Genomic DNA, 57,671 nt, shown 5'->3' on the forward strand with positions numbered 1-57,671 from the left:
TACTACATTCTGCCCCCATTTTTTGTATGTTGAGCTATCTTTCAACACCTCTGCTCTGAGATAAACTAATCTCTAAGAGTGTCAATGGAGTCACCATACAAATCTACATGGTATTGATTGCCTACTTGATTCTTCAATTGATAGAAATTCCAGCGTTTTATGGTCATCAGTTACTCGATAAGTTGCGCTATTTGCAACTTGAATTGAGTCGCCGCTGTTCAATCGTCCATTGGAGCCACGATCTGCTGCCTGAGACACTCGTAGGAGCTTCATAGGGTCAAATGTAAAGTTTTATGTCTCAATTCAACACTTCTGCACCAGCGCGTAAGTCTAAGAGTATCTGATGATAGTTCTGCGAGAGGTAGATCAGGCAGTGCTTACCCCGGTTTTTGCATTTTCTTAAACCTGGGTTAATCTAAAACCTTGATAAAATTGCCGGGCAATCTTTAAAGACTCGCGGTATTATCCAATCACCGTAGATTTTTCAATCGCCCTCTAGGCTTGCCTCATTTGATATGCCAATAAACTAAAGAGAAAACGAGAGAAAACGCCTAAAGCAAAGATTCCAGCTTGCTTCAGGCTAATTAAGCATAACCAAATCTTGTTCAAGGCTAGTTCATCGTACTGTTCGAGCTTTAGTCCTATGTAACGTTATTTTGTCTGTCGTTCGTTCAGACGTTCGCTCAGAAACCTCTCCGTCTGTTAAGACTATATTTTGTCAGGGGTTTAGCTTTGTAAAATGCTTGAACAAAATTAGAGTAGAAATCTGAATTGCAGGCTTGATCAATCGCTGAAGGCAGACTGAGCAGTCGATTGAACAGCTAGCGAGTCATTAAGCCACAACTGCACAGAAAACAGGATGTTCAGTCATGTGCTGATTGCTCCGGTTTGAGCCTAAGTCCTCTTAGAAGGGCAGCTTTAAGCAATTTTTGGCGGATCGCCATTCTAGTTTTTCCATTCACCTGTAGGGAGCATCCAAGCCATGAGAACACCAAACAAATTTACCCATTCGATAAATTCTCCAGCCGTTTCAAGAAAGTTGGCTCTAGCTAGTGCGATGCTCTGGAGTGCCACCTTGGTCTTTGCTGCACGCCTTTCGGCTAGCCCCACCGGGCCCAATACCTGGAGAGTAACGAACAATAATGACAGCGGGCCGGGTTCTCTGCGTCAGGCGATCGCTGATGCGGCTGCCACCCCCGGTCTGGATCTGGTAGATCTGACAGGGGTGTCGGGGGCGATCGCGCTGAATAGCACTCTGCTCATAGCCGCAGGCAACGACCTGCATCTGCAAGACGACGGTAACACAACCCTCAATGGTCAAAACCTCGTGCAAATCATGACTATTGGCAGAGCCAACGTGAAGATTTCAGGCTTGACCTTTGCCAACGGACTGGCACAAGGCGGCAACGGCATCAACGGCGGCGGAGGTGGTCTGGGCGCAGGCGGGGCGCTATTTCTCGATACAGGGAGCGTTGTCACGCTGCATAATAGCCGCTTTATCAACAACAGAGCCGTCGGAGGCAACAGCATCATTCTTGGCTCCACAACCAATCGCCACTATAGCGGTGGTGGCCCGAACTATGAGCCCGACGGGATTGCAGGCGGTATTGGCGGCGGATTAAACGGCAGCAATGGCGCTGGCGGGGGCCATAGCGGCGGGCGTAGTGGGCGCAACGGCAACCCGGGCGGGAAAGGGGCAGATGGTGAATTTGGCAGCGGCGGCGGTGGCGGCGGTGGTGGCGGGGCTGCAACCGGCCGCGGAGTTGCGAAAGACCATGCAGGCAGCGGTGGTTCGGGCGGAAACGGCGGATACGGTGGCGGCGGCGGCGGGGGTGGTGGTGGAGGAGAAGACCGTGATGATTTGTCTAGAGCAGACTATGGCGGTGGTGGCCCGGGCGGCGCAGCGGGAGCCTATGGTGGGGTGGGTGAAGCAGGTCAAGCTGGGAACACCGGCAGTAAGGTTGCCGGTCGGGGCGGCGGGGGCGCTGGATTGGGGGGTGCTATTTTTGTCCGGGAGGGGGCGACACTAATCCAAGACTTTGGAATTACCTTCCAGGGCAACAGTGTAGCAGGGGGCACGAGCTTTCCTATGTTCCCGGTAGAGGGCGCTGAATCGCGCAACGGCAAGGCGGCGGGTCAGAATGTTTTTTACCAGAATGGGCAAGGTGACTCAGAGCGACTGCTCTTGTTGCGAGACAACACAGCGGCGATCGCCCCAACGAACTTGACGGCACAAAACCTGACTGAAGTGGCCAATCAAGTCGTCAGAAATCCCGAAATTGTCCGCCAATTAGCACACCTGGCCCACGCTCTGGGCTTTGCCTATGCCGCAGGCTCCAGAAGCCAGTACGTGGGGGATGATTTTGAAATCATCAACACGGGCACTGTGTCCAGCCCCAGCTATGTCCTACGCGCTCGCTATAACGGCACAGACTCCTTTGCTTCCGGGCTAGGCGCAGACAAGCGGCTATCTATAACGCTGAGCAACTTTCAGGTAGCCATTCATCCGGGATCATTTCGGTATGGCACGCCGCGATCCGGTCTTGGTACGCCAATTATCGCCACCTCCTATACTGCGACCAATGCTGACCCATCCCCTGGCACTATCCGCAGAAACCTGACCTACAGTGTTTCTGAAGCTGTGCTCCACAGCACTACTTACAAGTTCACACAGGGGCTAAAAACTACGCTGAGTCTACAGATTCCCTTCACTGTGGATCAGAAGACCGAACTGAGCATTGCTGCGGAGCAAGGCTGGACAGATAGTCGGACGGAAACTCGCACGATTACAGATTCATCCGAATACAGCGCTCCTATCTCACCCCGCTCAGAAAGAACTATTGATGTAGTGGCTATCCAAACCTCTTCTAATGTGGACTATAGCGCGATCGCCAAAGTCAGCTTTGATATCTCCTACAGCGGTACGCTGAGATCCAGTGACAATGCCCGAGAAGATGGCCCTACCGGTCGCCCTGAGGTTATTATCAAGCTCAGCACCGATCAGCTTGAAGGTATCAATAACGCTGATTTGAGTAACGTCACAGACAATCACGGAAAGCGGTACATTGCCAATAAATTCTTGACCCCCTACGCTGAATACACCCGCAGTTTCTTTAAGGCAGGTATCCTGACACCGCTCAGCGGCACTTTTACCAATGTGGCAGGCACATCTGTTTCGATTGTCGCTCGTCCCGAACGCTCTCTCGATGCTACACTTCCTGCTGTTGTAGGCAACACTGCAAATCCATCCGGCGCAGTGTTGAGTCAAATCTTTAGCCGACCCATCAATGCTGCCTCAGTCTTGTCTGTGCCAAACAATGCTACCCAGGGCGTATGGCAATTTTCTAACGATGGTACAACTTGGCTACCTGTGCAAACTGGACAGTCTCTATCGGGTAATGCCTGGGTTCGGTTTTTGCCTACGGCCAACTATCGCGGCACCCCTGAGCGACTAAGGGTGAAATTTGATGTCGATCCCGAGCGGTTTGAGCGATGGATCAGTGTTATTGTCTCTGGGCCCAATGACGTTAATTCGGTGCAGTGAGCTTCGTTGAAGTTTTCCGCTGCTGTTCTGCCGCTGCTGTTCTGCAACGGAGTAGTGGAAAACTTGCCCCAGACACACTCGCCCCAGATACAAGAGCATGATCAGAGAACACTAAAGCGATCGCCTATCCAGTCTCCTCTATCTGGGTAGAGTACCGAATCCTCAATTTTCGGCGATTGGCGACTTATGTCTAGCTTTGGCAATCAGGGCAGAGAAGGTGAGGGCGATCGCCCCTCCTCCCGATTTGCTGTATGGTGCGGCTAGATTATCTGTGGCTAGATTTAGAAGTAGACTGGTTGGTAAGAAATTAATTGGCAAATTGGCAAATTGGCAAGATTTTCAGCCACTCCCAGTCAAGAACTTGCGACCGACCCCAACGCCCTATGCAAGCCGCCGACACATCCGACAGTTTTCAAAAAGCAGTCCTAGAGCGTTTGGATAATCTCAAGGTTGAACTAGACAGCCTCAAGGTAGATGTGGACGGGCTGAAGCAAGAACTGGGCCAGACCAATGTGCGCGTGGAAGCGTACCAAAAAGCTTCTAATCAAGTCGTGAACCCGGCCTTTGGGCTAATCGCGACTGCAACGCTGACGATTATTGCAAGTACGGTTCTGCGATAGAACCCGTCAATAAAACCCGTCAATAAAATTTGACCTTTTTAGCACCACGCATGAGATTGGCCGAGGCCCCGCAAACGCTTGACGGGCAATCCAAAATCGCAAATCCAAAATCGCAAATCCAAAATCGAGAATCGATATTAGGGTGTTGTACTACCGACTAAATCCGGCTGAAAGGGCTGCATGAGGATTCCCAGAATTTGCCCAATCTGGCTGATGTAATACTCTGGTGAATCAATCCAGACGGTCGTTCCCTCTAGCATTAGGAAGCGCCAGTTGGTGCCGCTGGTCACGGCTCCATAGATGCGGGGAATCGGCTGATCTCTTTCGGCATTAAAGATTTGGGCGGCAATCATCGTGGCGATGCATTGCCCCAGTCCGCCGATAATATCCTCCCGCTTTGCCTCGACGACGGTTATGACGGGAGCCTCTATGTAGAGCTGCTCTGCGGAGGCGGACAGAATGAAATCACAAAAGCCTTGCAGGCCTCTGGCGGCATCGACATTAAACTCGACGCCGGAGAAGAGGGCGATGCGGTAGTGCATCTGACGGCGGACTTCGGCGAGGATGGGCGCGATCAAGAATTCGGAGCGGGCTTTTTCGGTGCCGATACTGGTGGCGAGGGTGGTGAATTCGGTGAGGGTTTGGGAGAGGGCGGGGGACGGCGAGACAGCGGGAATGCTGGCGAACAGGCTACCGCTTTCTTGGGTGGTTAGCCCAAAGGCGGATTTGACTTTGGCTAAGGTGAAGTCGCTGTAGGCCATTAGGAGTATCGCCTGCCTGGGTTTACCTCAATCTTATCGCCCATCAAAAGGCAAAGTTGATAAAAAGCGGGATAGCCCCTGGCAATGAATGTGCATTATTGACTAAAGCTAAACCGATCCCCCTAAATCCCCCTTATCAAGGGGGACTTCCGGACGGCGGCTCGGTTCCCTGCTTATTAAGGGGGCCAAGGGGGGGATCTCATGCCACGCCAACCTCGCCAACTCCGCCCCAGCTTCTGCTACCACGTCACCATTCGCTGCAACAACCGCGAGTTTCGCCTCACGAAACCCGAACGCCGCGAAGTGCTGCTCTACGCCATCCAGAAATGCCAGGACAAGTATGGCTTCAAGCTGTATGCCCTGTGCATCATGAGCAACCATGTGCATTATCTTTTGGAGCCACAGCAGCCGGAAGACCTGCCGAAAATCATGCACTGGCTGAACTGGTATAGCGCCATGTGCCTGAACCGAATGCTAAACCGCACCGGGCACTTTTGGGAGAAGCGATATCACAGCACGGGGTTTCCGATTAGCGACCGGCGACGGGCACTGAATACGCTGCGCTATATCCACGCCAACCCCAAGGCAGCGGGAATGCAGCAGGGATTTTTTTATGACTACAGCAACTACGGCAGCTATGACCGACTGACCGACGACGGGCTGACGCAGTGGCATCCGGCGTTTTTGGCGCTGGGCAGAACGCTGGATCTGTGTGCCGCTATCTATCGCCAGTTTTGCAAGAAATATAAACCGAAGCCGAAGCCAGAGAAGCGCAACCATTGGGGAACCAAACTGCTGGCGCAAATTAAGGCGCGGAGCAAGCTCAAGAAAAAGAGCAGCCCCGGACAAAAGAGCCTGTGGGACGACTGGGAAACCCCCGCAGCAGAGATCCGGCAGGTGGCGAAAAAGTTTGTGTTGGCCAATTGCTATGACCCGGAGGTGATGAAGCTCCAGTTTGAGGAAATAATCGACTCAACGTAGAAAAAACGTCAGGTGCCAGGTAACGGATCGCCAGGAGGTGGATTATGCGGTAGAAACAGGTTGGGTTACAAAACTTTAAGAAAGGCTGAAGCGCTTATCTGCTACAGTCTACAAGTCTTCGCGCGAGAGAAGAGAACCCGCCACCCGCCCACTCGCCAGCCAATGAGAGGAAATTCAACTGGAGAGGAAATTCTCCACTGAGAGATTTTTGAAGGTCGAATGTGAGGTCGCTGTAGCTCAACCAGTCGTCGTCCTTGCGCCAGCCGACGCGATCGCCAAACTTTTCCCAGTCGTCATTGTAGTCCATCGGGCTGCCGCACTCTTCCCAGATGCGCTTTTGCACGCTAAAACCCCACTTGCCGCCGCTGTAGTGAACCCAGAGGCGATCGATCGTCTTTAGGTCTTCGCAGGGAAAGTTTTCCAAATCTTCTCGGTCAAATAATTGCCCTTCTTCCTTGCCGACGGTGGTAATCATTAGCCGATAGGTTTCTTCATCCGCTTCGCGCCACTGCTGAGCTTTCAGCAGCGCGTCAAGCTTGGCATAGCGCGTGTTAGATACCGTTTTTTGGAGAGCGTTGAGTTCCGTGTTAAGGGCTGGATCGAACTGCTTGGTGGTTTCCAGAAGGCACAGATGCGCTAGGTCAAACGCGCCTCGACGGATCATTTCTCGAACTAGCGTGGTGGGATTGACCTGAGCGGCATAGAGCAAAATGGTTGGCTTCCACCAACCGTCATCAAAGCGCTCATACAACTGGCTTTCTTGACTTGGTTGCTGCTGAGCAAGCCGAGCGATTTCTGTGGCGGCTAAATACTCTTGAAAGCTGAGGTGCGCGAATTCGTATTCTTCTTCCTGCTGCACTAGTAGTTCGCTAATTTGCACAACTTGTTCCAGAAAGTCTTCGGCTGCAATCGTTTCGCCCTGCTGCTGCAAATACTTATTTAGCGCTTTTAACAAGTCCGATCGCTTCACGCGCTCTTTTCTGGCGTGCATCATTGCCAGGGCAAGACGTTGCAGGATGGTTTGAGCCTCGCAGCGAGTCAGGGGGCTTTACTCGAAGGTTCGTCAGGCATGGGGCTGTGCGTGAACAGATGCCTCTTTTTTAGCCTATATCGCTAAAAATTAGGGATGTCCGAAGAGAGGGTTTTGGTGCTGCTGGCTTCGTGAATGAGTGCAGAGTGCAAGCGTCAAGGGGCGATCGAGGTGAGAGCGATCGCCCCTCTCCTGATTTGCCGCATGGTTCGGCTAGATTAGGTGCGGCTAGATTAGAAGTAGACTGATTAGTAAGAAATTGATTGCCAAGATTTTCAGCCACTCCCAGTCAAGAACTTGTGACCGACCCCAACGCCCTATGCAAGCCGCCGACACATCCGACAGTTTTCAAAAAGCAGTCCTAGAGCGTCTGGACACCCTCAAGGCAGAGGTTAACGGACTCAAGCAAGAACTGAGCCAGACGAACGTGCGCGTGGATGCCTACCAAAAGGCATCGAATCAGGTAGTGAATCTGGCGTTTGGGCTGATTGCAACGGCAACGCTGACGATTATTGTCAGCACGGTTTTGCGATAGGAAGCCAGCGAGAGAACGCTAGGGTAGAGGCGAGGAATGGGCTGATCTCTTGGCAGCAAAACTAAAAATTCCTGCCAGCAGCACCCAGTTCAGCACGTTGACCCGCGAATCGTATAGCGGCACGTCGAACAGCGCAAAGCCGACGCTGCTGAAGAAGCCTAGGAGATAGCCGAACAGAATGCCGCGCTCTGGGGCTTGGAAGTTTCGAGACAAAAATTGCCGCACACCCCGCGCACAGATCCGCCCCACCAGCAGCGTCAGCAGCAGCATTGCCGGAATGCCCGCCTCCACGGCCAGGGTCAGCCACAGGTTGTGGGCATGGGAGATGTCCTGAAAATCCGACAGGGCCATCAGGTCGGGCGTGAGGTACTGCGGATATACCAACTTGTAGTTGCCCAGACCCCAGCCGAGCCAGGGATGGCCGCCAATCATCTGCACTGCTGCGCCCCAGAGTTTCACTCGCGGATCGTCGGCCCAGGTGGATAAGTCGAGCGATCGCCCGCCAATGCCAATCACCGCTGCTCCACCGATTAGGACGACTAGCCCACCCAGCGCCGCCGCCACCGTTTTCCAGCTCGACCGCGCTACCATCAGCGCAAAGCACAGCAGTTGCAACACCGCCAGCAGCAGGGCATTGCGAGAACCTGAGCAAAAAATGCCCAGCAGATTGAGCAAGGTCGCGCCGGAAATCAAACGCAGGGAAACGGGTTGGAGGGCCTCTGCCCCAGCGTTTTGTGCGTCGGGTTGGTGGTTTGACCAAACGGACTCTGCGGAGTCTGGCAGACTGTGTGGCACAACGGCCTGATCCAGCGCCAGCTGATAGAGGATCAGCCCCAACCCCAGCGCCATCACCAGCACCAAAAAGCTGCCCATCGCATTGGGATGCTCGAACATCACCATTGCCCGGCCTTTATGAGGGGCGGATCGAATCCAGCGAAATAGCGGAAAATGCCGCCACCAAACGGGCATTCGGGGAATTTTGATAATGTATTCCACCAAGCTGATCAGGTTGATGGGAATGGCGACCAGAATCAGCCCCAGCGCAATCTGGGCAAGCCGTTCAACGCGGTTCAACAAGTACGGCAGAATGGCGAAAAACAGGAAGTAGGGCAAAAAATTCGCCAGTTGCAGCAGCGCTTCGCCCCGATCGTAAGCAAATATCGCACTCAGCAGCAGCAGCCCGCTCAGCAGCAGCAACCCGCCGCCTGTAAACCTGTCTAGCCCTGCCCGCCGAAACCGCCGCCATAGCCGCGCCGTCACGGCCACCATGCCCAGCAGCCCCAGGTAGGAGACGTAGGGCATCGCCATCAGGCTGACCCAAAATAGATCCCACACAGAATTCCATACAGAGTTCCATACAGAGCGCAGGGAGAGCGATCGCCCCCAAAAGCGCATTGGTTCGCGCCTGGCTCTCTGTCCTGCCACGTCAGTACGCCCCTTCGCCCGACAGCACCACCCACACCGTCCGCATCAGGATATACAAATCCAGCCATACCGACCAGTTGCGGACGTAGTAGGCATCCAGATTCACCCGCTCTTTATAGGACAAATTATTGCGCCCCGACACCTGCCACAGCCCCGTCAGCCCCGGCGTGACCTTTGTATACAGGGCAAATTTTTCGCCATAGCGCGGAATCTCCTCATCCACAATCGGGCGCGGCCCCACCAGGCTCATTTCGCCGCGCAGGATATTCCAAAGCTGGGGCAATTCATCCAGGCTGGTCTGCCGCAAAAACCGCCCGACGCGGGTAACCCGCGGATCGCGGCGCAGCTTGTGATCCCGTTCCCAGGAGCGGCGCAGCTTGGGGTGAGCGTCCAGATAATCCTGCAAAACCTGGTCGGCGTTTTGCACCATCGAGCGAAATTTCCACGCCTTAAAGGGTTCGCCGTTTTGCCCGATGCGGGTTTGCCCGTAGAAGATGGGGCCGGGCGAATCGAGCCGAATCAGCACCGCAATCAGGATGATAAACGGCAGCACCAGCAGCCCGCCAAACAGGGTAATGACGCGATCGAGCGCAAACTTGACCAGGCGCGGCCCTGGCAAGAGCAACTGCTGCCGTACCTCTAGTCCTAAAATGCCGCCCATGTCCCGCGCTTCGACCCAGAGGCTAGAAAAGTCGAATAAATCGGGAATGACCAGCAGGTGCGCGAAGGTTTGGGTGTGCCGCTCGATTACATCTAGCAGGCGGACGCGGGGCACACCAGGCATGGCCACAATGGCGTAGGGAATGCGGCGCGATCGCGCAATTACGGGAGCCAGATCAATGCCGCCCATCACCGGAACCCCGTGCAGCGAGCCGTGCTTGGCGGGGTCGTCATCCAGCACCACCACCGGACGCAGCCCAATGCGGGGACGCTTTTGCAGCGTGCGAACTACCATTTCGCCCGTCTTGCCCGCGCCCAGCACCACCACCGGGTAGCCCCACCAGCGCTTGCGGGCAAACCAGTGCCGTGTGAGCGATCGCCCAATCAGCACCAGCACGATAGACAACAGCCACGCCATCACAAAAATGCCGCGTGAGTAGACCTCACCGCTCTGCCGCAAAAAAATCGTCACACCCAGCAGAAAATACACCAGGCTCGTGCCAATGGTGACGCAGCGAAACTCATCGACCGGACTCTGGGCCACGCCGGGGTATAGCCCAATCGCGGCATACACCACCACAAATAGCCCCATTAGCGGCAGCAGTTGCCAGTAGAGGAGCGGCTGAAACTTGCCATCCAGAAACCAGCGCAGATAGACGCTGATCGTTCCTGCCAGACTCAGCATCAGCAGATCGGAGCCAATCATTCCCACCAGCGTTGGAACGGTGCGGGTGGAGATGCTCAAAGCAGATAGCGCCGGACGTAGGGTTCGGTTAAGTTGCATTGCGTTCCGTTACTCCTCACGCTATTACTTTAGGGGATCTTTACCTCATCCCCGCTGAAATTTTGCCCACTGCTGATCTACAAATTGCGCCAGCTCGGCACGAAAGCGTTCTGGGCTAAACCGTTCGGCGTTTTGGCGCGAGTCGTCAGGGTGAAACTGGAAATCGCCCGCTTCGAGCGATCGCACGGCCTTGACGATCGCCGCTACCGTCTGTTCCGGCAGCAGAATCCCCGTCTTACCGGGAATCACCGTCTCTGCTGCCCCGCCCCGCCCATAGCCAATCACGGGCGCACCCGCCGCCTGCGCTTCTACCATCGCAATGCCAAAGTCTTCCTCGGCTGGATAAACAAACGCCTTGCAGCGCTGCATGTGGTCGCGCACCACGTCGTCGGGCTGTCGGCCCAATAGACGCACTGTGGGCCCCGCCAGGGCCGCCACCCGCCGAAATTCTGATCCGTCGCCAATCACCACCAGCGGCAAGCCCAGTTGTGTAAACGCTTCTACCACCAAATCCACTCGCTTGTAAGGCACAAATCGCGACAGCGTAAAGTAGAAATCTTGCCGCTTTTCCTCCGGCGAAAACTGATCCACCGCGACGGGCGGATAGATTACCCTGGCGGGCCGCCGATACGTTTTCCAAATTCGACGAGCCACAAACCGGGAATTTGCAATGAAATGATCGACGCGATTGGCACAGGCAACGTCCCACAGGCGCAAGTAGTGGAGAATCCCCTGGGCGATCGCCGCCTTGGGCCCCCGCAACCGGGCCTCCTGAAAATACTGCTGCTGCATTTCCCAGGCATAGCGGATGGGCGTATGCACATAGCTAATGTGAAGCTGATCGGCGCGGGTGATCACGCCCTTGGCTACCGCATGGTGGCTCGACAAAATCACGTCGTAGGGCGACAGGTCAAACTGCTCGATTGCCAGCGGCATCAGCGGCAGATAGGCCCGAAAGCGCGGATTGGCAAACGGCAGATGCTGCAAAAACGAAGTCGTTACCGGGCGGTGCTGAATAAAAAAGCGCAGATCCTCCGGCAAAAAATCCACCAGGCTAAACAAATCAGCTTTGGGATAAAGCTGCAACATCTGCTCGCACACCCGCTCCGACCCGGCATAGGTGACCAGCCACTCATGGACAACGGCAATCTTCATGGCACAGTCTTGGGCGCGGGATAAATCATGGGGTCTGGGCGTGGCGTGGTTTGAATCGGTGTGCAAGGGGCTGGCTCGACAGGTTTCGCGATGCGAGTTCTCCTTCTCTCCACCGACCCACTACACCCAGAGACGTAGCGCCTTAGAGTAGAGTATTATCATGCATCGAGTGTGAATAATTGCAAATTGCAACCGTCCCAACCCAGCAGGCTGCCCCAACAGAAACCGGAAGAAACCGGACACAAAGCCAGCGGCTAGGAAGATTGTAGACAGCGAGTGTGGCGTTTGAATGAGGAGCGTTTTGGCCTGAGCCTATGGCAACACTGAAACCAATTCGACAGCGGGGTGTGAAGTTCGCCTTCAACCAGCACCAGCTCGAAAACTACCGCGATCTACTGCTCGTTCTGTTTCAAAAAGAATTTAAAGTCCGCTATAAGGGCAAGTTTCTGGGCTATCTCTGGTCAATTGCCAGCCCGTTGGCCTTTGCGATGGTTTATTACATCGCCTTCAGCGGCATCATGCGAGTGGCGGTAGAAGGTTATCCGCTGATTCTGGTGTCGGGGCTGTTTCCCTGGCAGTGGTTCCAAAACTCCGTCGGCTCCGCGCCCAACCTGTTTGTGGGCAATGCCAGCCTGATCAAAAAGCTCAACTTTCCACGCAATATTCTTTCACTGTCCACCATTCTGAATCACATGGTGCATTTCTTGCTGTCGCTGCCTGTGATTCTCATTTTTATGGTGATTTACGGCAAATCGCCGACGCTGGCGTGGCTCTATGGGCTGCCTGTGATGATGGTGGTTCAGCTTTTTACCGTCTATGGATTGGCGCTGGTGCTGGCAACGCTCAATCTGTTTTTGCGAGACATTGAGCGGCTGACGCAAATCGTGATGACCTTCGTATTTTACTTCACGCCGATTATTTTCACGGCGGATATGATTCCAGAGCGATTTCGCCCGCTGATTCCGCTGAATCCGGCCGCGCCGCTGATGATCAACTGGCGAAACCTGTTTCTCCACGGCTACCTCGATGGACATTATCTGCTGATCAGCGCAGGCTATGCAGTGGCGTTCTTTATCATCGGCACGCTGGTCTATCGCAAGCTCTCATGGAAGTTTGCGGAAGTGCTGTAGGCTATCCAAAATCGCCAATCCAAAACCCAAAATCCTAGAAAGTGGCGTTCAGTTGGCGCTTAGCGGAAGGTGGCGATCGCCCCTCCAGCCAGCCAGCCCGTCGTCCAGGCGCTCTGGAAATTAAAGCCGCCCGTTATGCCGTCGATATCCAGAATTTCGCCTGCGAAGTAGAGGCCCGGACAAACGCGGCTTGCCATCGTTTTGAAATCAACTTCCTTGAGCGACACGCCGCCGCAGGTGACAAATTCTTCTTTGAATACGCCTTTGCCCGTAATCGCGTACTGACCCTGGGTAATTTCCTGCCAGAACCGATGAAGCTGCGATTTGGATAGATCGGCCCAGCGCTGGCCGGGCGCTATCTGAGCGCGATCGCCCAGATAGTTCCACAGGCGACGTGGCAGGGGGAGTCTGGGTGGCGCTGTGGAGCAGACGGCCCGCTTGCCCCAGTCGGTCTTGGTCTGCTGCAAGCTCTGCCGGACTTGCTCTGGGGACTGGGCAGGCAGCCAGTGGATCTGGGCGATCGCCCGATAGCCGCAGTTGTGCAGCGCTCTGGCTCCCCAGGCGGATAGCTTTAGCACAGCGGGCCCGCTCAGGCCCCAGTGGGTGATCAGCAGCGGCCCGATTTGGGTCAGGGGCTTCTGGTCGGGGCATTTCACCGTCACCTGCGCCGACTCGACCGACACGCCCGCCAGTTCGTGCAGTGCTGGCTCCGGCACGTTAAAGGTAAACAGCGAGGGTACGGGCGGTTCCAGGGTGTGCCCCAAAGCTTGGGCGATGCGATATCCCTGAGGACTGCTGCCTGTCGCCAAGAGGAGGCGATCGCCCCGCAGTGTTCCGCCCGCCCGCAACTGCACCTCAAAGCCTTGCTCGTCGCGCACCACCGCCGTCACCGCTGCACCCGTTTTTACCTGCACCCCCGCCGCCTCGGCCGCCTGCACCAGGCAGTTCACAATCGTCGCCGAGTCGTCGGTGGTGGGAAACATGCGCCCATCGGCCTCGGTTTTTAGCGCTACGCCGCGCCGCTGAAACCACGCCACCGTGTCTCGCGGCTGAAACCGGGTAAAGGCTCCCCGCAGCGCCTTGCCGCCTCGCGGATAGTGCTGCACTAGCGTCGCCGGGTCAAAGCAGGCGTGGGTAACATTACAGCGGCCGCCGCCAGAAATGCGGACTTTGCCCAGAGGTTCCCGCGCTGCCTCCAGCAGCATCACCCGGGACAAAGGACAGGACTCCGCAGCGGCGATCGCCCCAAAGAAGCCCGCCGCGCCGCCGCCAATGACCAGAATCGTAGGAGATGTAGAAGTAGAAGAAATAGAAGAAATAACTGAGTCAGCCCAAAGAGGACGAAGATTAGTGTATCGCTATGGGGCAAAGATCAGGGAACGGGCTTAGCCGCTTGGGTCAGACTCGGTTTTTGCTCGACGCAAAAGTCAAATACCCTATGATCGAAGACATTCGGGCGCTGCGACCACTGGAGGCGATCGCCATGACGTTTACCCAAAAGCTGACCTTTGCCGACTATCTGGCGCTGGAGGACTCTGGGCGCGAAGAAAAGCTAGAACTGATTAACGGAGAACTCATCGCCTTGCCACCAGAAGCCTGGTCAAACAACGACATTGCCATGTTTGTGTTTTTGCAACTGGTGGCGATTGGAGTTCCGTTTCAGCGCGTAAAGGTGCATAGCTGCGAACTGCAAACGCCTGTTTTAGAGGCGGGCGATGCGGCGAATCGCTATCCTGACCTGGTTGTAGTGGAGCCAGTGCATCGCGCTCATCCTGAGCAGCGCATGACCATTACGCTGGAGATGCCGCCGCCGCTGTGGGTGATGGAGGTGGTCAGCCCAGGCAAAACGAACCGCGATCGCGATTACATTCGCAAGCGGGCGCAATACGCAGCAGTGGGCATTCCCGAATATGTCATCGTTGACCCAGAGGAACAGGCGGTGCTGGTGCTGCGGCTAGAGCAGGGGGAATATATCGAAGCGGGACGCTACACGGGCGAGTGCCCCCTCCAGTCGCCTACGTTCCCAGTGCTGAACCTAACCGCAGCCCAGATCCTCAGCGCTGGGCAAGAGGGCTGACCGCGTGTAAAGCAGGTAAATGCAGATAACCAGGAGGGCGATCGCCATGACGTTTACCCAAAAGCTGACCTTTGCCGACTATCTGGCGCTGGAGGACACAGGCATTGAAGGACGCGCCGAACTGATCGAGGGAGAACTGATCGCCTTGCCACCGGAATCCAGAATCAACACCGAAATTGCAACCTTTGTTTTCTCATCGCTACTGGCGATCGCCATTCCGCATTATTTGCTGAAGCTCTATTCCTGTGAGGTGCAAACGCCTGTGCTGGAACCCAGAGATGCGGCCAATCGGTATCCCGACCTAGTGCTGATTCGAGAGGAACACCGAGCCTTGTGCGATCGCCGCATGACCATTACGCTGGAGATGCCGCCGCCGCTGTGGGTGATGGAGGTGGTCAGCCCAGGCAAAACGAACCGCGATCGCGATTACATTCGCAAGCGGGCGCAATACGCAGCAGTGGGCATTCCCGAATATGTCATCGTTGACCCAGAGGAACAGGCGGTGCTGGTGCTGCGGCTAGAGCAGGGGGAATATATCGAAGCGGGACGCTACACGGGCGAGTGCCCCCTCCAGTCGCCTACGTTCCCAGTGCTGAACCTAACCGCAGCCCAGATCCTCAGCGCTGGGCAAGAGGGCTGACCGCGTGTAAAGCAGGTAAATGCAGATAACCAGGAGGGCGATCGCCATGACGTTTACCCAAAAGCTGACCTTTGCCGACTATCTGGCGCTGGAGGACACAGGCATTGAAGGACGCGCCGAACTGATCGAGGGAGAACTGATCGCCTTGCCACCAGAAGCTGGATTAAATCTGGACATTGCTGCGTTTGTTTACATAGCGCTGGTCGGGCTGGGGATTCCATACCCGCTCATCCAAATGGGACGCTGCGAAGTGCAAACGCCCGTTCTCGCGCCCAAGGATGCGGCAAATCGCTTTCCCGATCTGGTCGTGCTGCGACCGGAGCATCGCGCCCTGACTCGCCAGCGCATGACCATTACGCTGGAGATGCCGCCGCCGCTGTGGGTGATGGAGGTGGTCAGCCCAGGCAAAACGAACCGCGATCGCGATTACATTCGCAAGCGGGCGCAATACGCAGCAGTGGGCATTCCCGAATATGTCATCGTTGACCCAGAGGAACAGGCGGTGCTGGTGCTGCGGCTAGAGCAGGGGGAATATATCGAAGCGGGACGTTACGCGGGCGACTGCCTCCTCCAGTCACCCACGTTCCCAGCGCTGAACCTGACCGCAGCCCAGATCCTTAGCGCGGGACAGTAGCTCTGCCGCTCCTTACTTGCCTTTAGCCCAGCGTTACAAAAAGTCGAAGTAATCCAGTCCTTCCAGAATACCCGCAGCGCAGTGACCATCTGCCAGATAGCGGTGCGGCGCAAGGTTTTCCTGATGCCACTGGCGCAATTCGGGCATGGCATTGCCGACGATAATGCCGCGCTCTTCGCCCATCATGAACATGGACAGGTCGTTGCCCGAATCGCCACAGGCCACGGTGCGATCTGGCTCAAAGCCCCACTGCTGCCGCAAAAACACCATCGCTAGCCCTTTGTTGGCGCTTTGGGGCAAGATGTCGAGGTGGCGGCCGCCGCTGTAGACCAGGTTGATTTGCAGCCCTTGGGACTGGAGGGCAGATTCTAGCTCAGGCAGCAAATCAGGGGCGATCGCCGCGTCCAGAAAATAGCTCGCCTTAAACTCGTTTTGCTCCTCTGCGGGCTGAAGCTCCAGATCGGCAAAGTGCGCGACTGTAGACAGAACGCGATCGCGCGACCAGCCATTGCTCAGCTTTTCCCACCAGAGGGAATCGGGGCTGCCGTCGGGATAGGTGATGGCCGTGCCGACCCCTGTGACTACGGCATCCGGGGGCAGCAGGGGCTTTTCCGTCAGGAGTTGCTGATACAGCGAGGGCGATCGCCCCGTCGAGTAGACAATCTTGGTGTCGTGGGTGCGGCGATGCCAATCGAGCGCCTCGTTGAGCTGCGCCATTGCTTCATCATCGCCTACCAGCGTATGATCCAGGTCGGTAATGAATAAAAACTGCGTCACGGCTCCTCTATCCTCCGGGGTTGACCGCTCCTACCATAGCTCGAAGCGGGAATACTATTAAGATAAGCGGCGCACATTGCTCTCCTCCTCATCCTTTCAGCAGAAAAAACCGTGTAAAAGCCAAGTCAAACGCCAGAAGTTCTGCCTAGCCACCCCCTGGATGCTGGGCTGGCAAAACCCAGTTTGCTCGATCAGCCCGCAGCGAGACCCTAATGCAGCAAAGAGACGTTTCTCACGAGTCCAATCGCGACTCTTCTGTTTCAGAATTCACATTCGCCAAGCCAGAGCTAATCCAAGAAGAGTCTGCTGACGGGTTGGATCAAGCACCACAGGTCATTGGGCAAGGTTCAGAGATTAGGCCCAGATTGCAGTCTATTCAGGATTTTTGGCGATCGCTCCAGACGGGTAGCTTGGTAAACGCCGTACTGCGCTATTTCGATCGCCATTTATACCCCCAGCTTTCGATTGCCGACCGGGTTGAAAAGGTAGACACAGCATCTTCGCCTGCCCCTGCTGATGTGCAAGCTAATGTCCAAACGGAGGCTGAGCAGGCCTCCTGCCAGATGCTCCATGCTGCCGATTCGGATCAGCCCAAAGCCTCTAGCGGGTTCCGCGCTAAAGTAGTGCAAACCTTTGGGCGATTGCCCCGCTTGCAGGCCAATGCTCCTGTGCCCCTGTGCTGGGCCGCGACGACGCTGCGGCAGCCCTACGCAAATCTGGGCGATGCGCTCAGCCCGGTGATCGTCAGTGCGCTATCGGGCTTGCCGATTGTGCATCAGCGGTTCGACTCGGCTTCTGAGCGTCTGGCCAGCGTGGGCACGATTGGGCACGGGCTAAAGAACGGTTCGGTTCACCTCTGGGGCACGGGCATCGACGGCAAGCGGCATCCCTACCACCGCCACCTAACGTACTATGAGCGGCCGGAAAATACAGAATTTACGATTCACGCGCTGCGCGGCCCCTTTAGCGCCAGAGTGTTTGAAAAGCAGGGCATTCCCGTGACCGATGCCTACGGCGACCCGGTGATGCTGTTGCCCAAGATCATGTCTCCTGCCACGGAAAAGACCCACGAACTGGGCATCGTGGTACATATTTCTGAACTGCGGGAACTGAAAGACGGGGCTGCGGTGCGAAACGATCTGGGGCGCTACTACATTCCTGAAGACCTGCGCGATGCGGTCAAAATCATCACGACGCTCACTGATGCCAACCTGACGGCGCTGGAAGACCGCGTGCGCGAGATGACCGCCTGCAAGCGCATCCTCAGCACCAGCCTGCATGGATTGGTGATTGCTGAAACCTACGGCATCCCCTGCGCCTACTTTCGCCCGTTTGGGCGGGGCCCGCTCCAGGTGGATTTGATGGACGAGCAGGTGTTTCTCGACCATCGCGTGCGCGACTATTACGCAGGCATGGGGCTAAAGACGCTGCAAATCTTTTGCCGCGAACGGAAGCGCCCAACCAACTGGGAGCGGGCGATCACCGCTATTGACCGCATCTGGCAGCCCGTCGAGTGGTCGCCCCAGCGCTTGCTGGAGGCCTTTCCCCTGCCCCTGGCGGTGAATCCAATGGAGGTCGAAACGTTGGGCGATCGCGCTTTACTAGAGCGCATCCGATTGTAAAAACGCGAATTAAAAACGCTACAAAAATGCAAAGCAAGCGGGCACTGCCCGCTTGCTTGTTTTCCGCTTGCTTGTTTTCCTAGATCTGCTCTCTTTAGAGCTGCTCTCTTAGAGCTTCGTACCGCAATTTGGACAGAAATTATTGTCTGGCTGGTTCTCTGTGCCGCAGCGATTGCAGACTACAAGCGCCTGCTCCGGCTCTGCCTTGGGGCGTTCCGGCAGACCGATCATCTGCGAGTTGCTCTTGCCAGGGGCCACCATTGGGTAACAGTTCTCGTTGCGATTCACATGCACATCCATCAGCACCGGGCCAGGATGGGCCAGCATTTCGGCGATCGCCCCTGCCAGTTCCTCGCGGCTGTGAACCACCATCCCTTTCACACCATAGGCCTCAGCCAGCTTCACAAAATCCGGCATACTCGGCTTCATTTCTGAAGAAGAGTAGCGCTCCTCATAAAAAGTCTCCTGCCACTGGCGCACCATGCCCTGCCAGCCGTTGTTAATAATCACGGTCTTTGCCGCAATGCCGTACTGCGCCAGCGTGCCCAGTTCTTGAATATTCATCTGAATGCTGGCATCACCGCTGATGCAGATTACCTGCTCCTCTGGCAGCGCCATTTTCACGCCCATCGCCGCAGGCATTCCAAAGCCCATCGTGCCCAGCCCTGCGCTAGAGATCCACTTGCGCGGCCCCGTCTTGAGGAACTGCGCCGCCCACATTTGATGCTGACCCACATCGGTTGTGTAGTAGGCATCGGGTGCTTGCCGACCCACTTCTACAATCACCTCCTGAGGCGACAGCATATCCGGATACTGGGGCACTACCAGCGGATAGTCGCGTTTCCAGCGGTCAATGCGGGCCAGCCACTCCCGCGTCTGGTGTGGGTCAGGAGCAACGCTGCTTTCCGTATCACGCCGCAGCAAATCCGTCAGCACATGGCGCACATCACCCACAATCGGCACTTCTGGCGCACGGTTTTTGCCCACCTCTGCGGGGTCTACATCGATATGGATCACCTTGGCGCGAGAGGCAAACTCATCCAGCTTGCCCGTCACTCGGTCGTCAAAGCGGGCCCCCACCGCAATCAGCAGGTCACACTCGCTGACAGCGTAGTTCGCGTAGGCCGTGCCGTGCATTCCCAGCATCCCCACCGACAGCGGATGATGCTCGTCGAACGCGCCCTTGCCCATTAGCGTCGTCGTGACGGGCAACCGGAACCGCTCCGCCAGCGCATGAACCTCCGCATGGGCATCTGCCGTAATCGCGCCGCCGCCGACATAGAGCAGGGGTTGCTTCGCCTCGCGAATCAGCTTCAGCGCCTTGAGAACCTGGTTTGGATTGCCGCGCACAGTGGGGCGATAGCCCGGCAGTTTCACGCTTCCTGGCTCAACGGGCAGATAGTCAAATGCTTCTAGCCCTACATCCTTGGGCACGTCAATCAGCACCGGCCCCGGACGACCAGAGCGGGCAATGTAGAAAGCTTCTGCCACGATCCGCGCCATGTCTTTGGGATCGCGCACGACGTAGGAATGCTTCACGATTGGCAGCGTAATACCAAAGATGTCTGTTTCCTGGAAGGCATCGGTGCCGATCGCGCTGCGAGAGACTTGCCCCGTCACCACTACCAGCGGAATCGAGTCCATCTGCGCTGTAGCGATGCCCGTTACCAAATTTGTCGCGCCGGGACCAGAGGTGCCAAAGCACACGCCTACCTTTCCCGTTGCGCGGGCATAGGCATCGGCAGCGTGGGACGCACCCTGCTCATGGCGCACGAGAATATGGCGGAGTGCGCCTGTCTGCTCAAAGCGGTACAGTTCGTCATAAATCGGCAGAATCGCGCCGCCGGGATAGCCAAAAATATGCTGAACCCCGTGCCGTACTAGGCTGTCCATCAGAGCGTAGGCACCAGTGGCCCGAGTGGGCGCAGCGAGGGGGGGGGCAGAAACACGAGCAGCGGAAGCGACCTTGGACGGATCGGGCAGAAGTTCTCGCATAGCTAGGCTTTCTATCTGTATCGATTGATGCATAAGACCGGATATCCCAGTCTAGTTCTGATGTTGTAATCCTGTCGAGTGACCTGAGCAGGTGATTTTTGAGGATTTTCTGGGGATCAATATAGACTCGGTTCTAAAGGGGTTAGCAATCTCTGAAAGTGCCGTCGAAGACCGATCATCGGGGCGATCGCCCCCGCCTTGGCTCATCTGCTCCGTATCTGCTCTGTAGATCCGTTCTACAGCCGCTAAACGGCGAATTTTCAGGATGCTCAGCGGTTCCAAGAGCAATGTTTGAAACCTGTTTGAAACCTGTTTGAAACCTGTTTGAAACCTGTTTTGAGGGCGTTTTCGTAAGCATTTACCGCTTATTTTCGAGCGTGCCAAATTCCATTAAATTTGGCGACAACCTGTCAAGGATTGGTGACTATTGTAACGATTGGAAACCTTTCCGCATTTGGGGATTAGAGTTGGGGATTGGAGTTATGGCAGGGGCGGCTCAACAGAGGAGCGAATACGCCGAAGCAGCGTGTTGAATGGCTCCCAATCGTCCAATTCGGCGATCGCCCCCCACACGGCTTCAATTTCTGGACGGATAATCACCACGGTCGGGTTGTGCCGTGCCAGTCGCGCTCTTACGTCAGTCAAAGCGGCTTCAGGAATCTGGTTCAGCGCCCGGTAATAGGCGAGTCGCCACGCCTTGAAGGTGCTTTCCAGCGCGTCGGCATTGCTAGACACCGAGTCAGTAAAAATCAGCGCCGCATCTGCTCGCCAACTGGGTGAAAACTGCTCCCGCAGCGCCCGAAAGAAGTCGTGATAGCCAATCTTGGTTGCCTGCAAAAACTGGATCGTCCGCCCGATTAGCTCATGCCCGATTTCGGTGGGCAACTCGTCGAACCCCAGCTTTTGCAGCATCAGTTGGCTGTAGGCCACAATGTAGTGCGCTTCAAACGTCGCCAGGCCCGCTTCCAAGTCTGCTGCATCCATCACCTGTTTCAGCGGCTCCTGCAACAGTTCTAGATTCAGCTTGCAAATCCCTGGCTGGTTGGCGTAGGCGTAGCGCCCCATCTGGTCAAAATAGGCTGCGGTAAAGCGGGGATCAAACCGCTCGATGAAGGCGTAGGGGCCATAGTCAAAGCTTTCGCCCGTGATGGCCATGTTGTCGGTATTCAGCACCGCATGGCAAAAGCCCGCCGCCATCCACTGGGCCGCCAGTTCTGCCACGCGCTGCACCAATTCGGCATAAAAGCGGGCATCTCGGTCTGGCTCCTGGTTCAGGTGCGCGTAGTAGGTGTCGATGACGTGATCGAGCAGTTTGCGGATCAGGTCAGGGCGTTCGAGGTAATGCAGCCGCTCGAAGGTGCCAAACCGAATGTGCGATCGCTGCATTCGCACCATCACGGACGAGCGGGTGGGGGATGGCTCATCGCCCCGCCACAGAGCCTCCCCAGTTTCAATCAAGCTGAGGCAGCGCGACGTTCGCACGCCCATGACGTACAGCATCTCCGCCGCCAGCACCTCGCGCACGCCGCCCTTCAGCGTCAGCCGCCCATCGCCGCCGCGAGAATAGGGCGTAGTTCCCGATCCCTTGGTTCCAAGGTCGTATAGGTTGCCGTCTACGCCGCGCACCTGTCCGTATAAAAAGCCGCGCCCGTCACCCAGATCAGGATTGTAATAGCCGAACTGGTAGCCGTGATAGCGCATCGCCAGCAGCGGAAAGCGTCCCGCAAATTTGCCGAACGCTTGAATAAAATGCTCATCTGCGACCTCATTCGGATGAAGCCCTAGAGTTTCAAGTAAGTCATCATTGCGAAACCGGAGAAGATGCTGGGGAAATTGGGCCGCATCCACGGGATCGGCATAGTCTTCGCCAAGAGATTCAAACGCAGGCTCAAAGTCGAGGGTTAATAGCGGGTTTTCTGGCGGATTGTCGGACGTGTTTTCAGCAGTGCTTACAGGATTAGTCATCACAAAGCGGACTTTGCTTACAAAAGTTAATAGAAAGACGACGAAATTTGAAGGTTATTTGCTTCATTATCCCCAGTGCAAAGTCCGGCAAACAATTGTCTGATAAAGTTTTTGGCTGATTTTTGGCTTGTTTCTCTGCCGCCACCAGATGAACGACTTGCCACTGCTTTTGTGGGAGTGTGTTAGGGTTAGGTGGGATTATTTTCGGCTGTGTACTCGCGTGACGAATGGCTCTCCGAATCTAACTCTCTGCAACTTTTTTTGATTCTGGAAGGAGTCCAAATGTCCATTTACATCGGTAATCTGTCCTACGAAGCAACGCAGGAAGAAATTACCCAAGTTTTTGCTGAATACGGTACGGTAAAGCGCGTTCAGCTTCCCACCGATCGGGAAACCGGTCGCCCTCGTGGCTTTGGCTTCGTGGAAATGAGTACGGATGCGGAAGAAGAAGCGGCAATCGAAGCGCTGGATGGCGCAGAGTGGATGGGTCGCGATCTGAAGGTGAATAAGGCCAAGCCTCGCGAAGATCGCTCCTCTGGCGGTAGCTGGGGTGGCAACCGGGGCGGCGGCGGTGGCAACTTCTCTCGTCGCTACTAGAGCTTTCCTACTAGAGCTTGCAAAGGTCTGGTTTGTAGTCTTGCATTTTGCCAGGTTTTAACTTGCCGAAGCAGGTGTTTCTAAGCCAGTTTTTGCGCTAGGGCGCAGCGCAGGTTTCCTAATTTCTAGTATTTGCCTGTTTGCTTGGGGCTGCATGTTGAAGCAAATGTGCGGTTCCAAGCAAGTTTTTGTCTTTGGGGGTTGTGGGTTTGCTGCGGCAGTGAGTGGTGCTTGTTATGTGGGGCGATCGCCCCATCGCGCTTGATCGTTGTGTCTACCTTAAGTAACCAGAATCAAGACCAGGATCAAAACCGGGAGAGAAGGATTTTGCAAACAGGCTGATTGAGATTTTTTCTAAATCTCCAGTCTGAACATTTAAGAGGAGATGGAATGGCCCAAGTTGTACTTGGAGAAAACGAAGGAATTGAATCGGCCCTCCGCCGCTTCAAGCGCAAGGTTTCTCAGGCAGGAATCTTCCCAGATATGCGGAAAAACCGCCATTTTGAAACGCCGATTGAAAAGCGGAAGCGCAAGGCGTTGGCAAAGCGAAAACTACGGCGGAAGCGCTTCTAGAAGTGCTGTTGTGAGAAAACGGGTTGATCTTTTTCAAAACCCCTTTTCTTGAGGTCGATATTAGGCTGAATCTAAACCAACTGATGCTGTGGGTCGTTGCGGGTTCTTGTCCGCACGCGCACAGCATTTGTATTTGGAATGGGCATTTGGAGTCAATACATTTAATGCATTAGAGATTACCTTTGAAGTAGATATTTTGGAGTAGATATTTGGAGCTTGTGCGATCGTAGGGGTAACATGGTTAGCTGACGGCAAAAGGAAAGGCAGACATGCTTCTCTAAAGCAGCATGTTTGGATGCAGGGCGGGTCGGCTTATGATTATTGCGATCGCCAATCAGAAAGGCGGCGTTGCAAAAACCACGTCTACGATCGCGCTGGCGGGTCTGCTGGCGGAGGAAGGGCCGTGCCTTGCAGTAGACCTCGACCCACAGGGCAACTTGTCTACGGGACTGGGCGTAGATGCGTCGTCGGTTCCCTACACGACCTACGACGTGATTACCGCGAAGGTTGGCATTACTGAGGCGATCGCCCCGACTCGATTTGGACTCAGCCTGCTGGCTACAGACATTTCCCTGGTCAAAGCAGAAAAAGACTTGCTTTCTCAGCCCGATCGATTTTATGCCTTAAAATCGGCGCTGGAGCCTGCCAAATCTCAGTTTGAGCAAATTTTAATCGACTGTCCGCCCAGCCTGGGTTTGCTGACGCTGAATGCCCTGTCGGCTGCGGACTGGCTGCTGATTCCCGTGCAGTGTCAGTTTTTTGCCATTAAAGGGCTAGAGGGATTGCTGGAGACGATTGACTCAGTCAAGAGCCGCCTGAATCCGAATTTGCGGGTGCTGGGCGTGCTGCCGACGATGGCAGAAACAAACACGGTGATTACGCAGGACGTGCTGAAACTCTTGCGATCGCAGCTTGAGGGCGTGCGCGTATTTGACCCCGTGCCCAAGTCAGTGCGCTTCCCAGAGTCGAACATGGCAGGGGAACCGATTCATGTCTTTACCCGCGAGTGGCGCGTGGTGCAGCCCTATCGCGAAGTGGTGCGCGAACTGCTGATGCTGGAGGAGGCGTAGCGCGTGGGCGTGTTTGGGCAGGCGTATGAATATGCACTGGAAAACTGGGACGCGCTGCTGAATGCGTTGCAGCAGCATTTGTGGCTGGTGGCAGTGCCGCTGGCGGTGGGGCTGCTGCTGGGATTGCCGCTGGGGTTGTGGAGTGCGCGATCGCCCGCTGTCTCGACTGTCCTCATCAATGGCTTCAACGCGCTGCGGGTGATTCCCAGTCTGGCGATCTTGTTTCTGGCGATTCCCTATTTTGGGCTGAGCTTTCAATCGGCGGCGATCGCCCTGACGCTGCTCGTGATGCCGCCGATTTTGATCAGTACCGATGTCGCCTTTCGCACCATTGACCCGATGATCCGCGAAGCTGCCCACGGCATGGGCATGAGTCCGGCGCAGGTGTTGCAGCAGGTAGAGTTTCCCCTAGCGTTGCCTGTGATTATTGCGGGAATTAAAACGGCGCTGGTGGAGGTGATTGCCAGCGCAACGCTGGCGGCGTTTATCGGCGCGGGCGGGCTGGGAACCTTTATTGTGCGCGGCTTTGCGCTATACGACAGCGCCATCTTGCTGGTGGGCGCAGTTCCCGTGGCGCTGCTGGCGTTGGCGGCGGAACTGGGCATGAGCGCCTTGCAGAGGTCGGTGCAGCCCCCCACAAGCTAAATCAGGCTTCTTCAGGATTGAGCTGCATCATTTCCCAGGTCGTGTAAGTGCCGATAGGACTCCAGATCAGATACGGTAGCAGCAGCCAGGCCGCCGGCCGCGACAGCGGCAGCAACATGACAAAGAGGGCGATCGCCACCACCAACCCCGCCGCACCCAGCCATAGCCCCACGCGAATTCGCCGCACACTCAGCATTACGGGCGTATAAAGCAGGGTCACGATTTCCAGGAGCAAATAAACCACCATTAGTCCCCAAGTTTTGGAAGTGCCCGGTTCGCGCTCCCAGATAATGTAGGCAGACCAGGCGGCGCAAGTAAACACCGTCGTCCAAATCACGGGGATAAATTTCTCAAACGTGAGCCAGTCGGGCCGCCGCAGCCGCCGAAACCACCCGCGCCCCCGCGAAGTGGTCACGCTGCCCAGGGCAAACGCCAGACCCAGCATCACCCCGCCAATCACCATCCAAGATCGAATCATGGAACCTATAGGATTTAATAGAACTTGGGGCGATCGCCCCGATGATGCCCCCTCCCGCTGCCCATTCTAATGGGTTCCGCCAGCTGGGTTCTGCAATTTCCTTAAAATCTGCCGTTTGCCACACAAGGCTCTAGGTCTAGCGACTTAGTAAGTTATAGGCTCATCATAGAAATCGGGGTACCAGAACCATCGGTTACATCAATAGGTGGACTACGGAAACCGGGAGCTACAGGCTGTATTAATCGGTGGGGCAAACAATTAGTCGAAGATTGACCGGAATTAGTGCTTAATTCCCTCAGAGATGTCCCTTTAGAGATGCCTCAGCCCTTCTCCTATTTTCGTTAGTCAGTTAGGATTGTGGGCACACTAGGGCTAACTTAGCTCTTTGATAGCAGCTTGCGCGTCGTCAGGGTTGTTTCTGCTAGCTTGGGCTGATCTAAGTTGCTCGTGTTGACTTAACCGATACATCCGGCTTCTAATCGCTGGACAGGATACTTAAGAACGCATTTGCTTTGCACCAGGCCTCGCTGATCTTCGGCAGCAATACTCCTTGCATCATTGGAGTGTAGATAGGGGGACGACCCCAAAGGAGAACTTGCTGATCTTCGGCAGCGATACTCCTTTCATCTCTGTGATTGCCTAGATTCAGTCTGTCGTTGCTCTCGTCTAACCTAGATTAAATCTGGAGGTTAATGTGAGTCTCTTCGAGAAAATTCGAGGTGAGTTTGTAGACATTATCGAGTGGTTGGACTCTACCAACGACACGATGGTCTATCGCTTCCAGCGATACAACAACGAAATCAAAATGGGGGCAAAGCTAACCGTGCGCCCCGGACAAAAGGCAGTATTCGTCAACGAAGGCCGTATTGCTGACTGCTTCGAGCCGGGGATGTATACGCTGTCAACCCAGAACCTGCCCATTCTCACGACACTGATGGGTTGGCCCTATGCCTTCAACTCTCCGTTCAAGGCAGAAGTTTACTTCTTCAACACTCGAATTTTCACGAACCTCAAGTGGGGGACTTCTAACCCCATCCTGCTCCGAGATGCTGATCTCGGCCCTGTTCGCTTGCGGGCCTATGGCACCTATAACGTGCGGATTGTCAAGCCTGAGGTTCTGCTCCAGGAACTCGTCAGCACCGATGGACTCTTTCAGGTTGATGAGGTCAGCGATCATATCCGCAATATGATTATCACGGCCTTTACCTCCGCTATCGGAGCAGCCCAAATCCCTCTATTTGACCTTGCATCTCGCTATAGGGAGATTAGCGACACTATCCGCTTGAATATGCAGCCAGAGGTGCAGCAGTTCGGTTTGGATCTCACTCAACTGCTGATTGAAAATATCTCTCTACCGCCAGAGGTGGAAACTGCTCTCGACAGGCGGGCTTCTATCGGAGTCTTGGGCAATATGCAGCAATATACCCAGTATCAGGTTGCCAACTCTATTGAACAGTCCGCCCAAAATCCAAGCGGCGGGAACTCCTTCTTGGAGTTGGGAGTTGGGCTGGCAATGGCGCAGCAGGTAACCAATGCGTTGCACCCCAACGCTGCTCCGCCCCAGGCAGCAGCCCCACCGCAGCCAACTGCTCAGCCCCAGCCGGCAGTTCCACCCGCAGCGGCTCCACCGCCCCCCCCGCCCCCCGCGTCCCAGTGGTACTTGTCCCGAGACGGGCAAACGTTCGGGCCGTTTTCAGTGAATCAGCTTCTTCAGCAGGGGCTGACGGCTCAGACCTATGTGTGGCGAGCAGGGATGAGCGGCTGGCAGTTTGCAAACGCAGTTCCAGAACTAGCTGCTTTGCTTCCACCATCACCGCCGCCTAGCGTATAGACTCTGGGTTCCGTATTGTTTACCGCTGATTGTTTGCCGTTGAACATGTTCAGCGCCAGTGTTGCCTTAACCGTGTATTAAACCTGCGCCATACCTCCTCTTAATCATGCAGAGCCAACCCTCCAGCAAGTCGCAGCTTTCCTGTCCGGGTTGCGGCGCGTCGCTAGAGTTCAATCCTAAACGAGGACAGATGGAGTGCCCCTATTGCGGGCGGCAAGAGGCGATCGCCCGAAACAAGACTTCCCTACTGGCAGAGCAGTCTTTTGAGTCTCATCTCAGTGAAAAGCATACTCAACTGGCCGCTTTATCTCAGCAGGCAGTCGAAGTGCAGTGTCCAGGGTGCCGCGCTCGATTTACGTTTGAGCCGCCGACCGTGGCAGGGAAGTGTGCATTTTGTAACACCAATATCGTGGCGCAACCCCACACCGCTAGCCCAGTGGTCAGTCCAGGAGGGGTGGTACCGTTTAAGGTTGGTCAAAGGCAGGCCCGAGAGAAGGTGAGTGAGTGGCTGCGTCAGCGCTGGTTTGCGCCAAAGGCGCTGAAACGCTTGTCTCAGCACGCAGGATTGCAGGGAATTTACCTGCCATTTTGGACCTATGATTGCAAAACCTGTAATCAATATCGAGGGAAGCGGGGCGATCGCTATACCAGGACTGAGACCCATACAACTACCAACGATGAAGGGAAAATAGTTACAGACACTCGCGAAGTCGAAGAAACCCGCTGGACACCCGTGTCAGGACGTTTGGATTATGCCTTTGATGACGTTCTTGTGGCGGCGGCTGAATCAGTTGACCAAAACCATTTACAGGCCGTCGAGAGATGGGATTTGTCTGAACTGGTGCCTTACAACGCCTCTTACTTGTCAGGGTTCAAGGTGCAACGATATCAGATTAACCTCAAAGAGGGTTTTGAGCGGGCGAAGAAAAAGATGGAGCCGGAAATTCGCCAGGCTGTAGAGTGCAAAATTGGCGGCGATGAACAGTGTATCGACTCTATTTCCACCTCCTACAGTGACATTACCTTCAAGCACATCCTCTTGCCAGTATGGACAGGGGCCTATGAGTTTAAGGGACGGCGCTACACAGTCGTGGTGAACGGTCAGTCCGGCAAAGTCTGTGGCGATCGCCCCTTTAGCTGGCTCCAGATTGGATTGGCGATTTTCGTTGCGATCGTTATATTCGGAATTTTAATCAGTATCCTATAGTTACTAGGGGCAAGTGTTAGAACAGCTAGAAGTCGCCCCAGCCTGGAGCGAACTAGCGTTCTGCCCTGTTTGCACGGCGCTACTTTGCACAGCGCTACGAAGCAATTCCTGCAACAGGATCTAGTGGTGAACGAGTAGCGTGCAGAGGGGAAGACCCGATGCTAGAAGCCATAGCCAGGGGAGGCGATCGCCCTCCACTGAGCTTGCCAACTCACCCTCAGCATTGGGCAGCAGCGCCTCAATCCGCTCTGTCAGGCGGCAGGGTAACGCGGCCTCGCCAAAAGCCGCGCAGGGAAAGTCAGCCACCGTCAGTGGCGACCTCACCACCTGCACCAGCGACTCTGCCAGCAGCAGGGGATCGACGCGCTGAGCCGCCCAGCAATCGGCGCGGAGTTCTCGCAGTCGCAGCAGTTCTTGCCAGAGGGCTTCGGTATGGGGAAGCCAGGCCGTAAGACCGCGCAGCCAGCCCAGCCAGAAAAACCAGAAGGTGTCGCGATAGTGGGTGTGGGCCTGCTCGTGGGCCAGCACAGCGGCAACTTGCTCAGCGGAAAGGGTGTCCAGCAAACCCCGGCTGACCACGAGTTCGGGCTGCCAAAAACCGACCTGTGCTGCAAACAGAGCCGGGGTATCTAGCAAGCGGGCGGTTGTATGGCTAATCTCAACCACAGGCAGCGGCTGTAGCGATTGGTGCGATCGCCCTACCTGCCAGCCCAGCCGCAGCAGCATTCCACCTGCAAGGGTCAAGCTACCGACCGCTAGAACCCAGCCCAGAGATCCAACAGACAGCCCCAGCATATGCCCCTCACGGCCCATGCAAAAAACGGCGACGACGGTACACAACAGCAGCAGCGGCGCAAACAGAAACGGCCCTAGCGCCGCCGTCCACCGATGGGCAGGCGCGACGGGACGGTGCTTAGCAATCAGGCGCGAGAGAACAGCGAGGGCGATCGCCCCCAAAATCAGCATCAGGTGCATGAGCCACCCTCCCGCTTTTGCCGTGCGGCCTTCAGCCGTTGAGTAATGGCATCCAACTGTTCCAGGCTGGCAACGTCTAGGTCATCTGCAAAGGCCGCCACCACGTCGGGATTGCTGACGGACAGGAAGCGATGCAGATGCTCGTGTGCCTGAAGCATCTGCGCCTCTTCTCGCGACACCAGCGGCCGCCAGTGAAACGCCCGCCCGTGGCGATCGCACGCCAGCCAGCCCTTGCCCGTTAGCCGATTCAGCACCGTGGTCACAGACGCATAGGCCAACTCCCGATTTGGGTCTGCCAAGATGCGATCGTGGATCTCCTTAACTGTTGCCGATTCTAGCTGCCACAGGATTTCTAAGATCTCGCGCTCCAACGGCCCCAGAGAAAGCTGGCGGGGGCGAGGTTCGGGTAATGCCATACGCACCTAAATTCAGAAGTCTAAATCTGCTGATGTCAAATGATGTTAAATACTGTCGAACGGTGTTGAACCAGAGTCGAGACGAATGCCGAAATGAGCTTGAAAAACACCTTTACCGTCCTCAGTTTAGCCTAAAAACTATTTCCGTTTTGTCAACGGGATGTCAGGACTTCGGCGCAGTATCGCTGCTGCAAATTTGCAGCAAATTAAGCTAAAGATGAGCTTGAAAACAGATATTTTTGGGATGAGCATTCGGAGGACAAGTGGTGGCTTGCGCTATTGATCTGAGGATGGTTGACAAAGTTTATTGCATAAACTTATGGCTCGTATAGGAATAGATAAACTCACTAAGAAAACTAAAAGAAGATTAAGTAATCTATTGATCGGCAAGGAGTGTTTGTAAACTCTTGTAAAGGAGTGGGGTGAACTATTGCAGGCAGTTTCAGCGCTGTGGCGATCGCCGTTACAGCGCCAAATTTTGCTGAACTAATGCTCATTATGGAACGAATGTCAGTTGAAATGCTTTTAACGGAATATGCTGCGGGAAGACGCGATTTTAGCTATCTCGATTTAAGCCAATCTGACCTATTTGAATGCAATTTACAAGATATCAATCTTCAGGGCAGCAACCTCAGGCAAGCTTATTTGGCCTATGCCAATCTCAGCCGCGCAAACTTGCAGGGAACTCAACTGCAAGCTGCGGAATTGGGTAATGCGCGGCTACAATCGGCCAACTTGAAACAGTCGGCGCTCGATCGGGCAAACCTGTCGCGCAGCATTCTCTGCTACGCAGATTTGGCAGAGGCATCGCTCCAGGAAACCAATTTCCAAAGTGCCGACTTGCGCTACTCTAACTTGGCTGCGGCAAACTTGCAGGCGGCAAACCTAGTGGGGGCAGACCTCCAGCAAGCCAAGCTAGAGGGGGCGAATATTGGCCAATGTAATTTGTTTCGTGCCCAGTCGGCAGATCTGGATGGGGCGATCGCCGATGAGGGCACGATTTTCCCAGATGGGCATCGGGGGAGTGATAGAACGATGGGTTGACCGGTAGATCTCCAACCCGCCATTGCTCCCAGCCTTTCTAGAACAAATCTAAAACAAATCTAAATCGGTCACTGCACCCTTGCTGCTCGACGAAACCAGCGTGGCGTATTTGGCCAAAACGCCTTTGGTATAGCGTGGCTTGGGCGGCTGCCACTGGGCGCGGCGCTGAGCCAATTCCTCATCAGAGACGTTGAGTTGCAGCAGGCGAGCGTCTGCATCGATGGTAATGCTGTCACCTTCCTGCACTAGGGCGATCGTGCCGCCGACATAGGCTTCGGGGGCGACGTGGCCGACCACCATGCCGTAGGTGCCGCCAGAGAAGCGTCCATCGGTGATCAGCCCTACAGAATCGCCCAGTCCTGCGCCAATAATGGCAGACGTGGGAGCCAGCATTTCCCGCATTCCGGGGCCGCCTTTCGGCCCTTCATAGCGAATCACCAGGACATCGCCTGGATTAATTTTGTTGGCCAAGATCGCGTCCAGACACTCCTCTTCAGAGTTATACACGCGGGCAGGGCCGGTGATTTTGGGCTGCTTGACCCCGGTGATTTTGGCGACTGCCCCTTCAGTAGCCAAATTGCCCTTGAGGATGGCCAGGTGTCCGGCAGCATACATGGGGTTGCTCCAGGGTCGAATCACGTCCTGATCGGGGCGCGGCTCGTCAGGAATATCCCTCAGACGCTCGGCAATGGTTTCGCCTGTGACAGTGATGCAGTCGCCGTGCAGCAGTCCGTGATTCAGCAGCATTTTCATGACCTGGGGAATGCCGCCGGCCTGGTGCAGATCGGTGGCCACGTAGCGGCCGGAGGGCTTCAGATCACATAGCACGGGCACGCGCTGGCGAATGCGCTCGAAGTCGTCGAGCGTCCACTCGACCCCAGCAGAATGGGCGATCGCCAAGAAGTGCAGCACTGCATTCGTAGAACCGCCGACGGCCATCACCACCGAAATGGCGTTTTCGATAGACTTGCGGGTGATAATGTCTCGCGGGCGCAGGTTCTTACGAATCGCCTCCACCAATACTTTGCCGGCCAGTTCTGTGTTCTCTGCCTTTTCGGGATCAACCGCCGACATGGTGGAGGAATACATCAGGCTCATGCCCATCGCCTCAAAGGCCGACGACATGGTATTGGCTGTATACATGCCACCGCAGGAACCTGCACCCGGACAGGCGTTGCGCTCCACCGACATCAGCCGCACCTCGTCGATGCGTCCGGCGCTATACTGCCCCACCGCTTCAAAGGCGCTGACAACCGTTAAATCTTCTCCTTCCAAATGTCCTGGCTTGATCGTGCCGCCGTAGACAAACACCGCAGGAATGTTCATGCGGGCCATGGCGATCATAGCACCGGGCATGTTCTTGTCACAGCCGCCGATCGCCAGCACACCGTCCATGCTCTGGGCGTTGCAGGCGGTTTCGATCGAGTCGGCAATCACATCCCGCGATACCAGGGAGTATTTCATACCCTCAGTGCCCATCGAGATGCCGTCGCTGACGGTAATCGTGCCAAACAGTTGCGGCATTCCCCCCGCAGCCCGAATGCCTGCCTCTGCTTTGACTGCCAGCGGCGCAATGCCCATGTTGCAGGGGGTAATCGTGCTGTGGGCGCTGGCAACCCCCACAATTGGCTTGTTGAAATCGTCGTCGGAAAATCCGACCGCCCGCAGCATTGCCCGATTGGGGCTACGCTGCACACCTTGCGTAATCACCTGACTTCTGAGGGTTTCAGACATTCAACTGGTTCCTTAAGACTTCAAAACAGTTCGGTAAAACCATTCGGTATGAGGCGACACCGGAACTTTCATTGTCCCAAACCAGGGACATTTTTGGCGGAAGATCGATATCTACCTGACAACAGAATGCAGAGGAATGCAGATTCTCGGCTGCTGGCGGGCACTCTAAGAGAATCAGTTCCCTGAATAGCCTGCTCAGCAGTTTATGCTAATCCGCTGGCTCCAGTCACCGATGGGCGATCGCCCAATCCACCCGCCTGCCTACTGCTATGATGTTAACCTTCATGAACGTTGATGAACTCCTGAGCCACTATGAAGCAGGGGCACGAGATTTTCGCGAAGCCAAACTCAGTCAGTTCAATCTGAGCGATCGCGATTTGCAGGGCATCAACCTACGGCGGGCAAACCTCAGCGGCGCAAATCTACAGGGCGCAAACCTGCGAATGGCAAATCTGCGAGAGGCAAATCTCGCCGGAGCCGATTTGCGAGGCGCAGATTTGACCATTGCCAACCTGATTGGAGCAGAGTTGTATCAGGCGGATTTGAGCAAAGCGACATTAACCGATGCCGGCCTGCGAAGCGCAAAACTGACGGAGGCAAACCTGAATCAAGCGGTGCTGATAGGCGCAAACCTGGCAGAGGCGCTGCTAGATCGAGCCAACCTGACCGAGGCAAACCTGACCGATGCCAGCCTCAACCGGGCGAAGCTGATTGCAGCCAACCTGACCCGCGCCACGTTGGAAAATGCAAATTTGACCAATGCTATTTTGAACGAGTCGCTGATGGAGCGGGCAAACCTGACCGGGGCCATCTTGCACGGAGCCAGCCTGGAAGAAGCCGACCTGCACGAAGCCGAGCTAAGCCGCACTCGCCTCAGCAGCGCCAACCTGATCAACGCCAGCCTCAGCCAGGCTAATGTGCGCGGCGCAAACCTAAGCTGGAGTTCGCTGCGGGGGGCAAATTTGTCTAAAGCAAACCTGTATCGCACCAAGCTGAACTGGGCTAATCTGAGCGAAACCAATCTAAGCGAGGCAGTGCTGATCAGCGCAACTGTTTTGCAAACCAATTTCCAAAACGCCAATCTGCGCGGGGCGATTATGCCAGATGGGTCATCGCATAGCTAAGTTCTGATTCTGACTGCTTTGCAACGCCTGTGCGAGAAGGGTTTGAGGTTAGAAACAAACTAGAAACAAACTAGAAACAGACAGGGAGCAATCTTGGGCGATCGCTCCTTGTTTCGAGGCTTTAGTGTGACAGATGCAGATCAGGTAATCACAAACTCCGGCGTGCGCTGTTCCGTCAGGCTGCTAATAGTTTGCCGCAGTTCGGCGATCGCCTGAAGCTGGTAATCACTGGTTTCCTGAAACTGGTTCAAAATTTGCCCGATGGATTCCAGCTTTTCGCGGACACCACCCGTGCCGCCCTGAGCCAGCGCCAAAGCATCCTGATAGGCATTTACCTTGCCCCACATCTCGCCCACAGCAGCTTTCTGCACTAGCACCTGCTGCTCTAGCTCCATTGCTCGATTCCAACGATCTTCTTGCGCCTGAGACTGCTGATCGACCGACTGCTGAGCTTGCTCGACGGCGGCTTGCAGTTCCTGTACCTGGGCTTCTGCCTGCTTGAGTTGAGCGGCCAAGTCTTGGCGGAGGGTCTCAAGCTGCGTCAACACAGGCGCAATATCGACAGTCTCTTCTGATGCGTCCGCAGTCGCTCGGCCCTGACGCTTGTCCAGCACAGTCTGATGCTGTTTTAGTACGGCCTGGCGCTCTTGCAGGTTGCGGCGCTGTCCGACGAGCGTTTCTTCCAGCATCCGGTAGCGGTCTTGCTCGTCGGCAAGCTCTGCTTCTAGGCGCAGGCGATCGTACTCGCTGGCTTGCTGGATCTGTTGCTGCAAGTTTTGCATTTCCTCTTGCTGTGCCGTTAGCTCCTCTTCCTGGCTATTGACAAAGCGAGACATTTTTTCCAAGTCATTGGTCAGGTCGCGGACGATGTTTTCCAGTTCCTCAATAGGCATGGACTCCAGACCGCTGATATCGACCTTTGCGCCAACGGTAAAGCGATCCGACACATCGGCGAGATGGCAAAACTGCTGGTGCAGGCTGTCCTGCTGTTGCAGTTGGGTGGTGAGGATTTGCACCTGCTCTTGTTTGAGTTCGAGCGATCGCCGCAAAGCTGCCAGCTCATCCCGCGCCTGATCCAAACCCGCTTTCGACTGTTGCCACTCTTGCCATAGGGCTTGCACCTGCTGCACCTGCTGATCGAGCGCGTCCTGCGCCTGTTGAGCGGCGTTGCGCTGTTCATCCAGCATTTGATAGTGCTGATCGAGCGTGGTTTGCTGCTGATTTAGCAGGTCAAAGGAGGTCGTCACCTGCTCTCGGGCTGCTTCGGTCGGGGCGATCGCCCCTGCCAGTCGGTTCAGCAATTCTTGCAGCTCTTGAGCTTTTGCATCATCCAACACGGCCGCTTGGGTAAACTGAGCCTTTTGCTCATCTAGCCGGCCCATCTCGCCCCGAAGCTGGGCCCAGGCTCCTTCTAGCTCCTGGCTCTTGCGCTCAAATTCCTCCTTCAGCGCTTCAACTTCCTGCCGCTTGCTTTCAATCTCTTGGCGCTGTTGCTCCAGCCGCTCAAAGTCCTCCTCCATTTCCTGAAGCTGCTCCTGTCGGGCTTCCATCTCCATTTCCCGACGGTTTAGCTCTTGGCTTTGGTAGGTCAGCGATTCTTTCCACTGCTGAATTTCTTCTTCCTGAGTTTTGTAGCGCTCCTGCGCCCGCGAAAAGTTTTGCAAAATCGCAACCAACTGGCGACCCGCCTCGGCGTGGCGCTGCACCTGCTTGGTGCCGCTTAGTTCCACCATCACCAACACGCCGGCCCCATAGGTCACGTCGTCGGGCGCAGGGATGACCTCTTCACCCGGCACTGCGCTCCAGCTATTTTCAGAGCGCTGGCAGGCAAGCAACCGCAGCTCAGCCTTACTGCTGCCGATAACTCTGCTTTTTCTCTGTACTTCCGCTAAATACAGCACGCCAGTCGTCCCCTTACTTGTATCGTCTACGGTTTGGTTTACATCAGGCAGTTGCCAGCAGTGGCAGGATCGAAACCCGTCAAGATGATGATCGGGTTCGGGTTTATGTTGGGCGATTCACTCGAATGAGAGCGCTACAGCGCTATATACGTAGCTACATAATTATGAGCCTAATAATATGAACCTAAAGCGGACTGAAGCGACTGGGCTGGGATGCAGTAGCGGGCAATCGCCCCGTCCAAAAGACAAAGAATGAGGTAAAGATCTTGCCCTGTAGAGCAGCATGTCGAACCTGAAACGCCAGAGAGCTTGCTGAACGAACCGCTCGTCTAGCTCGGCACCCACCCGCCCGCAAGCTATTGCTTCAGATGGGTCTAACAAGATAAGAAGGCTGTCTCCATCACTGTTTCCATCAAATGTAGCATCATCATCTCCTCTGAAGTTTGATTCTAGTTTGCAATCCAGAAAATGCAAGCAAAAAATGCAAGCAAAACTGAGTAGGTCAGTCCAACCCGCTCCCCTACCGCGCTCAGACTCTTTACAGGCAACATGAGAATAGGGCCTCCAGAGGAGAACTCTAGCCGACTCTCACCCAGCATGGAACCCCAGAGCGCTGCAAATTCAGCGAGAGGAACCTGGCAAAACCTGCCCCCAGAACAGACCCAATCAACCAAAATCTGGCAAATTTGGCAAACCTGGCGGATTTATCCCGTCCCAACTGAACTATACCGGAGTCATGGACTGGGCATCCTTCGGTGAGGCTGGGCTGAGCTACCTAGATCGCTTGGATATCTGGCGATCGCCCTAACGCCTATCCGGGCTTGTGCCTGAAAGACCTGCTCTAAGATCTAGCTTCCCTGCCTCCCTCTATTGCTCCTTGCCCTCGGCGCAAAGCCTGCAATTCCTGATAGTCTAGAGTGCCCAAGTCAGGGCTAGATTAACGCCTTCAGACAAAATCTAAGCGAATCAGCGAAGCTCAGGATTTGGCTGCTTCACCCGCTAGCAGCGCCAGGATAGTGAAACAATACAGATATTCTCCGGATATTCTGGGGTTTGTCTACTTTGATAGGCAATTAGGGAATCATACTGGATGACAAAGGCAGAAAAGCATTGGGCATCATGTCAGAATTGACTTTCAACGGTTGACCCAGGCCCACTTCAGCGCCTGCCCAAAGCCGCGAACCGCCCGCAGCAGACCAGCCCAAGCCCAGCACTGACCTTGAGGGGGTGATTTGGCGATATGCAGGGGAACTTGAATGAAATTGATATCCGCAGCATTCTTCAGCTTGTGGAACTGGGTCAGCGCACGGGCGAACTGTTTGTAGAGTCCTACGGGCTGGGTGGAATGCTGCCGGGAGGCGACACAAATACTGCGCCAATCGTCCTGCGAAACCGTCTCGCCAAGACCACGCCCTCGCAGTCCTGGTTTGTCTTTTTTCTAAATGGTCAAATCATCTACGCAGGCGATGCCCGGAGCGATTTGTCTCGCCTGCGCGATTACCTCCGTCGCTATCAGTTGGAAGCATCGCTGAATGGGGTAGACACCGGAGGGGCGATCGCCACTACAAACACTCCCGAATACGGACATCTCTGGGCCCTGCTGGAGCAACGCATCCTCACCCCCGCCCAAGCCCGCAGCATCATCCACAGCATGGTGCGCGAAACCCTGTTTGACCTGCTCAGCCTGCACCAGGGTAGCTTCATCTTTGAAATCGGTTCTCCCCTCGCCCCCCAACTCACCACGCTGGAAATTGGCCCGCTACTTGCCCGCATCATGACTCAGGTACAGTCCTGGAAAAAGTTTCATCCCCATATCCAATCCCCCGACCAGGGGCTGATTGTGGTCGATGGCGATCGCCTCCGCGACTCCGTAAAAGAAACCACCATCGCCGCCCTCAGCGACTGGATGGACGGACAAACCTCCATCCGGCAAATCTCTCGCTACCTCAACCGTGACCTCATCACCGTCGCCAAAGCCCTCTACCCCTATATCAAGCAAGGCATCGTTCAGCTTGCCGCCCCTACCCCCAACACCCTGCCCGCAAAGCCCAAGCCCACTATTCAAACCCCCGTCCCCCGCATCGTCTGCATCGATGACGGCACCTCCATCCGCAAAGCCATCGAGTCCATCCTCCGCAGCCACGGCTACGAAGCCACCTCCATCGGCAATCCCCTCAAAGCCCTCAGCCTAGTCTTTCAGCTCAAGCCCGACCTCATCCTCTGCGACATCTCCATGCCCGAACTGGATGGCTATGAAATCTGCGCCATGCTCCGCACCTCCACCGCCTTCCGGCAAACCCCAATCATCATGCTCACCGGTCGCGACGGCTTTATCGATCGCGTCAAAGCACGCATCGTCGGCGCAACCGACTACCTCACAAAACCCTTCGGCGAACAAGAACTACTCACACTGGTCGAAACCTACATTGGCCCAGGGCTAGAAAACCCTCCCAACATTGAAAGACTCCTGGCAGAAGACTTAGAAAATGCGTTAGAACTTGATATCAAACCACCCCCCACCGATGCTTCTTCATTCCCACCCCATCCCGCTTAACCCGGCACAGGAGCCTGCAAAACATCCGCGAAGCAGAGGTTTGCCAATATTGTTGATGTTTTGTCAAAATTCTGCCAACACAGAGGTCAGGTGTTTTGCAAATGCCAACCTTCGCTATCTTTAAAGGGCACCGCAATAAAAGGGCATTATTTTTATTAGTAAGTTTCCTAGTAGGCTTCTAGAATCCACTCAGTGTTTACCCCAGCGGTTTTCGCGAAATCAACACTATGGTTGCAAAGTAAGGCGTTATGAGTAGAGTTTTGGTTGTAGAAGACAGCGTGACCCAGCGGGAAATGATTACTGACCTGCTAAAAGGCAGCGGACTCGATGTCACCGTGGCTAGCGATGGTGTAGAAGCGCTAGAACAAATAGAAGGTCATAGTCCTGACCTAGTGGTTCTCGACATCGTAATGCCCCGCATGAACGGATACGAGGTCTGCCGACAAATCAAAGCCAATCCCAAAACTCAAAACATCCCCGTTGTAATGTGTTCCTCTAAAGGGGAAGAATTCGATCGCTATTGGGGCATGAAGCAGGGTGCAGATGCATACATTGCAAAGCCGTTCCAACCAACCGAGTTAGTGGGCACGGTCAAGCAATTGCTGCGGGGATAGCTCAGATGAACCAGGTAAAGATAGGTTAATCGTCCATGATAGGCAATCCAGATTTTTTCACAGGCAGAGGGCAAGATCAGGTCGCAGAGTTTCAGGAACTAGACAGTCCTGAAGGAGAGCTACATCTGAGGTTCTTCATGACTTCGGGCGACGAGTTTGCCCTGCCCGCCGTAGGAATCAAGGAAGTGATTGCCTCGCCGCCCGATCGCATCACCCCCATTCCGAATGTCTCTCCCCTCCTGTTGGGTACTCTAAACGTGCGAGGACGCGTTGTTTGGGTTGCCGATCTGGGTCAGTTTCTGGGAGACTCCGCGCCACTGAGTACCGATCGCTCAGAAATCTACGTCATCGCGGTTGAAGACCAAGACACCATGTTGGGGTTGGCTGTTGACCTGATTAACGGCATGGACTGGCTTCCCCTTGACGACATTCAGGTGCCAACCAACCTGCCCGACGGCATGGCTCCCTTTATTCGAGGCGAATGGGCCGTTGGAGACGCTCAAGATCGCCATTTAAGACTGCTAGATCAAGTCGCAATTCTGAGGTCGGCCCGATGGGCTGCTTGACTCAGCTTCAATCAGTTCGATAATTCACTCGACAACCCATTAGACCGAGGCACATTCGGAGACGCGCACAGGCTTAAGGAGAAGGCACATGGGATCAAGCACTGGATACGCACAGGAATATCAGCAGGCTGAAAGAGCCTACATGCAAGGCAAATACGACGATGCAGCAGCGGTGATCGATCGCCTTGTAGAAGACTATCCCGATGACCCCAATGTGCGGCTGCTGCGTGGACATATCTACTGCTATGGTCTCCAGCAATACGAAATTGCCCGCGAACAGTATGAGTCTGTGCTGGCGCTGACGAACGACCCGGAATATGTCGATTACGCCAACAGTGGGCTAGAAACCATTCAGCAGTTTAGCGATGCTGGTGCGACGGTTGCCCCAGATGCCGGATTTGACGACATTGACGGTGATTTTGTTAGCACAACTGACTCCCAAACTTACTTTGAAGAGGGTGGCGATCTAGGCGACTTGGATAATGCTTTTAGCTTTGATGGGCTGGACTTCAATGGTGCAGAAGACCCATTTGCTAGCCCTGAAGGGATTCCGTCGCCCTTTGACAGCCCATTCGCAGGCGACGACGCGGGCGGCGACTTTGGGCTGAATGACCCCTTTGCGGCATCAGACGATCCCCTGGCTGGGCTGGCGAGTCCGGCAGATGCAGGGTTAGGGCAGCCATCGCCCTATGTCTTTGATGATCCCGAACAGTCGATGGAGAACTTTGCAGCGGCTGGATTCGACGATCCGGCGGCGAATGCAGAGCTATCTTTTGATTCAGGGTTGGAGGGCGAGGTGTTTGAATCTTTTCCATCGCCTTCTGCCAGCGGCGGTTTTGCAATGCCGGCTGAATCGACTGGGGAAGACACCCTGTTCATGATGTCTGATGAATTTGAAGCCTTATCCTCTGAAGAGGATGGTGAGGCGACTTTCGGGCATGGGCAGTCACAAGAAGCTGATCCGTATGCTGCCTCAGCAGATTATAGAATGCCAAACTACAGTACATCAGATGATAGTCCGTCGGACTACGGTACATCGGACTATGGCACACCGGATTATGCTCCTCCGGCCTATGAGGCGAATAGCTACCCAATGCCAAGCTATGGTAATGGCAGCGGCGTTTTTTCCGCCGACTTGGATGATCATACATTTGTAGATGTTGGCAATAGCTATGCGCTGGACGACCTGGATAGCCTGGACGATTTCTCAACCAACGAGGACCCCCACAGCAGCGGCAGATCAGTTGGAGGGGCAGATTTTCTAGATGAGTTTGATGAGTTTGATGATCTAGGCAGTCTGCCCGACTTTGATATGTCTGACCATTCGGCTGGCTTTACGAGTCCTTCAGTCGGCGGCGAAAGCTTTTTGGTCTCTGGGCGGTCAGGCATGGTGTCTAGCGAGAGTGGATTTGACCTGACTGACGGAGGAGCCGATCAGTCGGTGATTCGAGAAGACGAGATCTTTAGCATTGCTGGTGTGTCTGATGCGCTGCCGACCTTTGCTCAGGGCGATGGGCGGAGTGTTGAGGTCGAGGTAGCCGAGCAGCAGGGCTGGCTAGCTCCCTTGGCAAATGCGCCGCTCGATAGCAAGAAGTGGCTGATTGGCTTGGCGACGGGTATCACATCGGCGATCGCCGTGGCAACGATCGGCTTCCTGGCATCCAACTTCCTAGTGCCCGAAGAAGACCGACCGACCATCATTCCAGCAAGCCAAAAAATGGGGCTGGTGATGGCGGTGGCGGCGGGTCTGGTTGGTGGCGGTACGGCAACGGCTCTGAGCGCTGCGTCGAATCGTCAGATTAAGCGCTCGGTGACCGATTTGCAGTCGCAGTTTAATGCAGTGTCGCAGGGCAATCTGAATGCTCGTGCAACGGTGTATTCCGAAGATGAACTGGGTCAGCTCTCGTCTGGGTTTAATCAGATGGCGCGGGTGATTTTGACGACCACCAGCGAAGCCCAGCGCAAAGCGGAGGAGCAAGAGCAAGCGAAGGAAGACCTGCAACGTCAGGTGATTCGCCTGCTGGATGATGTGGAAGGCGCGGCACGGGGCGACCTGACGGTTCAGGCAGAGGTGACCGCAGACGTGCTGGGTGCAGTCGCCGACTCGTTTAACCTGACCATTCAAAACCTGCGAGAAATCGTGCAGCAGGTGAAGCAGGCGGCGCGGCAGGTGACCAAGGGGTCTACTGAAAATGAGATTTTTGCGCGATCGCTCTCCTCGGATGCGTTGCGCCAAGCTGAGGAACTCGCCGTCACGCTGAACTCTGTGCAAATGATGACCGACTCGATTCAGCGGGTGGCGGAGAGCGCCCGCGAAGCCGAAGAGGTGGCGCGTTCTGCATCGACCACCGCGCTCAAGGGTGGCGAAGCGGTGGAGCGCACCGTGTCTGGCATTCTAGAAATCCGCGAAACGGTGGCAGAAACCACCCGCAAAGTAAAACGACTTGCGGAGTCATCCCAGGAAATCTCCAAGATTGTGGCGCTGATTTCCTCCATCGCTTCTCGCACCAACCTGCTGGCGCTAAACGCCAGTATTGAGGCGGCGCGGGCAGGCGAAGCAGGACGAGGCTTCGCAATTGTGGCAGACGAGGTGCGCCAGCTTGCCGACCGGGCTGCCAAAGCATCGAAGGAAATTGAGCAAATCGTGCTGCAAATTCAAAGCGAGACTGGCTCGGTGATGACCGCGATGGAAGAAGGTACGCAGCAGGTGATCGAGGGCACCCGGCTGGCAGAACAGGCAAAGCGATCGCTCGAAGACATCATTCAGGTGTCGAACCGCATCGACGTGCTGGTGCGCTCTATTACCACCGACACCATCGAGCAAACCGAAACCTCCCGCGCCGTGGCTCAGGTGATGCAATCGGTGGAATTGACCGCCCAGGAAACCTCTCAAGAAGCACAGCGCGTGTCGGGTTCGCTGCAAAACTTGGTGGGCGTTGCCCGCGACCTGCTGAACTCGGTGGAACGGTTCCGCGTTGAAAAGTAGTGTCTTCTGCGTCTTCTTGACTGGCTTGCTCGGCACTTGATGGAGCTTTGGATGGATTCGGGTACATTAGGGTAGATTTTGAGGGGATACGCCCTCTTGCATTTTGAACCGCTCACCCCATCTTCATTTCGCGCATTTCCCCCATTTAGAAGGAACACCGCTATGCTGTCGGAACAACAACAGCGCATCCTGGGCTACTTCATTGAAGAAGCAAAAGACCATTTGAACACCATCGAGCAGGGGTTGCTGAATCTGCAAGCCACTATCGAAGACTCGGAGATGGTCAGCGAAGTGTTTCGTGCGGCGCACTCGGTCAAGGGCGGCGCGGCAATGTTGGGGCTAGACAGCATTCAAAACACGTCCCACCGCCTGGAAGACTACTTCAAGGTGCTGAAAGAGTGCCCAGTGCAGGTTGATCAAACCCTGGAAACGCTTCTGCTGGGCGTGTTTGACGCGCTGCGAGAACTGCTGGATCACCTCCAGGGCCCCTTTGGGTTGACCGATGACAAATCTGCCGAGGTGATGGCTGGGGTGGAGCCAATCTTTGGGCAGATTAACGAGCATCTGTCCCGGTTGGTGGCCCAATCGGGTGGCACACCGCCGGAGGATGTGGAGCTAGCGGTTCCTGCTGCCAAGACAACTCCTGCCCCTGCGCCACAGCCTGCGATCGCCGAGGAAAGTGCCCTCCTGCTGATGTTCCAGAGCGACGTGCCCGCTCGTCTGCGAGAAATGCTGCAACTCTTCAAGCAGGCAGATAGCGATGCTACTCGTCAACAACTTCAGTCCCTCTGTCGGACGCTGAGCGGCTACGGCGATCCGTTTGACTTGCCTGCCTGGGCAGAGCTGCTCTCTCTGGCAGAAAGGGCGATCGCCCATCCCGACAACGAGTTTCGCACCCTCGCGCCCGTCATCATCAAAGACATCAAGCAGGCGCAAGAGCGGGTGCTAGCGAGTCGCGCCGCCGACATCACGCCCAGCGAAGCCCTACTCCAACTTCAGCCCAGCGGCGATGACCTGCTGCTGGAACCTGTAGCCGACTGGCTATCCGTTCCGTCCACAACCGACGGCGGCGTAGACGATGCCGGGTTTGGTTTGCCCGATGCCGAAGTGCTGGATACACCCAATACACCCCTAGACTTCGATCCGCTAAACTTTGATGCGGCCTTTGGGGCAGCCGCAGATGAGCAGGCAGTATCGGGCGATCGCACTCACGATTTTGAACGGTCATTTGACACTGCCGATTTTGACTTATCGGATACATCCGCTTCGGATGCACCAGGCCCCTTTGCCCCCACAGATGACAGCGCCCTGGGCCTGGATGTGTTGGATGGGCCCAGCGGCTTAGAAGAACTAGATTTTGCCGCAGCCGATGATCCTACAGGAGACGATCAAAACGGGCCAGAAGTCGGCATTGCAGAACTCAACAGCCTGGCCGACCTGTTTGAAAACGAAGCGCCCGACCTGGGAATCGTTTGGCAAGAAGAAATTCTGTCCGAAATCGAAGTGGAGCTACCAGAACCACTGGAGCCTGACCCGACAAGCGACTTCTCAGACTTGCTATTTGGGCAAGACACCGCTGGCGAGCTGAGCGATTTAGAGCTAGAGCTAGAGGGAGGTCTGGAATCCTACGGCACTGGCGACGATTCCGGCAGTTTTGAAAGCGCAGCGGACGATTCAGACGACGACCTCTCTGCAATTCTGAATGCTGCGGCAAACAGCGCGGCTCAGTTGGATGACTCCTCAGAAGTTCTGTTTGGAGCGCAGCCAGAACCGCAGTTGCCTGCCCCCGATCTGTTCGCCATGCCCGATCCGTCTGCAATGGCTGAGGAGGCATCTCTGGATGACCTGCTGGATGGTGACCTATTTGCCGAAGAATCCTCGGCTTCAAGTTTTTCTGGATTCGACGACCTAGATACTGGGCTGCTGGATGGACTCAATGAGGGGCCAGACGATCGCTTTTTGGATTTGCCTGGAACCTCCGACCCTGACCAGCAGCTTGATGCATTAGACGACTTCTTTGCAGACTTGGGCAGTGATTTAGAGCCGGAAGCACTGACCAGCATGGGCGAGGAAGCTGTGGCTGAGGTGGATTCGTCAATCCTGTTTGAGCCGTCCGCAGCGGAGATGGGTGAGAGTGCTCCTGAGGATGGCTCTCTTGACCAGCCCCCTGCTGCCGAAGATCTTTTGGCGATGGACGGTTCTGGATCGAGCAACCTTGACATGGGACTCGAACTAGAAGAAAACCCCCAAGAAGATGCGACTGCTCAGCCAACGTCCTGGCTAGATGCACTGGATTCTGAAGATGGGCTGGCAGCGCTGACTCCGGCTCCCGCGATGTGGGATGTGGAGGCCGATCAGGATGTTACAGCTGATTTGTGGGATGCTGAGCCGTCGGCCCAATTGATCTGGGACAGCCTGGATGATCTGGAAGAAGAAGCACCTGAAACCTCTCCAGCAATCAACCCAACTGCTGACCCAGACTTGCTGGGAGTCGAAGATTTGGGGGGCTTTGACCTGAGCGATGCGGACGTAGACCGCCTAGAAGAGCCTACTGCTAGCGCTGATCTCGATGCGACAGAAGACGTTGCTGCGCCAGAAGATGAGTTGGCCCTGATCGATCTGGGACTAGACGAAGCTCTGGGTACGGAGGCTTTGGATGGAGACGAATTGTTTTCGGGGGTAGATGCCGAAGCCGCTGGCAGTCTGGATGCCTTGCTGGAAGAGTCGCAACTAGAGGAGACGCAGTTAGAAGCTCTGCAAGAGCTACAGACAAGCGCAGAACTTGCAGCAGAACTTGCAATTGAAGAGTCGATCGACGACGGAGCCAGCGTTTCCGCTGAGGAGCCTCCAGTAGAAGAACTTTCAGTAGAGGAACTTTCAGTAGAAGAACCCCTGATCTCCAGCAAGCCCTTGGAGGCGATCGCCCCCAATCCCGAAGCTGCGGCGGCCGTAGCCGACTTTGGCGACCTGGATTTGCTGTTGGGCAATGCCGACGAAACCGTCCCGCCAGATTTTGGGCTTGACCTCAGCGAAGCCAGCCTGTTTGAAAACGCATCAGACCCCAACAGCGATTTTGCTGACTTGGAAGACCTGCTGGCAGATTCCAGCCCGGTCAATGGGGACAGCGTTGGGGATGAAGCAGATGCCTTTGCAGATTTGGATGCGCTGTTAGAAGAAGAAATGGCAACAACTGCTTCTAAAACGCCTATTTCAGGGTTTGGCGTGGAAGAGGCGGACGACTTTGCGGATTTGGAAGCGCTACTCGACGGAGATGTAACTTCTGTTCCGCCTACTGCTCCTCCAATTCCCAGCGAGGCCGAAGCAGATGAGTTTGAGGACTTGGAACGGCTGCTAGAAAACGCCGACCAAACCCTGTCCGACATTCCCACAATGCGGGCGGCTCGGAATGCTGCTGCGGCTCGCCGGCCCGCAACGCGCCGCAACACCCCCACCCTGACTGACCAAACCATGCGCGTGTCAGTCAAAAACCTGGACAACCTCAACAACTTGGTGGGCGAACTGGTCGTCAACCGCAACAGTCTGGAACAAGCTGAGGAACGGCTGCGGCAGTTCCTCGACAACCTGCTCTATCAAGTGCAGCAGTTGAGCGATGTGGGTCAGCGGATGCGCGACCTGTACGAGCGATCGCTCCTGGAAAGCTCTCTGCTCTCTGGACGCAAGACCTCTGCCTTTACGGCTCCTGGCAGCGCCCCCAGCAGCAGCCAGAGCAACCACGCAACGGGCGTGAGCTTCGACGCGCTGGAGATGGATCGGTTCACGGGCTTCCACACTCTCTCACAGGAGATGATCGAGCTAATCGTGCGGGTGCGAGAATCGGCCTCAGACATTGACTTTGTGGTGGACGAGACAGATCAGATTACCCGCAACTTCCGTCAGATCACCACGCAGCTTCAGGAAGGGCTGACCCGCACCCGAATGGTGCCCTTTGCCCAAACCGCCGATCGCCTCCCCCGTGCGGTTCGCGACATCTCTCTGCGCTGTGGCAAGCAGGCAGAACTGGTGCTGGAGGGACGCGAAACCCTGATCGACAAGATGATCCTGGAGCAGCTTTATGACCCGATGACGCACCTGGTCAACAACGCCATTACCCACGGCATCGAGTCGCCCCAGGAACGGGCCGCGATGGGCAAAGCACCGACCGGGCGAATTACGGTTCGCACCTTCCACCAGGGCAACCAGACGGTGATTTCGGTCAGCGACGATGGAGCCGGAATTGACCCGGAACTGGTGAAACAGAAGGCGATCGCCCGCGGGCTAATCACACCTACCGAAGCCAAGAATATGTCTCGGCTGGATGTTTATGACCTGCTGTTCCACCACGGCTTCAGCACCCGCGACAAAGCCGACGACCTAGCAGGACGTGGTGTGGGCATGGACGTGGTTCGCACCAGCCTCAACGAAATTCGGGGCGTGATCAACATCGACTCCTCCGTCGGGCGCGGCACGACCTTCACCATCCGCCTGCCGTTGACGCTGAGTATCTCTAAGGCACTGTGCTGCATCAGCAACCGCGCCCGCATCGCCTTCCCAATGGACGGGGTGCAGGATATGTTGGATGTCCCGCGCGATCGCATCCAGATCAATAGCGAAGGTCAATCCTGTATCCCGTGGCGTGAACAACTGCTACCCTTCCAGCCGCTGTCGAACCTGCTGAAATACAATCGCAGCCTGGGTCGCGGCAGCGTCTATGGCGGCAACCAGGAAGACGATATTGTGTCGGTGGTGGTGCTGCGGAGCAACGCGGGCAGCTATCTGGCACTGCAAGTCGATCAGGTTTTGGGCGAACAGGAAATTGTAATCAAACAACTCGAAGGGCCTGTGCCCAAACCGTTGGGCATTGCTGGGGCGACGGTGTTGGGCGACGGACGCATCATGCCCATTGCCGACGTGCTGGAACTCATCGACCTGTCGATGGGTCGCATCCGTCGCGAGGCCGGTAGCTCCCTGTGGGAAGTCAGCGAAGAGCCACCCGCCGATGCAGCCGATGCAAAGCAGGAACCCACGGTGCTGATTGTGGACGACTCCATTACCGTCCGCGAACTGCTGTCGATGACCTTTGCCAAGATTGGCTATCGGGTGGAGCAGGCTCGCGACGGACAGGAAGCCTGGGAAAAGCTCCGGTCTGGCTTGCCCTGCGATTTGGTGTTCTGCGACATTGAAATGCCCCGCATGGACGGGCTAGAACTGCTGTCTCGAATGCAGAAAGACGCGCACCTGGCCCACATTCCTATTGCCATGCTGACCTCTCGTGGAGCCGACCGCCACCGTCAAATGGCCATCCAGCTTGGAGCCAAGGGTTACTTTACCAAGCCCTATTTGGAGGAAATGCTGCTCGATGCGGCGCAGCGGATGCTCAAAGGCGAAGTGCTGGTGGCAGCTAGCGGAGATAGTAACTAAAGACAGTAACTAAAACTAAACAGTAACTCAGTAGCCAAGCTAGGCACTTAAACGCTTAGTCAGTTTCTTGCGGAAGATTCAGACTTTGCTGATCTGACGTTGCATCGGGCGCTTCGGGGGTGGGGCGACTTTGCAACCAAGCAAATAGCGCTGACCCCATCACCAAGTTGAGGGTGATGATAGAAACCAGTTGCAGCATCAGGACGTAGCGCATAGGGAAATAAGTCGATTCTCGATTTTGGATTTGCGATTTCGGATTGCCTGCCAAGCCCCTGTAGGGCTTCCAGCCATGTTATGTGTTCAGGACTCTGTACATGATTCTGTGAAGCCATTTACACCAGGTTGAAGTGTTCCATGTGGATGTGCGTGGGCGGCACCTGGAGATGGTGGAGTCCGGCTTCGACGGCATCCATCATGCGGGGACTGGCGCAGATAAAGTATTGACGGCTGCCGCGATATTGGGGAATGTAGCGTTCTAGCAGCGCTTCATCAACATAGCCCGATTCCCCGGTCCAGCCCTCGTGGGGATGGCGGAGAACGAAGACGATTTGCAAATCCAGCTTGTCCCTCAGGGCTTCCAACTCCTCGCGGAAGGTGAGGTCGTCCCAGCGATCGCCCGCGTAGATCAGCAGATGGGGGCGATCGTCGCCGCGTTCGGCGTGGGTGGTCAAAATGCTCATAAACGGCGTGATGCCAATGCCCCCGGCGATGAAAACAAACCCGGCGGTGTCTGGATAGCGATCGCTCGTAAACACGCCATAGGGTCCATCCAGATAAGCCCGCGTCCCTGGCGGTACATGCTTAATTTCGCGGGTAAAGTCGCCCAGCGCCTTGATCGTAAACTCGATACGGTCGGACTGGCTGCCGCTCGAGGACATCGAAAAGGGATGCTCGCGCATGTGGAATGGCGATACGTCCAGCGTGATCCAGGCAAACTGGCCGGGTTGGAAGGTGAAGCCATTGTGGCCGTGGGGCCGCAGCGCCAGGGTCCAGCTATCGCCCCGTTGAGACTCGACGGCTTCTACCAAGTAGGGCTTTTTCAGCATCATCCACGGCTTTACTAGGCGCACGTAGACCAGTAGCCAGAGGGCAGCGAGGGCGATCGCCCCCCACAGCACCGTCTTCCAAAATAGCGACAGATAATAGCCAACCCCAATCGCGTGCGCCAGCCCCAGCCCCAGCGCCAGCACCGCCAGCAATCCGTGCAGCGTGCGCCACGCCTCATAGGGAATTTTCAGCCGCGTGCGCCAGATCGAGGTGATAATTAGCGCCACCAGTGCCAGCGTCCCCATGACGGCAAATCGGGCCCGCCACGGCGCTTCTGGGAAATTGAGCAGCGCTAGAGTTTCGGGCCGGTGAATAAATAAAATCGCCGGATGCACCAGGATAAACAGCACCGCCACGATGGAGATGTAGCGGTGAAATTGCAGAATAATGTCAACGCCGTAAGAAGCCTCGACTCGGTTGATCCGCGCCGTCAGCGCAAATTGCAGCGCCATCATCGCCAGCCCCACAAATCCCAGCGCCACCGAAAACTCAACCCAGAAGCCCCGTGCTTCATTGGACATCGGCGGATAGAGCAGCAGCACCAGCAGCGGAACGAGCGTCAGTCCCAGATAGATGGAGATCCAAAAGATAGCGATCGCAATTGGACTATGGGTCAAGATAGTCTTCATAATTAGCGGTTTAAGAATACAGGCTGAGGAAAGGCTGGATAGAGGCCGATGAGTCCGGAGTTACGGCGCAACCGTAAGATAATCTGTTTGCAAGCAGGAGTTCCTCTGCCTCAGGCGGCGATCGCCCCTCTGCTGCCCTATGCCTCTAGAGAGAAATACTCTGACCCAACAAAAAACCTGTCTGGCGATCGCGCCAAACAGGTCTTTTCAAGTCCTAACTCCAACATGCTCTCGCCTCAGTGCTGCGGAGCAGTCATCCCAGGCTAGGCTTTCTTCAGCCAGCTAAACATGGCCCGCAGATCTTTGCCAACTTCCTCAATAGGATGCTCGGCCTCGCGGCGGCGCATGGCGGTAAAGCCCGGTTTGCCAGCCTGGTTTTCCAGCACAAATTCGCGAGCAAACTGTCCCGTTTGAATTTCGGTCAGAATCTTCTTCATTTCCGCGCGGGTTTCGTCGGTAACGATGCGTGGGCCGCGAGTCAGGTCGCCATACTCTGCCGTGTTGGAGATACTGTCGCGCATCTTTGCCAGACCGCCTTCCACGATCAGATCCACAATCAGCTTGACTTCGTGCAAACACTCGAAATACGCCAGTTCTGGCTGATAGCCCGCCTCCACCAGCGTCTCAAAACCTGCCTTGATCAACGCGCTGAGGCCACCGCACAGCACCACCTGTTCCCCAAACAGGTCGGTTTCGGTTTCTTCGCGGAAGGTGGTTTCTAAGATGCCTGCGCGGGTGCCACCGATGCCTTTTGCATAAGCCATCGCGCGATCGCGTGCCCGTCCCGTCGCGTCCTGATACACCGCAAACAGCGCCGGAACGCCCTCACCCTGCTCGTAGGTGCGCCGCACCAAGTGTCCCGGCCCCTTAGGAGCCACCATCACCACATCCACATCCGCAGGGGGCACAATTTGGGCAAAGTGAATATTGAAGCCGTGGGCAAAGGCCAGCACCTTGCCTGCCGTCAGTTGCGCTTCGATCTCATTTTTGTAGACCGTTTTCATCACCTCATCCGGCAGCAAGATCATGATGAAATCCGCTGCCGCAGCAGCATCGCTCACCGTCTTCACGGTCAGCCCTTCCGCCTCAGCTTTGGCAGCCGACTTGCTACCCGGATACAAGCCAACCACCACATTCAGCCCGCTGTCGCGCAGATTCAGGGCATGGGCATGGCCCTGCGAGCCGTAGCCAATGATAGCAATCGTTTTGCCAGCCAAAACGTCCAAATTCGCGTCTGCATCATAATACATCCGAGCCATAGGGAAGGAATCTCCGTGAAGCGAGGGTTATCTGTCTTGCAAATTGGTCTTTGCAAACCGGTAAATCTTGCAAATGTCAAGCATTTGATTCTACCAAACGGAGGGGAGTGGGTGAAAGGCATGGCCCGAATCAGCGCAAAAAGAAACTGGGTCACCCATTAGGCAACCCAGCCCTCAACACAAGACAGTGCTTGCAAACAGCAGTTACTGACAGCTACAGCTATTGACCGCCACAGCGGTCAACCGCTACTCCGCAGACTGAGGCAGCAACTCCCGCTTTTCACCCGGAAGCACCTTCACCTGTCCGTCTTCGCCGACATCCACAACGGCCACATCGCCATCCTTGACCCGGCCAGAGAGGATTTCCTCTGCCAGGGAGTCTTCTAGCAGGCGCATAATAGCGCGGCGCAGGGGACGAGCGCCGTAGCTGGGGTTATAGCCCTCTTCCACCAGGCGATCTTTGAACTTCTCGGTGACCTCAAGAGTAATGCCCTGCTCCAGCAGGCGACCTGATACTTCCCGCAGCAGAATGTCACCAATCCGCTTCACCTCGTCCTTCGTCAACTGACGGAAGACAATAATCTCATCCAGACGGTTGAGGAACTCAGGGCGGAAGTATTGCTTCAGTTCCTCATTCACCAGAGAACGGATGCGGTTGTATTGGGACTCAGCCATGTCTTCCGAAGACAGGTCGAAGCCCAGACCGCCGCCGCCCTTCTCGATCACCTTGGAACCGATATTGGAGGTCATGATCAGCAGGGTGTTCTTGAAATCTACCGTGCGACCCTTGGCATCGGTCAAACGACCGTCCTCCAGGATTTGCAGCAGCATGTTGAACACATCGGGGTGGGCTTTTTCGATTTCGTCGAACAGCACCACGGTGTAGGGGCGACGACGAACGGCTTCGGTAAGCTGACCGCCTTCGTTGTAGCCGACGTAGCCGGGAGGCGACCCGATTAGCTTGGAAACGGTGTGCCGCTCCATGTATTCCGACATGTCGAGGCGAATCATCGCATCTTCGGAGCCGAAGAAGTAGGCCGCCAGAGCCTTGGTTAGCTCCGTCTTGCCGACCCCCGTAGGGCCAGAGAAGATAAAGCTGGCGATTGGGCGGTTGGGGTTCTTCAAGCCCACGCGGGCACGACGAATGGCGCGAGACACGGCTTTCACAGCTTCGTCCTGACCAATCAGGCGATTGTGTAGGGTGTCTTCCATGTGCAGCAGCTTCTCGGACTCGGTTTCCGTGAGCTTGTTGACTGGAACGCCCGTCCAGGCTGCAACGATTTGGGCAATGTCTTCCTCCGTCACCACTGGGGAATCTTCGCCGCCCGTTGCCTCGCTCTGCTTAGATTGGACGATGGCGCGGATTTCGGCGCGTAGCTCCATTTCGCGATCGCGCAATTCGCCTGCCCGCTCAAAGTCCTGATTGCGAACGGCATCGTCTTTCTCTTTTTGAACCTGGCGCAGTTCCTTATCTAGTTCCTTCGCAGCCGGGGGCATCTGAGAGTGGAACAAGCGGACGCGGGAACCCGCCTCGTCGATCAGGTCGATGGCCTTGTCGGGCAGGAAGCGGTCTGAAATATAGCGGTCAGACAGCTTAGCAGCAGCCTCCAGCGCCGCATCGGAAATCTTCAGCTTGTGGTGCTGTTCGTAGCGATCGCGCAGACCCCGCAGGATCTCGATCGTGTCCTGCACCGACGGCTCACCCACCATCACAGGTTGGAAGCGGCGTTCCAAAGCCGCATCGCGCTCAATGTGCTTACGGTATTCATCCAGCGTCGTTGCGCCGATGCACTGGAGTTCACCCCGTGCCAGTGCGGGCTTCAGAATATTTGCCGCATCGATCGCCCCTTCTGCTGCGCCTGCGCCGATCAGCGTGTGAACTTCGTCGATCACCAGAATGACGTTCCCCGCTTGGCGGATCTCGTCCATGATCTTTTTGAGGCGTTCCTCAAACTCACCGCGATATTTGGTGCCCGCCACCAGCAAGCCGATGTCAAGAGTCACCACACGCTTCTCTTCGAGAATATCGGGCACGTCGCCGCTGGAGATGCGCTGGGCCAGCCCTTCGGCGATCGCCGTCTTGCCGACTCCCGGCTCTCCAATCAGCACCGGATTGTTCTTCGTGCGGCGACCCAAGATTTGAATCACACGCTCAATCTCTTTCTGACGGCCGACCACGGGATCAAGCTTGCCTTCGCCTGCCATCTGGGTCAGATTCGAGCCAAACTCGTCCAGCGTGGGGGTCTTGGTGCGCCCCTGGCTGCCACCCGGCGTGACCTCGGCAGTTTCACCCAGCATCCGAATCACCTGGGTGCGAACCTTAGAGAGATCAACGCCCAGGTTTTCGAGAACCCGGGCGGCCACACCTTCACCTTCGCGAATCAGCCCCAAAAGGAGGTGTTCTGTACCGATGTAATTGTGTCCAAGCTGGCGAGCCTCTTCGAGCGACAGTTCTAGAACTCGCTTGGCCCGTGGGGTAAAGGGAATCTCGACCGCCACAAAGCCCGACCCGCGACCGATGATCTTTTCAACTTCAATCCGAGCGTCTTTCAGGTTGACGCCCATCGACTTCAACACTTTGGCGGCGACGCCGGTCCCTTCTCCAATCAGACCCAGGAGGATCTGCTCTGTACCGACAAAATTATGTCCCAGGCGACGAGCTTCTTCCTGGGCAAGCATGATCACCTTAATGGCTTTCTCTGTGAAGCGTTCAAACATGGCAGTCTCTATCACCTGCTGCGTGCCGGTACTGCTGATTCTAGCATAGGGTAAGTGAATCCACCCGGCTGCTCAACGGAGACAACCGACCCCAACCAAGACCCTGATCCCGAAACGAGCGCATCAAAGAATGCAAGCGAAGAATGCGATCGCACGCTTGTCGCTCCGAAGGGGATCTTGCTAGGAAAAGATACCTATGTCAAGAGGGATGGCAGAAAATCCCAGATCGCCTGCTTCTTTTTGGGTAGGGGATTGGGCGGGGATCAGGTGCCACCCATGCTGACGATGGCGATCGCCCACCCAGCCCCACCACTGCCGCAGCGTGTCTGAGAAGTCTGGCTCTTGCAGCCCCCTGCGCCAGAGAATCAGCGCGTCCTCTTCGGGGTTTTGGTAGTAGCGGGGCCGCAGGCCGACATCCGTGAAGCCAAATTTTTGATAGAGGGCGATCGCCGCTCTGTTTGATGCCCGCACTTCCAGCGTTGCCCAGTGCATCTGATGTTGCCACGCTGCCTGCATCAACGCCGTCAGCAGCAGTTGCCCCAGCCCCCGCCCCTGCTGTGCCGGATGCACTGCCAGAGTCGTGATGTGCGCCTCGTCCAGAATCATCCACAGACAGCCCAGCCCAACGAGCGAGGTTTCCCCATCTCCTGCCACAGTGGTCAGCGCCAGCAGCGTGCTATTCGGGCTGTCAATTTCTCTCAAATAACCGTCTTCCGTCCACAGGCCACCCAAACACTGCCGATCTAGCGCCACGGCGGCATCAACTTGATCTCGTGTCAACAGCGACAGATATAGCGTGTCCATGCCTATCTGTGATCCAGAAAATCCATCTTCAATCCCTCCAAGAAGGGTAGGTGCCAATTGTAAACTAGAAAAATTGGCATTCCTTCTAGCATTCCTTTGCAAACCCTCCTGTAAAGACAAGGACAGTTCCGCCCGATGGTTTCGACTCCTGCACCTGCTCTAGACAACTCTGGTCGTCAATACTTGCCTACGTTAGACCCTGCGACTGCTTCACCGAATCAAGTTCTAATGCCGCTGACTGCCCGCGTCAACGCACAGGATCATCTGGAAATCGGCGGCTGTGACGTGACAACGCTGGTGGAGAGATTTGGTTCGCCGCTGTACATATTAGATGAAGAAACGCTGCGAACAGCCTGTCGTCAATATCGAGAAGCCTTTCGTCAATACTATCCGGGCGAGTCGCTGGTGATCTACGCCTCCAAAGCCTGGAACTGTCTGGCTGTATGTGCAGTGGTAGATAGCGAAGGGTTGGGGCTGGATGTCGTCTCTGGCGGGGAACTCTACACTGCGCTAAAAGCAGGCGTATCGCCCAGCAAGATTTACCTGCATGGCAACAATAAGTCGGTTGAGGAGTTGTCGCTGGCCGTCAGCGCGGGCTGCACGATTGTCGTGGACAATTGGCAGGAGTTGAAAACCCTGGTGTCTCTGGCGGCCGATTCGGAAACTTCGGAAACTGCTGGCGGCCAGCCGATTCGCATTCTGCTGCGCCTGACCCCCGGCATCGAGTGCCACACCCACGAATACATCCGCACCGGACATTTGGACAGCAAGTTTGGCTTCGATCCTGAGCAGTTGGACGAAGTGTTTGCCTACGTTAGCCAGCAGCCTGCGCTGCTGTGTGTTGGACTACACGCGCATATTGGGTCGCAAATTTTTGAGCTACAGGCCCATCAGGATTTGACCAGCGTTATGGTGCAATGGCTAAGCAAAGCGGCGCAGTATGGGCTGCCGATTAGTGAACTGGATATTGGCGGTGGACTGGGCATCCGCTATACCGAGTCGGACGATCCGCCCAGCATTGAGGAGTGGGTGAAGGTGATTTGCGAGGGCATTATTCGCGCCTGCCAGCAGCAGGGCGTGGCGCTGCCCCGGCTGATTGCGGAACCCGGGCGATCGCTCATTGGGTCAGCCTGCGTTACGGCCTATCGCGTGGGTGGACAGAAGACGGTTCCTGGCATCCGCACCTACGTTACGGTCGATGGCGGCATGTCCGACAATCCCCGCCCGATTACCTATCAGTCGGTCTATCGCGCGGTGGTGGCCAACAAGCTGTCGGCTCCGATGACAGAATCAGTGGCGATCGCCGGAAAGCACTGCGAGTCGGGCGATATCGTGATTAAAGACGCAAAACTGCCGCCCACTGAGCCTGGGGACGTGCTGGTGGTGATGGGTACGGGCGCATATAACTACAGCATGGCCTCCAACTACAACCGATTGCCCCGTCCGGCGGCGGTGCTAGTCAACCAGGGCGATGCTAGCCTGATCTTGCAGCGCGAAACGGTAGAAGATTTGATCCGCCAGGATCGGCTGCCAGAGCGTCTGGTGCGGCGCGAGGGCTGAGGGCTATTGGGGAAGAGAAGTTAAGTTGTGCAATGGCAACTTTAGGACTGATGCAGTTAGACGATTTTTCGTGGGCTGTGCCCGCGAAGATCGTCTAAATCCCAGAAACCTAAACTTGATGACCCGGGGTGGTGAAGACAAGACTGGTCTTGGCGAGAGCAGCGCGAAGGGCGATCGCCCCTCCCCTTCCAGTCGTTATCTCGCTTGTGCGCCGCAAGATTTTCCCGGCTTGCTTTCGGGTCTGATCTCCGGAGTCATCCGTCAGGGACGTGTATCAGGGAAAGGGCAACCCCCTTGGTTTTCCGATCCCATCGGTCACTCACTGGTTCTTCTTGCCTCCCGCTCTTACAATTGGGGGGTGCGTTCTGTCCTCCATAACACAGCTTTTTAAACGGATGGGCAAGACGTGTCGCCTGGTCTGAGGTTTTCTCGACATCTCTTGTGGCGAAGGGACGTTTTTGGACGGTTTGCCACGGATTTCGGGAAACATCTGTCCCTAACCCTATTCTTAAAATCTACTTTCAGGTGCGATCGCGCCTGCCATAGTTGCAATTTACACGGGGCATTATGCCTAGCACCAATTAACTGATGGGATCTTTGCTGAAGCAATGGCTGACAAACCCTGGCTGGACTCAGTCCTTGCTGCTGCATGGGATTGATGTCGTGTTGGTACTAATGCTGACCTACATGGTACTAGTGATTATTGGCGATCGCCGCACGCTGTGGATGGTGCGCGGGCTAATCGTGCTGATGCTGGCTTCGGCGCTCAGCAAAGCCTTGAGCCTGCAACTGCTCAGCTTTGTGCTAGAGAAGCTAGTCATCGGGTCTGCGGTGGCGATGGCCTTTATGCTGCAAGCAGAGTTTCGGCGACTGCTGGAGCAGCTTGGGCGCGGCGAAATCTGGCAACTGCTGAAACCTGCGACTGAGGCAATACCCAAATCTGACAGCGTGATTGATGAAATCGTCGATGCAGTCAAAGAACTGTCCCAAAATCGCACGGGCGCACTGCTGATCTTGGAAACCAACCGCCCCATCGACGAGCGCGATTTTTCGGTTCCTGGGGTCAAACTCAACGCCGAAGTTTCAAAGGAACTCTTGCAAACTATTTTTCAAACCTCAACGCTGCTCCACGATGGAGCCGTACTGATTCGCGGGTCGCGGCTGGCCGCAGCAGGCGTAATTTTGCCCCTGTCAGAGCGCAGCGCCTCTCGGCAACTGGGCACCCGCCACCGGGCAGCAATGGGAATTACTGAGCGAGTAGAGCAATGCCTCTGTATAGTGGTATCGGAAGAAACGGGTTCAATTTCTCTGGCAGAAGGCGGCATTTTGAACCGTCCCCTGACGAGCAGCAAACTGCGAGAACTGCTCATTGCCCGCTTTTCTCAGTCGGTCGAACGTGAACCCGTTGCCCCCCAGTTGCGGAGTTTGGGCCGCCAGTTTATCGATCGACTCAAGCTCTTTTTGCCCCCTCCCTTTCGCATTTCCAAGTCGGCTTCTCGGAGAAAAAATGACAGCAAAGCCAACCGTTCTTAGAGACCTGCCCGCAGATTTGCAGCAGGAGCGACTGCCCAAACACGTTGCTGTGA

45 protein-coding genes and 1 pseudogene (1 of these 46 running past the window's edge) are annotated in these 57,671 nt (G+C 55.8%); 27 read left to right on the forward strand and 19 right to left on the reverse strand.

Going from position 1 to position 57,671, the window contains the following annotated elements:
* Positions 1-59: 59 nt before the first annotated feature.
* The 3 genes and pseudogenes from IGS16_RS10810 to IGS16_RS10820 all read left to right on the forward strand — a co-directional run.
* Positions 60-275: pseudogene (locus IGS16_RS10810) on the forward strand (hypothetical protein); the annotation flags it as partial.
* A gap of 800 nt (positions 276-1,075) precedes the next feature.
* Positions 1,076-3,544, forward strand: a complete 2,469-nt coding sequence (locus tag IGS16_RS10815) for an aerolysin family beta-barrel pore-forming toxin (protein WP_297085367.1) — start codon at positions 1,076-1,078, stop codon at positions 3,542-3,544.
* A gap of 383 nt (positions 3,545-3,927) precedes the next feature.
* On the forward strand, positions 3,928-4,164 hold the full coding sequence (locus IGS16_RS10820) for a hypothetical protein (RefSeq protein ID WP_297085368.1): 237 nt from the start codon (positions 3,928-3,930) through the stop codon (positions 4,162-4,164).
* A 137-nt stretch (positions 4,165-4,301) separates the two neighbouring features.
* On the opposite strand, the gene IGS16_RS10825 is transcribed toward IGS16_RS10820, so the two are convergent.
* Positions 4,302-4,925 (reverse strand): hypothetical protein, encoded by a 624-nt coding sequence (locus IGS16_RS10825; RefSeq protein ID WP_297085369.1) that lies wholly within the window; start codon positions 4,923-4,925, stop codon positions 4,302-4,304.
* A gap of 201 nt (positions 4,926-5,126) precedes the next feature.
* Between IGS16_RS10825 and IGS16_RS10830 the strand changes: the two genes are divergently transcribed.
* Entirely contained in the window at positions 5,127-5,906 is a 780-nt protein-coding gene (locus IGS16_RS10830; RefSeq protein WP_297085370.1) for a transposase, read from the forward strand.
* 94 nt (positions 5,907-6,000) lie between these two features.
* On the opposite strand, the gene IGS16_RS10835 is transcribed toward IGS16_RS10830, so the two are convergent.
* On the reverse strand, positions 6,001-6,900 hold the full coding sequence (locus IGS16_RS10835) for a GUN4 domain-containing protein (protein ID WP_297085371.1): 900 nt from the start codon (positions 6,898-6,900) through the stop codon (positions 6,001-6,003).
* A gap of 355 nt (positions 6,901-7,255) precedes the next feature.
* On the opposite strand from IGS16_RS10835, the gene IGS16_RS10840 reads away from it, so the two are divergent.
* Positions 7,256-7,471, forward strand: coding sequence for a hypothetical protein (locus IGS16_RS10840; RefSeq protein ID WP_297085372.1), 216 nt, complete (start codon positions 7,256-7,258; stop codon positions 7,469-7,471).
* Positions 7,472-7,489: 18 nt separating this feature from the next.
* Here IGS16_RS10840 and IGS16_RS10845 read toward each other — a convergent pair whose 3' ends face one another.
* The 3 genes from IGS16_RS10845 to IGS16_RS10855 are packed head-to-tail and all read right to left on the reverse strand — an operon-like array spanning position 7,490 to position 11,495.
* Positions 7,490-8,896 carry an O-antigen ligase family protein gene (locus IGS16_RS10845; RefSeq protein ID WP_297085373.1) on the reverse strand — a complete coding sequence of 469 codons (1,407 nt, stop codon included), beginning with the start codon at positions 8,894-8,896 and terminating at the stop codon, positions 7,490-7,492.
* 1 nt (position 8,897) lies between these two features.
* Positions 8,898-10,340 (reverse strand): undecaprenyl-phosphate galactose phosphotransferase WbaP, encoded by a 1,443-nt coding sequence (gene wbaP / locus IGS16_RS10850; RefSeq protein WP_297085374.1) that lies wholly within the window; start codon positions 10,338-10,340, stop codon positions 8,898-8,900.
* 45 nt (positions 10,341-10,385) lie between these two features.
* Positions 10,386-11,495 carry a glycosyltransferase family 4 protein gene (locus IGS16_RS10855; RefSeq protein WP_367185775.1) on the reverse strand — a complete coding sequence of 370 codons (1,110 nt, stop codon included), beginning with the start codon at positions 11,493-11,495 and terminating at the stop codon, positions 10,386-10,388.
* 314 nt (positions 11,496-11,809) lie between these two features.
* On the opposite strand from IGS16_RS10855, the gene IGS16_RS10860 reads away from it, so the two are divergent.
* Positions 11,810-12,625, forward strand: coding sequence for an ABC transporter permease (locus tag IGS16_RS10860; RefSeq protein ID WP_297085376.1), 816 nt, complete (start codon positions 11,810-11,812; stop codon positions 12,623-12,625).
* A 59-nt stretch (positions 12,626-12,684) separates the two neighbouring features.
* Here IGS16_RS10860 and IGS16_RS10865 read toward each other — a convergent pair whose 3' ends face one another.
* Positions 12,685-13,908 carry an NAD(P)/FAD-dependent oxidoreductase gene (locus tag IGS16_RS10865; protein ID WP_367185776.1) on the reverse strand — a complete coding sequence of 408 codons (1,224 nt, stop codon included), beginning with the start codon at positions 13,906-13,908 and terminating at the stop codon, positions 12,685-12,687.
* 155 nt (positions 13,909-14,063) lie between these two features.
* Here IGS16_RS10865 and IGS16_RS10870 point away from each other — a divergent pair, with 155 nt between their 5' ends.
* Genes IGS16_RS10870 through IGS16_RS10880 form a run of 3 tightly spaced genes read left to right on the forward strand, consistent with a single transcriptional unit; the run spans position 14,064 to position 15,976 of the window.
* Positions 14,064-14,702 carry a Uma2 family endonuclease gene (locus IGS16_RS10870; protein WP_297085377.1) on the forward strand — a complete coding sequence of 213 codons (639 nt, stop codon included), beginning with the start codon at positions 14,064-14,066 and terminating at the stop codon, positions 14,700-14,702.
* A 19-nt stretch (positions 14,703-14,721) separates the two neighbouring features.
* Positions 14,722-15,342 (forward strand): Uma2 family endonuclease, encoded by a 621-nt coding sequence (locus IGS16_RS10875; protein WP_297085378.1) that lies wholly within the window; start codon positions 14,722-14,724, stop codon positions 15,340-15,342.
* Between the two features lie 19 nt (positions 15,343-15,361).
* Entirely contained in the window at positions 15,362-15,976 is a 615-nt protein-coding gene (locus IGS16_RS10880; RefSeq protein ID WP_297085379.1) for a Uma2 family endonuclease, read from the forward strand.
* A 33-nt stretch (positions 15,977-16,009) separates the two neighbouring features.
* Here IGS16_RS10880 and IGS16_RS10885 read toward each other — a convergent pair whose 3' ends face one another.
* Positions 16,010-16,753: a sucrose-phosphate phosphatase gene (locus IGS16_RS10885; protein ID WP_297085380.1), complete on the reverse strand. Its 744-nt coding sequence runs from the start codon at positions 16,751-16,753 to the stop codon at positions 16,010-16,012.
* A gap of 365 nt (positions 16,754-17,118) precedes the next feature.
* Between IGS16_RS10885 and IGS16_RS10890 the strand changes: the two genes are divergently transcribed.
* Positions 17,119-18,375 carry a polysaccharide pyruvyl transferase family protein gene (locus IGS16_RS10890; RefSeq protein ID WP_297085381.1) on the forward strand — a complete coding sequence of 419 codons (1,257 nt, stop codon included), beginning with the start codon at positions 17,119-17,121 and terminating at the stop codon, positions 18,373-18,375.
* Positions 18,376-18,483: 108 nt separating this feature from the next.
* Here the strand turns inward: IGS16_RS10890 and ilvB are convergent, their stop codons facing one another.
* Together ilvB and IGS16_RS10900 are read right to left on the reverse strand one after the other, a co-directional pair.
* Positions 18,484-20,370 (reverse strand): biosynthetic-type acetolactate synthase large subunit, encoded by a 1,887-nt coding sequence (gene ilvB / locus IGS16_RS10895; protein ID WP_297085382.1) that lies wholly within the window; start codon positions 20,368-20,370, stop codon positions 18,484-18,486.
* A gap of 480 nt (positions 20,371-20,850) precedes the next feature.
* A complete protein-coding gene (locus IGS16_RS10900) occupies positions 20,851-22,335 on the reverse strand; it encodes a YdiU family protein (RefSeq protein WP_297085383.1) in 1,485 nt (494 codons plus the stop codon).
* Positions 22,336-22,617: 282 nt separating this feature from the next.
* On the opposite strand from IGS16_RS10900, the gene IGS16_RS10905 reads away from it, so the two are divergent.
* The 4 genes from IGS16_RS10905 (at position 22,618) to IGS16_RS10920 (ending at position 25,220) form a co-directional block, all read left to right on the forward strand.
* Positions 22,618-22,932, forward strand: a complete 315-nt coding sequence (locus IGS16_RS10905) for an RNA-binding protein (RefSeq protein WP_068514894.1) — start codon at positions 22,618-22,620, stop codon at positions 22,930-22,932.
* 390 nt (positions 22,933-23,322) lie between these two features.
* Complete coding sequence (gene rpsU, locus IGS16_RS10910; protein ID WP_068514896.1) at positions 23,323-23,505, forward strand: 30S ribosomal protein S21; 183 nt, start codon at positions 23,323-23,325, stop codon at positions 23,503-23,505.
* A 314-nt stretch (positions 23,506-23,819) separates the two neighbouring features.
* The gene (locus tag IGS16_RS10915) at positions 23,820-24,575 is read left to right on the forward strand and encodes an AAA family ATPase (RefSeq protein WP_297085384.1); all 756 of its coding nucleotides are present in this window, start codon (positions 23,820-23,822) and stop codon (positions 24,573-24,575) included.
* Between the two features lie 3 nt (positions 24,576-24,578).
* Positions 24,579-25,220 carry an ABC transporter permease gene (locus IGS16_RS10920; RefSeq protein ID WP_068514900.1) on the forward strand — a complete coding sequence of 214 codons (642 nt, stop codon included), beginning with the start codon at positions 24,579-24,581 and terminating at the stop codon, positions 25,218-25,220.
* Between the two features lies 1 nt (position 25,221).
* Here IGS16_RS10920 and IGS16_RS10925 read toward each other — a convergent pair whose 3' ends face one another.
* Positions 25,222-25,698: a TspO/MBR family protein gene (locus tag IGS16_RS10925; RefSeq protein ID WP_297085385.1), complete on the reverse strand. Its 477-nt coding sequence runs from the start codon at positions 25,696-25,698 to the stop codon at positions 25,222-25,224.
* A 694-nt stretch (positions 25,699-26,392) separates the two neighbouring features.
* Between IGS16_RS10925 and IGS16_RS10930 the strand changes: the two genes are divergently transcribed.
* Complete coding sequence (locus tag IGS16_RS10930; RefSeq protein WP_297085386.1) at positions 26,393-27,529, forward strand: SPFH domain-containing protein; 1,137 nt, start codon at positions 26,393-26,395, stop codon at positions 27,527-27,529.
* A 106-nt stretch (positions 27,530-27,635) separates the two neighbouring features.
* A complete protein-coding gene (locus tag IGS16_RS10935; RefSeq protein WP_297085387.1) occupies positions 27,636-28,736 on the forward strand; it encodes a hypothetical protein in 1,101 nt (366 codons plus the stop codon).
* A gap of 120 nt (positions 28,737-28,856) precedes the next feature.
* Here IGS16_RS10935 and IGS16_RS10940 read toward each other — a convergent pair whose 3' ends face one another.
* The gene (locus IGS16_RS10940; protein ID WP_297085388.1) at positions 28,857-29,711 is read right to left on the reverse strand and encodes a M56 family metallopeptidase; all 855 of its coding nucleotides are present in this window, start codon (positions 29,709-29,711) and stop codon (positions 28,857-28,859) included.
* Positions 29,702-30,127 (reverse strand): BlaI/MecI/CopY family transcriptional regulator, encoded by a 426-nt coding sequence (locus IGS16_RS10945; RefSeq protein ID WP_297085389.1) that lies wholly within the window; start codon positions 30,125-30,127, stop codon positions 29,702-29,704. The genes IGS16_RS10940 and IGS16_RS10945 overlap by 10 nt, the downstream gene beginning before the upstream one ends.
* A 519-nt stretch (positions 30,128-30,646) precedes the next feature.
* On the opposite strand from IGS16_RS10945, the gene IGS16_RS10950 reads away from it, so the two are divergent.
* Complete coding sequence (locus IGS16_RS10950) at positions 30,647-31,171, forward strand: pentapeptide repeat-containing protein (protein WP_297085390.1); 525 nt, start codon at positions 30,647-30,649, stop codon at positions 31,169-31,171.
* 48 nt (positions 31,172-31,219) lie between these two features.
* Here the strand turns inward: IGS16_RS10950 and ilvD are convergent, their stop codons facing one another.
* A complete protein-coding gene (ilvD, locus tag IGS16_RS10955; RefSeq protein ID WP_297085391.1) occupies positions 31,220-32,905 on the reverse strand; it encodes a dihydroxy-acid dehydratase in 1,686 nt (561 codons plus the stop codon).
* A gap of 269 nt (positions 32,906-33,174) precedes the next feature.
* Between ilvD and IGS16_RS10960 the strand changes: the two genes are divergently transcribed.
* Positions 33,175-34,029, forward strand: coding sequence for a pentapeptide repeat-containing protein (locus tag IGS16_RS10960; RefSeq protein ID WP_297085392.1), 855 nt, complete (start codon positions 33,175-33,177; stop codon positions 34,027-34,029).
* Between the two features lie 140 nt (positions 34,030-34,169).
* On the opposite strand, the gene hmpF is transcribed toward IGS16_RS10960, so the two are convergent.
* Positions 34,170-35,930 (reverse strand): pilus motility taxis protein HmpF, encoded by a 1,761-nt coding sequence (hmpF, locus tag IGS16_RS10965; RefSeq protein ID WP_297085393.1) that lies wholly within the window; start codon positions 35,928-35,930, stop codon positions 34,170-34,172.
* 1,240 nt (positions 35,931-37,170) lie between these two features.
* On the opposite strand from hmpF, the gene IGS16_RS10970 reads away from it, so the two are divergent.
* The 5 genes from IGS16_RS10970 (at position 37,171) to IGS16_RS10990 (ending at position 48,068) form a co-directional block, all read left to right on the forward strand.
* A complete protein-coding gene (locus IGS16_RS10970) occupies positions 37,171-38,484 on the forward strand; it encodes a response regulator (protein ID WP_297085394.1) in 1,314 nt (437 codons plus the stop codon).
* A 248-nt stretch (positions 38,485-38,732) separates the two neighbouring features.
* Complete coding sequence (locus tag IGS16_RS10975; protein WP_068508027.1) at positions 38,733-39,098, forward strand: response regulator; 366 nt, start codon at positions 38,733-38,735, stop codon at positions 39,096-39,098.
* Positions 39,099-39,133: 35 nt separating this feature from the next.
* Entirely contained in the window at positions 39,134-39,664 is a 531-nt protein-coding gene (locus IGS16_RS10980) for a chemotaxis protein CheW (RefSeq protein ID WP_068508029.1), read from the forward strand.
* A gap of 88 nt (positions 39,665-39,752) precedes the next feature.
* On the forward strand, positions 39,753-42,650 hold the full coding sequence (locus IGS16_RS10985) for a methyl-accepting chemotaxis protein (protein WP_297085395.1): 2,898 nt from the start codon (positions 39,753-39,755) through the stop codon (positions 42,648-42,650).
* Positions 42,651-42,812: 162 nt separating this feature from the next.
* Positions 42,813-48,068: a response regulator gene (locus IGS16_RS10990; RefSeq protein ID WP_297085396.1), complete on the forward strand. Its 5,256-nt coding sequence runs from the start codon at positions 42,813-42,815 to the stop codon at positions 48,066-48,068.
* Between the two features lie 55 nt (positions 48,069-48,123).
* Here IGS16_RS10990 and IGS16_RS10995 read toward each other — a convergent pair whose 3' ends face one another.
* Together IGS16_RS10995 and IGS16_RS11000 are read right to left on the reverse strand one after the other, a co-directional pair.
* Complete coding sequence (locus tag IGS16_RS10995; protein WP_297085397.1) at positions 48,124-48,282, reverse strand: hypothetical protein; 159 nt, start codon at positions 48,280-48,282, stop codon at positions 48,124-48,126.
* A 118-nt stretch (positions 48,283-48,400) separates the two neighbouring features.
* On the reverse strand, positions 48,401-49,744 hold the full coding sequence (locus IGS16_RS11000; RefSeq protein ID WP_297085398.1) for a ferric reductase-like transmembrane domain-containing protein: 1,344 nt from the start codon (positions 49,742-49,744) through the stop codon (positions 48,401-48,403).
* 48 nt (positions 49,745-49,792) lie between these two features.
* Between IGS16_RS11000 and IGS16_RS11005 the strand changes: the two genes are divergently transcribed.
* Complete coding sequence (locus IGS16_RS11005; protein WP_297085399.1) at positions 49,793-50,011, forward strand: hypothetical protein; 219 nt, start codon at positions 49,793-49,795, stop codon at positions 50,009-50,011.
* Here the strand turns inward: IGS16_RS11005 and ilvC are convergent.
* The 3 genes from ilvC to rimI all read right to left on the reverse strand — a co-directional run bounded on the left by ilvC (position 50,008) and on the right by rimI (position 54,525).
* A complete protein-coding gene (gene ilvC, locus IGS16_RS11010) occupies positions 50,008-51,003 on the reverse strand; it encodes a ketol-acid reductoisomerase (protein WP_172355441.1) in 996 nt (331 codons plus the stop codon). The genes IGS16_RS11005 and ilvC overlap by 4 nt on opposite strands.
* 246 nt (positions 51,004-51,249) lie before the next feature.
* Positions 51,250-53,721, reverse strand: a complete 2,472-nt coding sequence (locus IGS16_RS11015) for an ATP-dependent Clp protease ATP-binding subunit (RefSeq protein ID WP_172355439.1) — start codon at positions 53,719-53,721, stop codon at positions 51,250-51,252.
* A 180-nt stretch (positions 53,722-53,901) separates the two neighbouring features.
* Entirely contained in the window at positions 53,902-54,525 is a 624-nt protein-coding gene (gene rimI, locus IGS16_RS11020) for a ribosomal protein S18-alanine N-acetyltransferase (protein ID WP_297085400.1), read from the reverse strand.
* Positions 54,526-54,660: 135 nt separating this feature from the next.
* Here rimI and lysA point away from each other — a divergent pair, with 135 nt between their 5' ends.
* From lysA to IGS16_RS11035, 3 genes are all read left to right on the forward strand, one after another.
* The gene (gene lysA, locus IGS16_RS11025; protein ID WP_297085401.1) at positions 54,661-56,085 is read left to right on the forward strand and encodes a diaminopimelate decarboxylase; all 1,425 of its coding nucleotides are present in this window, start codon (positions 54,661-54,663) and stop codon (positions 56,083-56,085) included.
* Between the two features lie 588 nt (positions 56,086-56,673).
* The gene (cdaA, locus tag IGS16_RS11030) at positions 56,674-57,618 is read left to right on the forward strand and encodes a diadenylate cyclase CdaA (protein WP_068508049.1); all 945 of its coding nucleotides are present in this window, start codon (positions 56,674-56,676) and stop codon (positions 57,616-57,618) included.
* Positions 57,593-57,671, forward strand: partial view of an isoprenyl transferase gene (locus IGS16_RS11035; RefSeq protein ID WP_297085402.1) — the start only. 677 nt of this gene lie beyond the right edge of the window; 79 of the gene's 756 nt are visible here — the first part of the coding sequence; it begins with the start codon at positions 57,593-57,595; its stop codon lies off the right edge, out of view. Before cdaA ends, IGS16_RS11035 begins: the two co-directional genes overlap by 26 nt.

The sequence above is a fragment of the Thermoleptolyngbya sp. C42_A2020_037 genome, from assembly GCF_015272455.1.
In the GTDB taxonomy this organism is placed as follows: Bacteria; Cyanobacteriota; Cyanobacteriia; order Elainellales; family Elainellaceae; genus Thermoleptolyngbya.

Coding starts and splice junctions, on each gene's coding strand:
- IGS16_RS10820 (WP_297085368.1), top strand. CDS start 3,928: ATGCAAGCCGCCGACACATCCGACAGTTTTCAAAAAGCAGTCCTAGAG.
- IGS16_RS10825 (WP_297085369.1), bottom strand. CDS start 4,925: ATGGCCTACAGCGACTTCACCTTAGCCAAAGTCAAATCCGCCTTTGGG.
- IGS16_RS10830 (WP_297085370.1), top strand. CDS start 5,127: ATGCCACGCCAACCTCGCCAACTCCGCCCCAGCTTCTGCTACCACGTC.
- IGS16_RS10835 (WP_297085371.1), bottom strand. CDS start 6,900: ATGATGCACGCCAGAAAAGAGCGCGTGAAGCGATCGGACTTGTTAAAA.
- IGS16_RS10840 (WP_297085372.1), top strand. CDS start 7,256: ATGCAAGCCGCCGACACATCCGACAGTTTTCAAAAAGCAGTCCTAGAG.
- wbaP (WP_297085374.1), bottom strand. CDS start 10,340: ATGCAACTTAACCGAACCCTACGTCCGGCGCTATCTGCTTTGAGCATC.
- IGS16_RS10855 (WP_367185775.1), bottom strand. CDS start 11,495: ATGAAGATTGCCGTTGTCCATGAGTGGCTGGTCACCTATGCCGGGTCG.
- IGS16_RS10860 (WP_297085376.1), top strand. CDS start 11,810: ATGGCAACACTGAAACCAATTCGACAGCGGGGTGTGAAGTTCGCCTTC.
- IGS16_RS10870 (WP_297085377.1), top strand. CDS start 14,064: ATGATCGAAGACATTCGGGCGCTGCGACCACTGGAGGCGATCGCCATG.
- IGS16_RS10875 (WP_297085378.1), top strand. CDS start 14,722: ATGCAGATAACCAGGAGGGCGATCGCCATGACGTTTACCCAAAAGCTG.
- IGS16_RS10880 (WP_297085379.1), top strand. CDS start 15,362: ATGCAGATAACCAGGAGGGCGATCGCCATGACGTTTACCCAAAAGCTG.
- ilvB (WP_297085382.1), bottom strand. CDS start 20,370: ATGCGAGAACTTCTGCCCGATCCGTCCAAGGTCGCTTCCGCTGCTCGT.
- IGS16_RS10900 (WP_297085383.1), bottom strand. CDS start 22,335: ATGACTAATCCTGTAAGCACTGCTGAAAACACGTCCGACAATCCGCCA.
- IGS16_RS10905 (WP_068514894.1), top strand. CDS start 22,618: ATGTCCATTTACATCGGTAATCTGTCCTACGAAGCAACGCAGGAAGAA.
- rpsU (WP_068514896.1), top strand. CDS start 23,323: ATGGCCCAAGTTGTACTTGGAGAAAACGAAGGAATTGAATCGGCCCTC.
- IGS16_RS10915 (WP_297085384.1), top strand. CDS start 23,820: ATGATTATTGCGATCGCCAATCAGAAAGGCGGCGTTGCAAAAACCACG.
- IGS16_RS10925 (WP_297085385.1), bottom strand. CDS start 25,698: ATGATTCGATCTTGGATGGTGATTGGCGGGGTGATGCTGGGTCTGGCG.
- IGS16_RS10935 (WP_297085387.1), top strand. CDS start 27,636: ATGCAGAGCCAACCCTCCAGCAAGTCGCAGCTTTCCTGTCCGGGTTGC.
- IGS16_RS10940 (WP_297085388.1), bottom strand. CDS start 29,711: ATGCACCTGATGCTGATTTTGGGGGCGATCGCCCTCGCTGTTCTCTCG.
- IGS16_RS10945 (WP_297085389.1), bottom strand. CDS start 30,127: ATGGCATTACCCGAACCTCGCCCCCGCCAGCTTTCTCTGGGGCCGTTG.
- IGS16_RS10950 (WP_297085390.1), top strand. CDS start 30,647: ATGCTTTTAACGGAATATGCTGCGGGAAGACGCGATTTTAGCTATCTC.
- ilvD (WP_297085391.1), bottom strand. CDS start 32,905: ATGTCTGAAACCCTCAGAAGTCAGGTGATTACGCAAGGTGTGCAGCGT.
- IGS16_RS10960 (WP_297085392.1), top strand. CDS start 33,175: ATGATGTTAACCTTCATGAACGTTGATGAACTCCTGAGCCACTATGAA.
- IGS16_RS10970 (WP_297085394.1), top strand. CDS start 37,171: ATGCAGGGGAACTTGAATGAAATTGATATCCGCAGCATTCTTCAGCTT.
- IGS16_RS10975 (WP_068508027.1), top strand. CDS start 38,733: ATGAGTAGAGTTTTGGTTGTAGAAGACAGCGTGACCCAGCGGGAAATG.
- IGS16_RS10980 (WP_068508029.1), top strand. CDS start 39,134: ATGATAGGCAATCCAGATTTTTTCACAGGCAGAGGGCAAGATCAGGTC.
- IGS16_RS10985 (WP_297085395.1), top strand. CDS start 39,753: ATGGGATCAAGCACTGGATACGCACAGGAATATCAGCAGGCTGAAAGA.
- IGS16_RS10990 (WP_297085396.1), top strand. CDS start 42,813: ATGCTGTCGGAACAACAACAGCGCATCCTGGGCTACTTCATTGAAGAA.
- IGS16_RS10995 (WP_297085397.1), bottom strand. CDS start 48,282: ATGCGCTACGTCCTGATGCTGCAACTGGTTTCTATCATCACCCTCAAC.
- IGS16_RS11000 (WP_297085398.1), bottom strand. CDS start 49,744: ATGAAGACTATCTTGACCCATAGTCCAATTGCGATCGCTATCTTTTGG.
- IGS16_RS11005 (WP_297085399.1), top strand. CDS start 49,793: ATGAGTCCGGAGTTACGGCGCAACCGTAAGATAATCTGTTTGCAAGCA.
- ilvC (WP_172355441.1), bottom strand. CDS start 51,003: ATGGCTCGGATGTATTATGATGCAGACGCGAATTTGGACGTTTTGGCT.
- IGS16_RS11015 (WP_172355439.1), bottom strand. CDS start 53,721: ATGTTTGAACGCTTCACAGAGAAAGCCATTAAGGTGATCATGCTTGCC.
- rimI (WP_297085400.1), bottom strand. CDS start 54,525: ATGGACACGCTATATCTGTCGCTGTTGACACGAGATCAAGTTGATGCC.
- lysA (WP_297085401.1), top strand. CDS start 54,661: ATGGTTTCGACTCCTGCACCTGCTCTAGACAACTCTGGTCGTCAATAC.
- cdaA (WP_068508049.1), top strand. CDS start 56,674: ATGGGATCTTTGCTGAAGCAATGGCTGACAAACCCTGGCTGGACTCAG.